This is a genomic window from Novosphingobium sp. BL-A-41-Hi4B-X5A (genome assembly GCF_055521705.1).
Genome location: NZ_CM145500.1, coordinates 1870001 through 1925171 on the forward strand (window position 1 = coordinate 1870001; position 55171 = coordinate 1925171).

The following is a 55171-nucleotide window of genomic DNA, read 5'->3' on the forward strand; positions in this document are numbered from 1 at the left end:
GAGATTGCTCATCAGTCAGTGGCGCTCCGGCGGCATGCTGCCATGGCCGCCGAAGATCGCGCGCGCGGCAGACGTCATGGCACTGGGCGGCACCAACACCGTACAAGTGGTGTGCAGTTCGCTTTCCGCCCGCGCGCCGGAGCTGGTCATCGGGCGCATGATCGACAGCGCCGCCGTGGGCCTCTTCGCGCGCGCGTCGGGCCTGGCGCTGCAGTTGCGCCTGCTGATCGCGGGCGCCGTTACCGGCGTATTCTACCCCGCCTTTCGCCGCATCCGCGACAGCGGCGATCCCTTGGGGCCACCCTATCTGCGCGTGCTGGCGGCCTATACCGGGGTGACCTGGCCAGCCATGGCCGGCATCGCGGTCCTGGGCGAGCCACTGATCAGGCTGCTCTACGGCGAGCGATGGATGGCGGCGGCCCCCCTGCTCACTTGGGTTGCTCTCTCGCAGATCGGTTACGTCGCCCTGCCGCTCTACGCAGATCTCCCGGTCCTGATGGGGCGGCTCAAGCCGCTCATGCGCTGCATGATCATCGAAACGGTGCTGTCCGTCGTGCTGATCGCACTCACTGCACCGCTGGGGCTGGAATGGGTCGCCGCATCGCGCGTCGTTCATGCCGCGCTCTGGGTCCTGATCTATCTGCCCTTGCTGGCTGCGACACTCGAGCTGCGTTACCGCGAGATCATGCTGGTCTGGCTGCGAAGTGCAGCCGTCTCGCTGGCCGCAGTCCTGCCCGTGCTGCTGGGGTTCGTCATGGGGCAAGGGCCCGGCGAACTCGGACTGGTACAGGCCGCGTCCACCGTTGCGCTCGGGATCGTCCTGTGGTTCGCCGCCCTGCGCGTGCTCGGCCATCCGCTGTTTGCCGAGATCCACGAGATCGTCCGCGGACTGCTGCTGATCATCCGTCGCTCCTCCCTCGCCACGCGCTGAGGACTCGCCAAACGGCCGACGGAGGCGTAAATCGGGTGGTGGAGAAGTCGCCATGCCACAGGGCCGCCCTTCGTCGGTGCTTTCACGAACGCTCACCTTGCTTGCTCTCGCCAGCATCGTGCCGCCTGCCTTTGCCGGCGAGCCTGCTACTGCCCCCTTCCCCTCCCCTGCCGACGAGCTTGTGCAGCTTCAGCGCGACAGACATGATCGCATGACTGTCCCGGTCCTGATCGGCAGCAACGGCCCCTACGATTTCCTGATCGACACCGGCTCCGAACGCACGGTTCTCTCGCGGCAGGTGGCGAGGGGGTTGGGCCTGCCCGTCACCGGCAATGGCGTGGTCGTTGGCGTGGCAGGCTCGCAGCCAGTGGAACTGGTCGATGTCGATGAGATAAGCCTTGGCAAGCGGACCTATTATACCCTGACCGCGCCGCTGCTGGAGGCGGAGCATATCGGTGCGCAAGGCATCGTCGGGCTCGACAGCCTGCAGGACCAGCGCGTGCTGATCGACTTCGGCGCCAATCGTATCGCCATCGGCGATGCCGCATCGCTGGGCGGCACGAAAGGCTTCGAGATCGTCGTCAAGGCCAAGCGGCGTTCGGGCCAGCTCATCATGACCAACGCCATCATCGATGGCGTCCATACCGACGTCGTGCTCGATACCGGGTCTGACAGCTCGATCGGCAACCTTGCGCTACGCAAGGCCATGGCCCGCCGCAACCGGACCGAGCAGACCACGCTGTTCTCGGTGACGGGCCAGGCGCTCAATGCCGATATCGTCATGGCCTCGACGATCGAGGTCGAGGGATTGCAGATCCACAACACACCCCTCGCCTTTGCCGACTCCCCGGCGTTCCACCGGCTCGATCTGGTAAAGCGCCCGGCGATCCTGCTGGGCATGGCGCAGATGCGCATGTTCCGGCGGGTGGCGATCGACTTCGCGACGAGGCGCGTCCTTTTCGACCTGCCGCCCGGGACCGCAATGCCGGACCAGCACAGGAGTATCCGGTTCTGATCTTCGGCCTGCCTGCAAGACCGCCTTTGCCGCAGTAAACTTTCAAAGCTCTGGCATAGCGGCCATCGTTCCCTATGTGGGGACCCATGCCACCTGACGCACCGACGAGTCCGAAAGACGCCCGCCACGATGGCTGGGCCACGCTCAAGCGCTTCCTTCCTTATCTATGGCCCGCAGACAACGCAGGGCTGCGCCGCAGGGTCATGGGCGCGGTGATCATGGTTCTGCTCGGCAAGGCGACGACGCTGGCCCTGCCGTTCGCCTACAAGAAAGCCGTCGATGCGATGACTTTGCCGGCAGGTTCAGGGGCATCAGGCGCACAGCCTGCCCTGACCGTCGCATTGGCCTTTGTCCTTGCCTACGCTCTTGGCCGCTTTGCCGGGGTGTTGTTCGACAACTTGCGCAACATCGTGTTCGAGCGGGTCGGGCAGGACGCCACGCGGCATCTGGCGGAGAACGTCTTCGCCCGCCTGCACAAGCTTTCCCTGCGCTTCCACCTCGCCCGCCGCACCGGCGAGGTAACCAAGGTGATCGAGCGCGGGACCAAGAGCATCGACACGATGCTCTATTTCCTGCTGTTCAACATCGCGCCGACCGTGATCGAACTGACCGCGGTCATCGTGATCTTCTGGCTGAACTTCGGCCTTGGCCTGGTCACTGCGACGATCTTCGCGGTCATCGCCTATGTCTATGCCACGCGCACAATCACCGAGTGGCGCACCGCCCTGCGCGAGAAGATGAATCGGCTCGACGGGCAGGCCCTCGCCCGCGCGGTCGATTCGCTGCTGAACTACGAGACGGTGAAGTACTTCGGCGCCGAAGCGCGCGAGGAAGCGCGCTACGCCTCGGCCGCGCGCGCCTATGCCGATGCTGCGGTGAAGAGCGAAAACAGCCTCGGCCTGCTCAACATTGCGCAGGCGCTGATCGTCAACCTGCTGATGGCCGGCGCGATGGCATGGACGGTCTATGGCTGGTCGCAGGGCAAGCTGACGGTCGGCGACCTCGTCTTCGTCAACACCTACCTGACGCAGCTTTTCCGTCCACTCGACATGCTCGGCATGGTCTATCGCACGATCCGGCAGGGCCTGATCGACATGGCCGAAATGTTCCGCCTGATCGACACGCATATAGAAGTGGCAGACGCACCCAACGCGCCTGCGCTGGTGGTGAACCGTCCCTCGGTGAGGTTCGACAATGTCGTGTTCGGCTATGACCGCGATCGCGAGATCCTGCACGGCCTGTCGTTCGAAGTCCCCGCCGGCAGCCGCGTGGCCATCGTTGGCCCTTCGGGCGCGGGCAAGTCGACCATCGCGCGCCTGCTGTTCCGCTTCTATGACCCGTGGTCCGGCCGCATCCTGATCGACGGACAGGACATTGCAGGCGTGACGCAAGCTTCCTTGCGCGCCGCACTCGGCATCGTCCCGCAGGATTCCGTGCTGTTCAACGACACTATCGGCTACAACATTGCCTACGGTCGTGACGGCGCGGGATTGGCCGAAGTCGATGCCGCCGCCAAGGGCGCGGCCATTGCCGACTTCATCGCCCGCCTGCCGCAGGGCTACGACACTGAGGTCGGCGAACGCGGCCTCAAGCTGTCGGGCGGCGAAAAGCAGCGTGTCGCCATCGCCCGCACGCTGGTGAAGAACCCGCCGATCCTGCTGTTCGATGAGGCGACCAGCGCGCTCGACACCCGCACCGAGCAGGATATCCTCTCGACCATGCGCGCCGTCGCCAGCCACCGCACCACGATCTCGATCGCGCACCGGTTGTCGACCATCGCCGATTCCGACACGATTCTCGTGCTGGATCAGGGGCGTCTGTCAGAACAAGGCAGCCACGCCGACCTGTTGCGCCGCGATGGCCTCTATGCCGAGATGTGGGCGCGCCAGGCGGCGGAAAGCGCGGAAGTGAGCGAAGCGGCCGAGTAATACCAACCTGCAGTGGTCCCGCGCTTGCGAGTCCAAAATCAGCTTTCGGCGGCTTCGCTGTTGAGCTGGATGTAGTTGGCCAGTCCCATGCGCTCGATCATGTCGAATTGCTTTTCGATCACGTCGACATGTTCTTCCTCGCTCTCGAGGATCTTGGCGAAGAGATCGCGACTGACGAAATCGCGCACGGATTCACAGTGGGCGATCGCATCGCGTAACAGCGGCAGCGCGTCCATTTCCAACGCCAGATCGGCCTTGAGGATTTCCTCCACCGATTCGCCCACGCGCAGACGGCCGAGCGCCTGGAAGTTGGGCAGGCCATCGAGGAACAGGATGCGGTCCGCCAGCATGTCGGCGTGCTTCATTTCGTCGATCGATTCGTGGCGCTCGTACTCGGCCAGCTTCTTGACGCCCCAGTTGGCGAGCAGGCGGTAGTGCAGCCAGTACTGGTTGATCGCGGTCAGCTCGTTAAGCAGGGCCTTGTTGAGATATTCGATGACCTTGGCATCGCCCTTCATCGCGCTGGCTCCTTTGCAAGTGATGGAGCGACGTTACGCCGCAGGGCAGGCCCGACAAAGCGCGAACGACTCGCACCCGCCGCGCGCAACACTTTGCAACGTGGGGCTTAGGCCAGCGCGCAGGCCCGCTCGTCGGCGATCACGTCTTCGGCATCTTCAAGGCACTGGCGGCACTGCGGCTTGAAGCCCATGCGGCCGTAGATCTCCTCGGCATTGCCGGCGTGGCAGCGGGCAGTGGCGCGGATGTCCTTCTCGCGGATGGCATTGCAGATGCAGATGAACATTGCGCTCCGTCTCCTTGGCAAAACTAACTGCCAATGACTCGCATTAATAATGAGAGTGGATCGCAATAGCAAGTGGCTTCCTGCACCTTCGCCCCGTTGCAAAGCTATCACGGGCGATCTATCTGTCGTCCTACATCGAGAGTTGGAGTGACGCTCCAACGCCAACCTGCCGATCCGGGCAAGGTGGTACCCGATCTGCCGCAAGCAGAAAGGGGATGTGGCCGATCCGGCAACCAAACGGACACGGACACCGTGAAGAGCGTCTTCTCCCTCAGGTTTGAGGAAAGACACGACCCGTGCCGATCAGGATTGCCGACAATCTCCCCGCCCGCCGCACGCTAGAGGCCGAGGGCGTGATCGTGATGAGCGAGACCGAGGCTGCGCGCCAGGACATCCGCCCGATGCGGATCGCCCTGCTCAACCTGATGCCCGACAAGATCACCACCGAAACCCAGATCGCCCGCCTGCTCGGTGCAACGCCGCTGCAGGTAGAGCTCGAACTGGTGCGCATTTCCGACCACGTCAGCAAGAACACCTCGGCCGGCCACATCTCGGCCTTCTACCGTCCGTGGGAAGACGTGCGTGCCGAGAAGTACGACGGTTTGATCGTTACCGGCGCGCCGGTCGAGACGATTCCCTACGCCGAGGTCAGCTACTGGGACGAGCTCGCCCACATCTTCGACTGGTCGCAGACCAACGTGCACCGTACGCTGTCGGTGTGCTGGGGGGCGATGGCCGCGCTCCATCACTTTCACGGCATCGAAAAGCATCCGCTGCCGACCAAGGCCTCGGGCGTGTTCCGCCACATCAACCACGCCCCCGCCAGTCCCTACATGCGCGGGTTGCCCGACGTATTCGACGTGCCGGTCTCGCGCTGGAGCGAGGTACGCCGCGAGGATCTGCCCGAAGGCCGCGGCCTTGCCGTGTTGGCCGACAGCGCCGAAACCGGCCTGTGCCTGATCGACGATCCCGCGCACAACACGCTGCACATGTTCAACCATCTTGAATACGATACGCTGACGCTGGCCGGCGAATACGCGCGCGACGAGGGGCGCTATCTGCCCCGCCACTATTTCCCCGGGGACGACCCGCAAGCCATGCCCGCCAACACCTGGCGCGGCCACGGCCACCTGCTGTTCGGCAACTGGGTAAACGAGACCTACCAGACCACGCCTTACGATCTGGCCGATATCGGGAAATAAAAAGCGGCGCCGGTTCGTTTCCCCGGCCCGACCATCTTACCGGATAGGCTCTGGGTGGTCGAGCCGGGGAGCGGTCCAAGAACCCACTAACCCGCCGCAAGCCCTTGGCGGATGCCAAGGGCGCACCCAACAAAGACTCTCAACCCTTGCCTTTCCGCGCCGCATCCCCTAACGGCGCCACCTTCAACCGACACGGATTCGATGATCGGCCTGGCCACAAGGGCTGCCAAGGCAGATCGGACGCGTCGAACTCAGGAGACGAAAATGCCCAAGATGAAGACGAAGAGCGGCGTGAAGAAGCGCTTCAAGCTCACCGCCACCGGCAAGGTGAAGCACGGCGTCGCCGGCAAGCGCCACCGCCTGATCAGCCACAACGCCAAGTACATCCGCCAGAACCGCGGCACTGACGTGATCTCCGATGCAGATGCAAAGGTGATCAAGAAGTGGGCGCCCTACGGGCTGAACTGAGGAGCGCTGAACAATGAGCCGTATCAAGCGTGGTGTAACCACCAAAGCCAAGCACAAGCGGATTCTGGATCAGGCGAAGGGCTATCGCGGCCGTCGCAAGAACACCATCCGCGTCGCCCGTCAGGCCGTCGAAAAGGCCGGCCAGTACGCCTATCGCGACCGCAAGGTCAAGAAGCGGTCCTTCCGCGCCCTGTGGATCCAGCGCATCAACGCTGCTGTCCGCGCTGAAGGCCTGACCTACTCGCAGTTCATCCACGGCACCAAGCTTGCCGGGATCGAACTCGATCGCAAGACCATGGCCGATCTGGCGATGAACGAAGGTGCGATCTTCACCGCCGTCATCGCTCAGGCGAAGGCTGCTCTGCCCGCCGCCTGATCGGCAGCGCGACGCAGAATGAACAAAAGGGCGGTTCCTTCGGGAGCCGCCCTTTTTCGTTGCGATTCGCGCAAGCGCAGTGCAGGGTGCGGATGAACAACGCATAACTAAAGTAAACAGGGGCGCACAAAGCTTGACCGGGGACTGCACAGTCCGGGTTCGATTCCATCGGCCGCCAGAGCCGCTGCAGCGCTATTTCACGACCTTTTATCTGACCGAGATCGACGTGCCCCATGGCCGCGTGACTGATCATCTCCACCCCGAATGGGCGAACATCCGGATCTACCAGGGTGACTTTCCGGATTCGCAAGTGGCAGGCCAGCCACCGTTCAAGGGCGTTCAGGCCAATGCCACCGGACCGACCAGCACGACCATCGAATTCACCACCGGCACCACCCGCATCTGGGGCATCGGGTTGCTACCGCTGGGCTGGGCGCGCTTCGTCCGCCAGCCCGCCAATGCTCATGCCGACCGCATCTACGATGTCAGCAGCGAACAGTTTCTGTCACCGTTCCGGCCGCTGGCTGCTTCGGTATTCCACGGCGAGCCTGACGAACACGCTGAACTTGCCCGGATCTCGAAGTTCTTCGAACAATCCGTGGCCGCCGACATCGAAGACGATCCCCGCATCGCCGCCTGCCACGCCGCGCTCGTCAATCCGGACATCGCCAGCGTCAGCGAAATGGCCGAGGCGACGCACCTGCCCACCCACACGGTCGAGCGCCTGTGCCGCAAGCACTTCGGCTTCCCGCCGCGCCTGCTGTTGCGCCGCCAGCGCTTCATGCGCAGCCTCGTCCAGTACATGCTCGACCCGTCGCTGAAGTGGATCGGCGCGATCGACGGCCATTACCACGATCAGGCCCAGTTCGTGCGGGACTTCCACCGTTTCATGCGGATGAGCCCGTCCGAATATGCGCATTGCCCCAAGCCCGTGCTGCAGGAAGTCATGCGGGCACGCCAGGAATACATCGGCGCGGCAGTACAGGCTCTGCACGCACCAGCCAGCGCTTAGGGGCCCGCGCTTAACTCCACACTTTGATTCCGGCGCGTTTGCGGCTAGCGGCTTCGCCCATGGAAAACCTCGATCAACAGCAGGCCGAAACGCTCTCGGCCATTGCGGACGCGAACACGCCCGAAGCGGTGGAGGCGATCCGCGTCTCCGCGCTCGGCAAGCAGGGCTGGGTCAGTGCCCTGCTCAAGTCGCTGGGCGGGATGACGCCGGACCAGCGCCAGAGCGAAGGCCCGAAAATCCACGCCGCGCGCGAAGCGGTGACTGCCGCCTTGGCGGACCGGAAGAGCGCGCTCGAAAGCGCCGCGCTGGAAGCACGCCTTGCCGCCGAGACGGTCGACCTCTCCCTGCCCGCACCTCAGACGCCGAAGGGTTCGATCCACCCGGTTTCGCAGGTCATGGACGAACTCGCCGAGATCTTCGCCGACATGGGCTTCGCCGTGGCCAGCGGTCCCGAAATCGAGGACGACTGGCACAACTTCACCGCGCTCAACATGCCGGAAACCCATCCGGCCCGCGCGATGCACGATACCTTCTACTTCCCCGACAAGGATGCCGAAGGCCGCTCGATGCTGCTGCGCACGCATACCTCGCCGGTGCAGATCCGCTCGATGATCGCACAGGGCGCGCCAATCCGCATCATCGCGCCGGGCCGCGTCTATCGCTCTGACTCGGACGCGACGCACACGCCGATGTTCCACCAGATCGAAGGCCTGGTGATCGACAAGGGCATCCACCTCGGCCACCTCAAGTGGACGCTGGAGACCTTCCTCAAGGCCTTCTTCGAGCGTGACGACATCGTCCTGCGCCTGCGCCCGAGCTACTTCCCTTTCACCGAGCCTTCGGTAGAGGTGGACGTCGGCTACACGCTGATCAACGGCAAGCGCGTGGTCGGCGGCAGTGGCGATGCCGAGAACGGCGGCTGGATGGAAGTGCTGGGCTCCGGCATGGTCAACCGCAAGGTCATCGAATTCGGCGGGCTCGATCCCGATGAATGGCAGGGCTTCGCCTTCGGCACCGGCGTCGATCGCCTCGCCATGCTCAAGTACGGCATGGATGACCTGCGCGCTTTCTTCGATGGCGATGTGCGGTGGCTTGGCCACTACGGCTTCGGCGCGCTCGACGTGCCGACCCTCTCAGGTGGTGTTGGAGTACGTTCGTGAAGTTCTCGCTCTCGTGGTTGAAGTCGGTCCTCGATACCAAGGCCGACGCCCGCACCATCGCCGAAAAGCTGACCTCGCTGGGGCTGGAGATCGAAGGCGTCGAGGATGCCTCGGCCGCGCTCAAGAGCTTCCGCGTCGCTCGCGTGCTGACGGCGGAGAAGCACCCCCAGGCCGACAAGCTGCAGGTGCTCTCGGTTGATCTGGGTGATGGCAATCCGCTGCAGGTCGTCTGCGGCGCGCCCAATGCGCGCGCTGGCCTCGTCGGCGTGCTCGGCCTTCCCGGCGCGGTGGTTCCGGCCAATGGCATGGAACTGCGCAAGTCGGCCATCCGTGGCGTCGAATCCAACGGCATGATGTGTTCGACGCGCGAGCTTGGCCTTGGCGAAGAGCACGACGGCATCATCGAACTACCCGAGGATGCGCCGCTGGGCACGACCTTTGCCGATTACCTCGGCTCGGACCCGGTGTTCGACGTGGCGATCACCCCCAACCGCCCGGACTGCATGGGCGTCCACGGCATTGCGCGCGACCTCGCGGCGGCTGGCCTTGGCGTGCTGCAACCGATCGCGGCGGCGCACGTTGCGGGCAGCTTCCCTTGCCCGATCGAAGTGCGCACCGACGATCCCGAAGGCTGCCCCGCCTTCTATGGCCGTGTCGTTCGCGGCGTGAAGAATGGCCCCAGCCCGAAGTGGCTGCAGGACTGCCTGAAGAGCGCGGGCCAGCGTCCGATCTCGGCGCTGGTGGACATCACCAACTACGTCATGCTCGGCTACGGTCGTCCGGCCCATGCCTATGACATGGCCAAGCTTTCGGGCACGGTCGTCGCCCGCAAGGCGCGTGAGGGCGAGACCTGCCTGGCGCTGAACGGCAAGGAATACGCGCTGCAGCCGTGGATGACAGTGATCGCCGACGATGCCGGCGTACACGACATCGCCGGGATCATGGGCGGCGAACATTCGGGCTGCTCGGACGAGACGACGGATGTGCTGCTCGAAGTCGCGTACTTCGATCCCGCTTCCATCGCCCGCACCGGGCAGGCCCTCTCGCTCACCTCCGACGCGCGCGGGCGGTTCGAACGTGGCGTCGATCCGGCGTTCCTCGATACCGGGCTTGACCTGCTGACCAAGCTGATCCTCGACATCTGTGGCGGCGAGGCCAGCGAAGTGGTCCGTGCAGGCCAGCCTCCGCTGGCGCGCAAGGCCGTCGCTTACGATCCGGCTCTCGCTGGCAACCTCGGCGGCATCGACGTTGCCAATGGCGAGCAGAAGCGCATCCTCGCCGCGCTCGGCTTCGAAGTCGCCGACGACTGGACCGTGACCGTCCCGACCTGGCGCCCCGACGTCGACGGCGCGCCCGACATCGTCGAGGAAGTGATCCGCGTTCACGGCCTCGATGCCGTGCCATCGACGCCGCTGCCGCGCGCCGATGGGGTGGCCAAGCCGACCGCAACACCGGTGCAGTCGCTCGAGCGACGCGTGCGCCGGGCTGCGGCTTCGCGCGGGCTGCATGAGGCGGTTACGTGGTCATTCCTGCCCGAGAAGGAAGCCGCGCACTTTGCCGATGGTGAGGAAACCTGGGCGCTGGCCAATCCGATTTCGGAAGACCTCAAGGTCATGCGTCCCTCGCTGCTGCCGGGCCTGCTCTCGGCCGCACAGCGCAACCTGCATCGCGGCGCGACATCGGTGCGGCTGTTCGAGATCGGTCGCCGCTACTTGCGCGGGACCAACGGTGCGAGCGACGAAAAGCTGAGCCTTGCCGTTGTTCTTGCCGGCGAATCCCTCTCGCGCGGGTGGGCGACTGGCAAAGCCAGGCCGTTCGACGCGTTCGACGCCAAGGCCGAAGCGCTGTCACTACTGGCCGAGGCTGGCGCTCCGGTCGACAACCTGCAGGTCATGGGCGAGGCGGGCGCGCAGTTCCACCCCGGCCAGTCGGCCACCCTGCGCCTTGGCCCCAAGCAGGTGCTGGCGCGCTTCGGGATGCTGCATCCTTCGACCGCCAAGGCCTTCGACCTCGATGGTCCGGTGGCGGTGGTCGAGTTGTTCCTTGACCGCATTCCCCCGCGCAAGGGCCCGGGCCAGTTCGCCCGCCCGCACTTCGCCCCGCCCGCGCTTCAGGCGGTGACGCGCGACTTCGCGTTCCTTGTCGCGGCCTCGGTCCCGGCAGGCGATCTGCTGCGCGCGGTCAAGGGTGCAGACAAGCAGGCGATTGTTTCCGCTCGCATTTTTGACGATTTCCGCGGCGCTGGCGTGCCCGAGGGGCAGAAGAGTCTGGCCATCGAGGTCACGCTGCAGCCGGTCGAGAAGTCGTTCGATGAAGCGGCACTCAAGGCGATTTCGGACAAGGTGGTGGCTGCTGCTGCCAAGCTTGGCGGTGTCCTACGCGGATGACGGACGATCTCGTCACCATCGCCGGCGAGGGGATTGCTGCGCGGATCAATCCTTTGGGCGCAGAGCTTTGGTCGCTGACCGACGCTGCGGGCAAGGAGTACATGACCGATGCGGACCCGGCCTTCTGGTCGGGTCACGCGCCTTTCCTGTTTCCGATCGTGGGCGCGCTTTCAGGTGACACGCTGCGCCTTGATGGCCGCGAGTTTTCCATGCCGAAACATGGCTTTGCGCGGCGCAGCATGTTCGCGCCAGTCCATGCCGAAGGGGCCGAAGCGCGCTTCCGCCTGACTGATTCGCCGGAGACGCGCAGCGTCTATCCGTTCGGCTTCGTGCTGGAAGTTGCCTACCGCATCGAGGCGATGACGCTGCACACCGAGGTCAGCGTGTTCAATCCCAACGCGGCAGCGCTGCCGTTCAGCTTTGGCTTCCATCCGGCCTTTGCCTGGCCGCTTCCGGGCGGTTTTCCCAAGCAAGATCATAAGCTTGTCTTCGAGAAGGCCGAAAGTCCAACTCTACGGCAACTCACCCCCAACTCTGGCGAACTCTCCCCAGACTCTCGCCCGAGTCCGGCCAACTCTCGCGAGCTAATGCTCAGCGAAGACCTCTTCCGCAATGACGCGCTGATCTGGGACGTGTTCGAGAGCAAGTCGCTCACCTATGGCGTCGATGGCGGGACCACTCTCGATCTCCATTTCCCCGACACGACGTCGATGGGCGTGTGGCAGGTTCCGGGCGCGCGCTACATCTGCATCGAGCCGTGGCAGGGCCATGCCGACCCTGAAGGCTTCACCGGCGACTTTCGCGAAAAGCCCGGTGTCGTCCTGCTCGATCCCGGCATGACCCGCAGCTTCCGCATGGACGTGACCGTAAACCCGCGCTAACCGCGCTCCCCATGTCCAATCGCCGTACCTTCGCCATCATTTCGCACCCTGACGCGGGCAAGACCACGCTGACCGAGAAGCTGTTGCTTCAGGGCGGCGCGATCCATCTGGCCGGCGAGGTCAAGGCGCGCGGGGCGGCGCGGCGGGCGCGGTCTGACTGGATGAAGATCGAGCAGCAACGCGGGATTTCGGTGACGTCGTCGGTGATGACGTTCCAGAAGGATGGCGTTGTCTTCAACCTGCTCGACACGCCGGGCCACGAGGACTTCTCCGAAGACACCTACCGCACGCTGACCGCGGTCGATTCGGCGATCATGGTTATCGACGCAGCAAAGGGCATCGAGCCGCAGACGCGCAAGCTGTTCGAGGTCTGCCGCATGCGCTCGGTCCCGATCATCACCTTCGTCAACAAGGTGGACCGCGAAGGACGTTCGGTATTCGAGACGCTCGATGAAGTGGCCGATGCGCTGGCATTGGACGTTGTGCCGATGTCCTGGCCGATCGGCATGGGGGGCGTGTTTCAGGGCGTGATGAACTTCGCCGACGAGACGATCGCCCGCCCCGAGGGCGACAGCCGCGAGTTCCTCGGCAAGCGTGAACCGGCAACCGACATTCCCGGAGACATCGCCGAGGAAATCGAGCTGGCCCGCGCCGGCTACCCCGAATTCGATCTGGAAGCCTATCGCCATGGCGACCTGACTCCGGTCTATTTCGGATCGGCGCTCAAGAACTTTGGCGTGGCCGAGCTGATCGACGCGATTGCCCGCTATGCTCCGCCGCCGCGCCCTCAATCTTCGAGCGAGGGCACCGTCGATCCCGAGCGCCCGGACGTGACCGGCTTCATCTTCAAGGTGCAGGCCAACATGGACCCACAGCACCGCGACCGCATCGCGTTTATGCGCATGGTCTCGGGCACGTTCAAGCGGGGCATGAAGCTGACGCCCTCCGGCCTGGGCAAGCCGATTGCGGTGCATTCGCCGATCCTGTTCTTCGCGCAGGACCGCGAGATTGCCGACACCGCCGAGGCGGGCGACATCATCGGCATCCCGAACCACGGTACCCTGCGCGTAGGCGATACGCTTTCGGAAAAGAACGACCTGCGCTTTACCGGGCTGCCCAACTTCGCGCCGGAAATCCTGCGCCGCGTGGTGCTGAAGGACCCGACCAAGACCAAGCAGCTGCGCAAGGCGCTGGACGACCTTTCCGAAGAAGGCGTGATCCAGGTGTTCTATCCGGAAATCGGCAGCCAGTGGATCGTCGGCGTGGTCGGCCAGCTCCAGCTCGACGTGCTGGTTTCGCGACTCGAGGCCGAATACAAGGTCGAAGCCGTGCTCGAGCCATCGCCGTTCGACACCGCACGCTGGCTCAAGGGGAGTGACGCGGCGCTCAAGTCCTTTGCCGATTTCAACGCTTCGAACCTTGCCAAGGATCGCGATGGCGATCCGGTGTTCATGGCGCGATCATCATGGGACGTGGGCTACCAGCAGGAGCGCAATCCGGAGCTGACCTTCTCGGCCACCAAGGAAAGGTAGCGGCCCGAGGGGCATCCGGGGGTTGAAACCGCCGCCTATCCGGCGCAGTTACTCAGCCCATGCAGTTACTCGGTCCCAGCTCGAACACCTTCATCTCGCAGCGCCTGCGCCTCCACTATGTGGACTGGGGCAACACGGACAAGCCGCCGCTGCTGCTGGTCCATGGCGGGCGCGACCATTGCCGTTCGTGGGACTGGACCGCCGAGGCCCTGCGCGAGGACTGGCACATCATCGCCATGGACCACCGCGGCCATGGCGACAGCCAGTGGACCGAGGACGGCAACTACCGCACGATGGACCTCGTCTATGACGTGGCTCAGCTGATCCACCAGCTCGACCTTGCGCCGGTGACGATCGTCTCGCATTCGTGGGGCGCCAACACCAGCCTGCGCTATGCCGGGCTGTTTCCGGAAAACGTCCGCAAGATCGTGGCGATCGAGGGGCTGTTCCCGACGCCCGAGCGCGAAGCGATGATGAAGAACGTGCCGTTTGCGCGGCGCGTGCGCGATTTCATCGGCGAAAAGCGCAAGGCCGCCGGCCGCCTGCCGCGCCGCTATCCCACTCTTGAAGATGCCTATGCGCGCATGAAGGGCGAGAACCCCTACCTGACCGACGAACAGGCACGGCACCTGACCCGCCACGGCATCAACCGCAACGAGGACGGCACCTTCAGCTGGAAGTTCGACCCGCACCTGAACGTCGACGGCGCGCCCTATGATATCACGACGGAGCAGCGCAACGAGCTGTGGAGCGCGATCACCTGCCCGACGCTGCTGCTGAACGGCGCGGATTCGTGGGCTGGCAATCCTATCGAGAACGGCATGATCGCGCCGTTCCGCAATGCCGAGGTGATCGAGTTCGAGAACGCCGGGCACTGGCTGCACCATGACCAGTTTGACAAGTTCATCGCGACGCTGAAGGACTTCCTCTGAGCAGGGGTTGCACGCAGGCGTGAAACTCAAGGTCGCCAGCTACAACATCCACAAGGGCGTGGGGCTTGATGGCCAGCGTGATCCCGACCGGATCATGACGATCCTGCGCGAGATCGATGCCGACGTGATTGCCCTGCAGGAAGCGGACCGCCGCTTTGGCCTGCGCGAGGCGGTGATTCCCCGCGCCACGCTTGACGACCACAGCCCGTGGCGCGCGGTGGAGCCGGGGCACTACGATCGCGCGCGGACGGGAGCGAGCATGGGCTGGCACGGCAATGCCCTGCTGGTACGGCGCGACATCGAGGTGCTGGAGACCTGTGCGGTCCCGCTGCCGACGATCGAGCCGCGCGGCGCCGTCTGCACCACCTTGCGCGTGGGCGGCGCGCTGGTGCGCGTGGTCGGCATGCATCTCGACCTGTCCGGCCTGCGCCGCCGCCAGCAGGTGGAGACGGTGTGCGGCCATGTTTTCGGACATGCCGAATCCGGCCACGTGGTGATGATGGGCGATCTCAACGAATGGTCCCCCTCGGGCGGTGCGCTGGGAGCGTTCGCCGCGCCACTGAAAGTCCTGGCGCCGGGACGGAGCTTTCCTTCGCGCCGGCCCGTGGCCCAGCTTGACCGTATCGTGGTGAGCGATGGGCTTCGGGTAGAGGGCCTGGGCGTGCACCACAGTCCGCTTGCCGCGGTGGGATCGGACCACCTGCCGGTCTGGGCCGATCTCGTCCTGCCTTGAATCTGAGCAGGAAGCATTGCCCAAAAATTAGGCAATGCGCTCTGGCTGCACAAGATTCGGGCGGGCACAACCGCTGCGCGGCCATTTTCGTTCCCGTAAAAGCTTGAATCCGTAAAAATCCGGATTTGGCACGCCCCTTGCTTAACTCCTTTCGCCGGCAGGTCGCCCGGCGAGTGGGCAACAGAAGGGGGCATGAATGAAATTCATCATCGCCATCATCAAGCCGTTCAAGCTCGACGAAGTGCGTGAAGCACTGTCCGGGCTGGGCGTTGCTGGGATGACGGTGTCGGAGGTGAAGGGCTTTGGTCGGCAGAAGGGCCAGACCGAAATCTACCGTGGCGCCGAATACTCGACCAACATGCTGCCGAAGGTGAAGATCGAGGTTGCTGCAAGCGACGATCTTGCGCCGCAGATCGTGGAAACGATCCAGCAGGCTGCCAGCACCGAAGCCATCGGCGACGGCAAGATCTTCGTCCTCGACCTCGCATCGGCGACGCGCATTCGCACCGGTGAAACCGGGGATACCGCGCTTTGAGCGCGCCTTCCATTTCCGACCTTAGGGGAACCAACATGATCCGCAAGATGATCGGTGGCTTGGCGGGAACGGGCGCTTCGCTCTTCGCTGCCACTGCCGCTTTCGCACAGGAGGCGGCCCCTGCCGCCACCGTGGACAAGGGCGATACCGCCTGGATGATGGTCTCGACCATCCTTGTCCTGATGATGATCCTTCCCGGCCTCGCGCTGTTCTACGGCGGCCTGACCCGCACCAAGAACATGATCGCGACGATGACCCAGATCGGCGCCGTCGCGTGTCTCGCGATGCTGATGTGGGTGATGTTCGGCTATGGCCTCGCTTTCGGCCCTGAAGGCAATGCCTTCATCAGCTGGGGCAAGTTCTTCCTCTCGGGCGTCGATGCCTCGAGCCAGGCCGCGACTTTCACGGCCGGCGTGGAAATTCCGGAATACGTGTTCATCTGCTTCCAGATGACCTTTGCCGCGATCACCGTGGCGCTGGTGCTGGGCTCGGTGGTCGAGCGCATGAAGTTCTCGGCCATCATGGTGTTCGCCGCCGTGTGGCTGACGCTGTCCTACTTCCCGATCGCACACATGGTGTGGGCGGCTGGCGGCCTGTTCTTCGACATGGGCGCTCTGGACTTCGCCGGTGGTACGGTCGTGCACATCAACGCCGGTGTCTCGGCTCTGGTAGCCTGCCTTATCCTGGGCAAGCGCATCGGTTTCCAGAAGGAAATCATGGCTCCGCACTCGCTGACGATGACCAGCATCGGCACGGGCCTGCTGTGGGTGGGCTGGTTCGGCTTCAACGCGGGTTCAGCACTCGAAGCCAACGGTTCGGCTGCGCTTGCGATGATCAACACCTTCGTCGCCACCGCCTCTGCCGGCCTGTTCTGGATGCTCGCCGAGCGTGCCGCCGGCCACAAGGGTTCGGCTCTGGGCTTCTGCTCGGGCATCATCGCCGGCCTCGTCGCCGTCACTCCGGCCGCTGGCAACTCGGGTCCGTTCGGCGCGATCGTCCTGGGCGCCGTTGCTTCGATCGTCTGCTTCTACATGGTCACCGTGGTCAAGCCGAAGCTCGGCTATGACGACGCGCTGGACGCCTTCGGCATCCACGGCGTGGGCGGCATCATCGGCGCCATCGGCACCGCGGTTGTCTACGCTCCGTCGCTCGGCGGTCCGGGTGCAGAAGACTACGACATGGGCGCCAAGCTGGTCGTGCAGATCATGGCTGTCGTCACAACGATCGGCTGGGCTTCGGTTGCCACCGTGATCGCGATGTACGTCTCGAAGGCCGTGACCGGTCTGCGGGTCACCGAAGAAGTCGAACGCGAAGGCCTCGACCTCGGTGAGCACGGCGAGCGCGCTTACAACTACTGATTACCTGAATTCCCGAATTGGCGGGGTTGGGGGGAACCAGATCCTCTCCCTCTCATCCCCCCTCCCCCGCCAAACCTTGTTCCTCCTGCGAACAGACTAAGGCCGGAAGCGCTAGCCCGCTTCCGGCCCTTTTTTTGTCCGCAACCGGCGGTTCGCTTGCCCGGAACCCCGGCAGACCCTAAGGCGCGGGGCGTTATGGCAAACGCACCGACTCCGCCCGCTCCTCGGCCCAAAGACTGGATCCTCGGCATCCACGCCTATGTCCCCGGCAAGTCGACCGGCAAGGACGGGCAGAAGCTGACCAAGCTTTCCGCCAACGAGAATCCGCTGGGCACCAGCGCGGCGGCACTGGAAGCGCGCGGCATGGCGGCCCATCCCGCGGCCTACCCAGATCCCGACAGCAAGGACCTGCGCGCCGCCATCGGCGCGGTGCATGGCATCGATCCTGCGCGGATCGTGATGGGCACCGGGTCCGACGAGCTGCTCAACCTCGCCGCGCAGGCCTATGCCGGGCCGGGCGATGAAGTGCTTTACGTGCGCTACGGCTTTTCGGTCTACGACATTGCTGCAAGGCGCTGCGGGGCGGTGCCGGTGGTAGCGCCGGATGCCGATTACGGCACCGACGTCGATGCGCTGCTGGCCTGCGTGACCGAGCGGACGCGGGTGGTGTTCCTTGCCAATCCCAACAATCCCACGGGAAGCTGGCTGCCGCGGGGCGAGATCGAGCGGCTCCATGCAGGGCTGCGCAGCGATGTGCTGCTGGTGCTGGACGGGGCCTATGCCGAGTATCTCGATCCGGCCGACGACGATGGGGCGCTGGAACTTGCCGCGCGCACGCAGAACGTGCTGGTGACGCGGACCTTCTCGAAGATCTACGGCCTTGCCGGCGAGCGTATCGGCTGGGGCACCGGGCACGCCGATATCGTCGACATGCTCAACCGCATTCGCGGGCCGTTCAACCTGTCGAACACCGCGCAGGCAGCGGGCCTCGCGGCGGTGCAGGACCAGGCCTTCGTCGTCGCCTCGCGCGAGCACAACACGGCGGAGCGCGCGCGCTTTGTCGAGAAGCTCGAAGCGCTCGGCAATCATGGCGTGCGGCCGTTGCCGAGCAAGGCGAACTTCGTGCTGATCCTGTTCGAGGGCAAGGTGAGTGCAGAGGATGTCTATCTCGGCCTGATGGACCACGGCTACATCACGCGCTGGTTGCCGGGCCAGGGCCTGCCCCAGGCCCTGCGCATCACCATCGGCACGCGCGCGCAGATGGACGAGATCGCCGAGGCCATCCGCGCGATGTGCGAGGCCGCGAAGTGAGCGACGCGCCGTTCCGGCAGGTCACGATCGTCGGGCTGGGTCTGCTCGGCGGGTCGATCGGCCATGCGGTGCAGGCGTTCTTGCCGGGCACGACGGTGGTCGGCTGGGACGCCGATGCGGGCGTGCGCGCTCAGGCGGCGGAACTCGGGCTGGCGCACCGGATTGCGCAGAGTGCGGAGACGGCGGCGCAAGGGTCCGATCTGGTGATCTTCTGCGTGCCGGTGGGCGCGATGGGCGCGGCGGCGCGGGCGATTGCGCCGGGCCTGTCCCAGGATGCGCTGGTCAGCGATGTCGGTTCATCGAAGGAGACGGTCGCGGCGGCTCTGGCCGAGGCGCTGCCGGGGCATCACGTGATCCCGGCGCACCCGGTGGCGGGGACCGAGCGCAGCGGACCGGACGCCGGCTTCGCCACGCTGTTCCGCAACCGCTGGTGCATCGTCACGCCGCCTGCGGACGCAGACCCGGCGCTCTGGGCGCGGCTGGTGGCGTTCTGGGAGGCGCTGGGCGCGCGGGTCGAGACGATGGACGCCGCGCACCACGACAAGGTGCTGGCCGTGACCAGCCACCTCCCCCACCTGATCGCCTACACCATCGTCGGCACCGCATCGGACCTCGAACAGGTGACGCAGAGCGAGGTGATCAAGTATTCTGCCGGTGGCTTCCGCGACTTCACCCGCATCGCCGCATCGGACCCGACGATGTGGCGCGACGTGTTCCTTTCGAACAAGGACGCGGTGCTGGAAATGCTGCAGCGCTTCACCGAGGACCTGACCGAGTTGCAGAAGGCAATCCGCAAGGGCGATGGCGGCGTGCTGTTCGAGCACTTCACGCGCACCCGCGCAATTCGCCGCGGCATCATCGAAATGGGCCAGGACGATGCGCGGCCCGACTTCGGGCGCAGCGATCACAATGGGCAGAAGGAAAGCTCAGGCTGAACGTCAGCGCTTCTTTCTGTTTGCCGCTTCAAGACGTGCGGAACTCTCGACAGCTTCAGCAAAGATCTCGGGCAGTTGCGGCAGAACCTGCCGTGCCGCTCCTTCGTGTCTCACAGCCAGATCTTCGAACCGGCTTCTGAAACTATAGCCGTCCGGTGTATCGAGAAACGCTGTCAGACTCCGAACCGAGCGTTCATCAATGTATCGGTAAGGCGCGGTGAGTTCCTGAAGCGTCGCATCGTCAGGCGCGCGCACTGCCTTGCGGTATCGGTCCGCCACCTTCAGCAGGAAAACCTCGCGTTGGTTGGGCGTGGCATCACCGTGCTGTTCGCGGAGCCAACTCGCCACGGCGGCGCGCATCTCCGGGTTCGGATCAGCATCCCACGGCGCAAGTTTAGCAATCAGAGTTCCTACTGCTTCGATCTGCTCTGCCGTCGGCGGGATAGGTGGCGGCGTGTTCGCCTTGATTCCATCATGATCAAAGACAGTGAGTGCGGCCACGGCGATAAACAGGCGCGCGAGCTGAGTTTGACGGGCAGAGGCAACGAACCAGTGCATCAGCGGAACCTCAGCCGAACAGGAATAGCAGCGCGACGGCCCACATGGCGGCGGTGGAGAGCCAGCCGCCGACGGCGAGGCGGCGCGAGATGGCGAGGCGGCCCATGATGCGGGGGTTGCGGGCGATCATCATCGTCACGACCATCAGCGGCGGGGCGAGAAGCCCATTGACCACGGCAGCCCAGTAGAGGGCCTTCATCGGATCGATGTCGATCAGGTTGAGCGCGACGCCGCCGAGTGTTGCCAGCGCAATAGCTGCGTAGAAGGCCTTGGCTTCACGCGGGCGGCGGTCAAGCCCTTCGGTCCAGCGGAAGGTTTCGCTGACGGCGTAGGCGGCAGAACCGGCGAGGACCGGCACGGCGAGCAGCCCGGTGCCGATGATGCCCAGTGCGAACAAGGCGAAAGCGAATTCGCCGGCAATGGGGCGCAGCGCAGTAGCGGCCTGTTGCGCCGACTGGATCTCGGTCATGCCGCTGGCGTGCAGCGTGGCGGCGGTGGCCATGACGATCGACAACGCCGTGATGTTCGAGAAGCCCATGCCGGTGAGCGTATCGTTGCGAATGCGGCGCAGTTCAGGCCCAGCCTCGCGCGGGGTGATGCACAGCGGTTTGGCATGGCGGCGGTGGCGCTCTTCCACTTCCTGGCCCGCCTGCCAGAAGAACAGGTAGGGGCTGATCGTGGTCCCGAAGATGGCGACCAGCGCCATGGTGTGGTCCCGGTCGAGCACGAAGCTGGGGACGGTGAGGCCGCGCAGGGCTGCGCCCCAATCGACATCGGCGACCAGCACCACGGCGATGTAGGAGAACAGCGAGAGTGTCGTCCATTTGAGGATGCGGGCGTAGCGTTCGTAGGAGACCAGAACCTCGGCCAGTACGCTCACCACGCCGAACAGCAGCACGTAGATATGCACTGGCCCCGGAACGAGCAACGCAAGTACAGCGCCCATCGCGCCAAGGTCTGCACCAAGGTTGATGACATTGGCGACGAGCAGCAGCGCAACCATCATGCGCAGCAATGCGGGGTGATAGTGGCGGCGCAGGTTATGGGCGATGCCGCGCCCGGTGGTGGCGCCAATGCGCGCGCAGATCGCCTGGATCGAGACGAGCAGAGGCAAGGCGAGGATCATCGACCATGCCAGCGAATAGCCGAACTGCGCGCCGACCTGGCTATAAGTGCCGATGCCGGAGGGATCGTCGTCTGCCGCGCCGGTGATCAGGCCGGGGCCGAGCACTTCGACGAGCGAGCGCTTCCCGTCCTCGCTCGTCACAGGTTCGCTCATGCGTTGAGCGCGTTGATGGCAGCTTCGACGCGGGCTTCGATCTCCTCGCGCTTGAGACCGGGAGGGATCTCCTCGGCGAAGCGATAGCGGATCGTGCCGGGGCGCTTCCAGGTGCGGTGATAGAGCGGGCCGCTATCGACCGCGACCGGGATCACCGGCAGGCCGAGCAGCTTGTAGATCCCGGCAAAGCCTGCCTGCAGATCGCGCCGTGTCCCGTGCGGCACGCGGGTGCCTTCGGGGAAGATGATAAGCGGGCGCCCTTCGGCAATCAGGCGGCGGGCCTCGGTGAGCATGGTGCGCAGGGCGCGTGCGCCCGCCTCACGCTCGACCGAGATCAGGCCGTAACGCGCCCCGGCCTTGCCCCAGCCCGGAATGCTCATCAGTTCGGCCTTGGCGAAGACCACGGGCAGGCGGAACAGCCAGGGCATGTCGATCGCTTCGAAGAAGGCTTCATGGCGGATGGCGTAAAGCACGCCGGGCTTGAACACCGGGTTTTCGAGCTCGACGCGGATGCCGAGCAGGACCCGCGCGCAGAGCCTGTGCCAGCCTGCCCAGCCACGCACGACGGTGCGAAAGCCATCGCGCCAGATCGACATGAGCGCGAGCGAGGCGAGCACGAAGAACACCGAGCCGACATAGAAGGCGATGTAGAACAGCAGGCTGCGGGGAATGGAGAGCAAATCGCGCAAGATCACCAACCGATCGCTTTCGCTCCGAGCCAGACGACCAGGCGCGCAACGTACTTGTTGTATTCGATGAACAGAATGCGGAAGCTGGGCTTGGAGGCCACCGCATCTTCGACGATTATGAGGCTGGTCGGCGCTTCGGCCGCAAGGTCGAAGGCGGCGCGGCGCATGTGCCAGTCGGTCGTGACGAGGCGGACCGAACGCAGCCTGTTTTCCTTGACCCAGCGCGTCGTCTCGACCGCATTGGAGCGGGTATCGACCGCATCGTAGCCGAGCACGATGCAGCACAGCATCAGGCGATCGGGCACCTTGTATTCAGCGGCGAATTCCCGCGGGCGCACTTCACGGTCCACGCCCGACACCAGCAGCTTGATGGCGCGACCGCGCTCCAGCACCTTGAGGGCGTGAGGGATGCGCCCGCCCCCGCCGGTGAGCGCGACGATGCCGTCGGTGCGGACCGGCTCGACTACCGGGCGAGGCAGGAAGACGGCAAACCAGATGAAGCCCAGCGCCCAGGCGATGATGAGCAGAGCCAGCAGCCTGCGGAAGATGCCCCGCTTCGTCACAGCATTCGCCGCAATGCGCTGAGCACGGTCAGGCGCGCGGTGATGACCGCGAGAAGAACGCCGCAGATCGGGATGCAGCAGATTGCGATCCAGTCGCTCCACGCGAGGCCTCCGGCGGCCATCATGCCCGAACCGAGCGCGGCGAACTGGCGACCGAGGAGCCCGGTCACGACCACGCCGAGAAGCAGCCCGCCGATCCCGCCTGCGGCTGCGTCCACCGCCATCGAGCGCTGGAAGATGCGGGCGATCTGCGCGTCGGTGCCGCCGAGCATGTGGACGATCTCGATCGTGCTGCGGTGGTTGCCCAGCGCATTGCGCGAGGCGAGCAGCACGGTCGCGATCGTGGCGAAGGCCAGCAGTGCGATCAAGCCGCCGGCGAGCCACTGCAGCGCATGGACCGCTTCGAACACCGGGGCGAGCCAACTGGCCTGCGCATCGATGCGCGCCGCCGGTGCCTTGCGCCGTACCGCCTGCCCCAAGGCCTTGACCCGTGCGGAATCGGCACTTCCGGCGAGGCGAACATCGATCAGCGCCGGCACGGGCAGGGCGTTCACATCGTCGCCGGCGCTGGTGCCGAGCCATGGCTCGACCAGAGCGTCCAGTTCCTGCTGGGGCACGAGACGCGCCTCGGCAATGCCCGGCGTCGCCTTCAGCACAGCCAGCGCAGCCTGGGCCTGTCGGTCCCTCTCACGCGGGGCGCCGTGGACGATCTGGACAGTGACGCCACCGGCAACATCGGCCCGCGCCGCCCGGGCGGTGTTGCGCAAGGCAAGGCCGCTGGCGGTGGCAACGACAGTCAGCCCGATCATGATCGCGATGACCCATGGCATCGGGCCGGAAAGCTTGCCTTGGGGCAGCAGGCGGCTTTCCGCGCTGGTGCGCTCGCGCCAGTCGCCACCCAAGGCGCTGATGATGGCGGGAAGCACGCTCATGCCCCCAGCACGTCCGGGCGCGGCGGGACGGCAGCGCGGCGCGGCGGATAGCGCAGAGCTCCGGTCGGGTCGGACAGGCGGCCCTTGTCGAGCCGCATGATCAGCGATTCCGGCACTTGCCGGATCAGGTGCACGTCGTGGGTGGCGACGACGACGGTCGTGCCGAGGCGGTTCAAGGCCTCGAACAGACGCAGCAGCTTGACCGCCATTTCGGGATCGACGTTACCGGTCGGCTCGTCGGCCACGAGCATGTCGGGGCGTCCGATCACCGCGCGGGCGATGGCGACGCGCTGCTGCTCACCGCCCGAAAGCGTGGCGGGACGGGCATTGCTGCGATCACCCAGGCCGACCCATTCGAGCATGTCGGAAACGGGCTTGATGATGTCCCGCTCAGGCACGCCGGCCACGCGCAGGGGCAGGGCGACGTTGTCGAAGGCCGAGAGGTGCGGAACGAGGCGGAAGTCCTGGAACACGACGCCGAGGCGGCGGCGGAAGCCAGGCAGGCGTTCGCGCGGCAAAGTGATCGCATCGGTGCCGAACATGCGGATCAGCCCGCGCGAAGGCCGCTGGGCAAGGTAGAGCAGCTTGAGCATGCTGGTCTTGCCCGCGCCCGAAGCCCCGGTGAGGAAGTAGAAGCGCCCGGAATAGAGGGTGAAGCTGACATCGGTCAGCACTTCCTTGCCCGTGCCATAGCGCAGGCCGACGTTGTCGAAATGGACAATCTCCGCGTCGTCTGGCTGGCTCATGAGGTGGAGACTGTACCCGTTTGTTCTGCGCCGATCGTTACGCCCCAAGGGCTATACGCGGCAATCCATGTGGAAAAAAGGCCGGGGATGCGTTTCTTGGGTGGTGTGGCTATTGTTTCCCACGGCACGGCCATGCTTAACCCGGTGAATGATCATTGCGTGCCCAGCCTGCTCGACGCGCTATGTCGTTCCCGACACCGCGATCGGCGTGGACGGCAGGACCGTGCGTTGCGCGCGGTGCCGCCATTCGTGGTTCCAGAACGGGCCTGAGCTGCCCGCGCGTGAGGACGCGTCGCCAGAGCCCGCGCCTGTGGCGGCTGCGCCCGTTGCAGCCGCGCCCGAAACGACTTCCCCCGCGGCGACCACGCCACCCCCGCGCGAAGCACCCCCGGTGCAGGCGGCTCCTGCCGAGCCTGAACCGGATCTGCCGTTCGCACGCGCGCCGCAGTCCGGCGCCGCCATGGGCGAGGCCGAGCTGCCGACGCCCCCGCCTTTGCCCCATGCCGCGCGGCGCAAGTTCGTTCCGGTTGAGGAAGCGGCCGAGCAATCGCCGTTCGAGCACCAGCCGCCGTTCCGTCCGCGGCGCAATCCCACCAAGCTGTGGACCATGGCCGCCGTGGCCTTCGCTGTCACGATCGCGGCCCTCGGCGGGGCGGCGTGGTACTTTGGGGTGCCGCAGTGGATCCCGGGCGTGAACCAGACATTCGGCGCAGGCCCTGCCGATCTGGTCCGCTCCTTCCCGCCGGAAAAGCAGGATCGCCGCCAGTTGCCCAACGGGACCGAATACTTCGGGCTCAGCGGCACGGTGACCAATACCGGCAAGGAAGTGCGCGCCCTGCCCGAGATCCTGATCGTGCTGCGCGATTCGAACGACAAGGTGGTGAAGACCTGGCCGGTGCCGCCGCCTCAGGCCGAACTTGCGCCAGGCGAAAGCGTGACGATCAACGCTGCGGTCACCGACGTGCCCAAATCGGCAAAGGTCGCGGAAATCGGCTGGAAGCCTGATTGATCCGCAGCTGTTTCAGGGCGAGCGCGAAAAATTGCGCGAAGCTTGTTGCGCAGGCCAAACTCCTTTGCTAGGGGCGCGCTCCTACCCCACCACGGGGCGCCGATCACAGGTCGGGCACCCCGTTTGATTTTGCGGTCGTGGCGGAATTGGTAGACGCGCAACGTTGAGGTCGTTGTGGGCGAAAGCCCGTGGAAGTTCGAGTCTTCTCGACCGCACCATCACTCCCGAACAGTGTGATCCTTGCCTTCGGGCACCCTATTTTCGCTTCGGGCGGAAACCTCTTCCTGCGCACTGCGTTGGCCAGGCAGGATGAGACGCATGACCCTTGGCGGGGCGTTGGCCGAAAGGCTGGCGCCCCGCTTTTCTGTTGATGCCGGGGCGTTGACTGGAAGGCTGGTGCCCCGCTTTTCTTTGACCGCTTTTCTGTCGTCAGGTGAGGTCCGATAGAGCGATCTGTTGCCCTTTGGCTGCCGCCTTGTTGGCGGCGCGGCGCAGGCGTTCGATGTGGAGGCGGCCTTCGGGGATGTCTTCCTTGGGCAGAGCGTCGAGCGAGGTGCGGTAGATTTCCTCGAAGTCCTCCGCGAACTCGCCGTGGGTGAGGATCAGGCCGCGGTTCTCGATCATGCCCTGCAGCGTTTTCTGGCCGACCTCGAGCGGGTCCATGCCGAGGTCGAAGGCGGTGCCGAACTGTTCGAGTTCCGCCGCGTCGGCAGGCGCGAAGCCGCTGTCGGCAAAGCCTTCGGGCCGCTTGAGCGCGCTGGTCCAGGCATTGGTGCGGGTCAGGCCGGGGCACATCAGCGACACGCCGATCCCATGCGGCGCAAGGTTGTAGCGCAGGCTCTCGGTCAGCCCGCGCACGGCGAACTTGCTGGCGGTGTAGATGCCGGCCTGCGGGCCCGACAGGTAGGCCGCCATCGACGCGACGTTGACGACATGGCCGCCTTCGCCGTGGGCCTTCATGCCCGGCAGGAACGAGACGAGGCCGTTGACCACGCCGCCGAAATTGACGCCCATGATCCAGTCGTAATCGGCATAGGTCGCCTCGTCGGTCGGCCCGAACACGCTGACGCCGGCATTGTTGACGAGGACATGGATCTTGCCGACCTCGGCTGCGACTTCGGCAAAGCGAGCGCGGTCGGTAACGTCGAGCTGGACGTAGCGCGCCGGTGGCAGGGCGTTGTCAGCCAGACAGCGGGCGGCGTCCTCGCGATCCTGCTCCTTGCGGTAGGTGAGGATGAGGTCCATCCCGGCCAGCGCGAAGGCGCGGGCGATGCCGAAGCCGATGCCGTTCACGCCGCCGGTGATGAAGGCGGTCTTTCCCTGAAATTCGCGCGTCGTGCCAGCCATGTGTCGCTCCTCTTCCGTTTGGCAGGCTAACAATCGCAAGGATCGTCGGCAAGCGTGCGGAGTGAAACGAGCCGCGGCTCAGGCGGGCTTGCCGAGGCCGTGGAGGAAGATGCTGACGCAGGCATGGGCATGGTCGGCGAGCGATGCGTCATCGAAGCGTGCATCGACCCTGTAGAGCTTGCGGCTGACCATGCCGGCGAGCGTCAGATCGAAAAAGGCGAGCGCCGCGCGCTCCGGATCGTCGCACTGAAGCAGCCCGCGTGCGGTCCAGGCGGCGAGTTGCGCGGCGAGCAGGTCGTTGAGCGGCGTCACCGCATGCTGCCGGTAGGTTTCGCCCACTTCGGGAAAGAGATGTCCCTCGGCGATGGCCATGCGGCCGACGAAGATGCTTTCGTCGGTGAGGATCCAGCGCAGGGCGCGAACGCCGAAGCGTTCCAGCCACGCGCGTGGTTCGGCATCTCTGACGTCTGCCATGTCCACCGCGTCGCGCCAGCGTTCGGCGATCCGCGCGACCACCGCCTCGAACAGCGCGCGCTTGGTCTCGAAGTGGCGAAACATGGTCGGCTTGGAACCACCGAAGCGTTCGAGGATGCGGTTGGTGCTGGCGCCGGCAAAGCCCTCGGCCATGAACTCGGCCTGCGCGGCATCGAGAATGCGCGCGCGCACCACTTCCGGATTGCGACTGACCGGGCTTCTCATCGCGACAGCCCGTGATATAAAGAAACCAACTGGTGTATTTGATTCGACATCTGGGGAGAATGACCGTGAGCGCCTTCATTCGCAATGGCTGGTATATGGCCTGCTGGTCGCACGAGGTACCGGACGGTGGCTTTCTGGCCCGCCGCCTGCTCGACAAGCCGTGGGTCATCTGGCGCAAGGCCGATGGCGAGTTGGTGATGATGGCCGACCGCTGCCCGCACCGCTTCGTGCCGCTGAGCCGAGGTGCGCGCGATGGCGATATGATGCGCTGCGGCTATCACGGGCTGGCATTCGATGGCGCTGGCAACTGCGCGCACAATCCGTTCAGCGGCCAGCCGCTCGACATCGCCAAGGTAGATGTGCTGCCGGTGGTGGAGAAGTATACCGGCGTGTGGTTCTGGCCGGGTGATGCCGAAAAGGCTGATCCCGCGCTAATTCCGGATTACAGCTTCATCGACCATGACGGGCCGCTGCATCGTGGCGTGATCAAGATGGACGCCAGCTACGAGCTGGTCACCGATAACCTGATGGACCTGAGCCATGCCGAATTCATCCACCGCGAAAGCTTCGGCACGAACGGCGCGCTGCTGACCTGCGGCGAGCACGAGGTGATCCAGGAAGACAATGGCGCGATCTGGAACAACTGGACGATGCCGAATTCCACTCCGCCGGCCTGGGCCATGCCAATGCTGCCGGAAGGGGCGAAGACCGACCAGTGGCTGCACATGCGCTGGAATGCCCCGTCGAACCTGGCACTGTACATCGGCCTTGCCCGATCAGGCACGGACCGCAAGGATCTCGTCGTGCCACTCATGGGCGACCCGCATATCCTGACGCCCGAAACGGCAACGTCGACGCACTATTTCTACACGCACGAACCGACCCCCGAGGCCCATGCGCTGCTTGAGAAAGCCTTCCTCGAGGAAGACCACCCGATGCTGCACGCCCAGCAGGAAGCGATGGGCGATAGCGATTTCTGGGATCTGCGCCCGGTGATCCTGCCGTCGGACGCCGGCGCGATCCGGGTCCGCCGGCGGATGATGCAATTGCGCCGTGCGGAAGCCGGGGAGCCGGAGGCCGCCGAATAGGGCGGCCACGGCCAGCGCGCGCTCAGAACATCGCCCTCAGAACATCGGGTGCGCGTTTGCCGATTTTTCCGGGATCGGCTGGATCACGTCCCAGTGCTCGACGATCTTGCCGTCCTTCAGGCGGTAAAAGTCGGCCACGGCAGCACCGCGCGCGGCTGGGTCAGGCCTGGCGAAGATGTGGATCGCGGCAAGATCGCCATCGACGATGATCTTGCGCACCTCGAAGCTGTGCTTCGGGTCGGAGAACATCGGTTGCAGCAACGCGATCGCCGCCTCGCGTCCATCCGGCACGCCCGGATTGTGCTGGACGTAGTCAGGCGCGACGTAAGTCTCGAACGCCTGGCGCACGTCGCGCTCGACGTAGAACAGCCGGGCGAAGTCCTCGATGATGCGGCGGTTGTCCGCGGCTGCCGGGCCATTGCCGAGCAGGGCAAGGGACACGGCAGCCGTGAGCAGGCGGCGCATCAGGCCAGCGCCGTTTCGGCCTGGCGCGGGGTGACGATGAACCACGTCACCACCGCGATCACGATGCCCAGCAGCCCGGCGATTACGAACGCGCCCTGCATCGAACCGCTCGACGTGCGGGCGACGCTGACCAGCAGGGGCGAGACGAACTGGCCGAGGAAGAACGCAGAGGTCCATACGCCCATGCCGCGCCCGCGGTGTTCGAAGGGCAGGTAGCCTTGCGCCCAGGCGATCAGCGTCGGCACGGCCATGCCGGCGCCGGTCTGCTGCAGGGCCATCCCGGCAACCATGCCCTTCCAGTCGCTCGCAGAACCGATCACGGCAAGTCCTGAGCCGAGCAGCAGGAGGAAAATGGTCAACTGGGTGCGCGCGCCGAGGCGCCCGGTGGTCCAGAAGATCAGCGCGCCGACGATCACGAACATGCTCGGGATCGTGGTCAGGCGGCCGATTTCCTTGGGATCGGATACGCCAAGCTCCTGCCAGACGATGCCGCCATTGATGATGAAGACGTAATAGAGCGCGCCGCCGAACAGGGTGACGAGACCGAACAGGAGCACACCCTTCCACGGGAACGGAGTGCTTGCTTCGGCACCGATGCCCAGCATCTTGCGGGCGGTGTCGTCGTTTTCCGGCTCATAGATGAATGCGAGCATCGCGAAGAAGCAAAGGAAGCCAACTCCATAGATCGCAAAGACCGCGTTCCAGCTCATCGAAGCGAGATAGCCCGACGTGAAGATGACGGCGCTGCCGAAGAACGGGCCGACGATGCCCTGCATCGAAAGCCAGCGATAGCGCCCCTTTTCGTCCCAGTAATCTCCGATCAGAGTGTTGACCGTGGTGAGGATCGCCGCTTCTGCGACACCCAGCAGCAAGCGCGATGCGTAGATGTGGTCGAGATTGTCGAGCAGCATCGGTGCCATGCCGACGAAACCATAGAGTCCCGTGGACCAAAGCAGCAGGCGGCGACGACCGAACTTGTCGACGAGCAGGCCCGCGAACAGGGCAAGGATCGCCACCGTCAGACCGGGTGCCGAGACCATGGCTGGCACCTTGGTCGGCGCGGATGGATCGCTCGCGAAATGCGCGATCATGGCGGGCACTGCCGGGAACATCGACACGATCGCGACGATCGGCAGGAAGCCGGTCAGAACTATGGTGAGGCCTTGCGGAATGCCCGGTTGGCGCCTGGCTGAGGTGGTCATCTATTCTCCCTGCGGCACATGTCAGCCGCATTCTAGAACCTTTATTCTCAATCGGTATCCCTTCGCGCAACCTGCGAGTCAAGCTAATGGACTGGATGGCAAATCATCAATTTCAGGCATGGCAGGGCATAAAAATTACTTGCTTGGTGTATTGGTCGCGGCATTCTAGACCCGTTTCCGATCCTGATTCAGCTTAACGAGAGGGGGCCGGCCGTTTGCTGCGGACGGCCAGTATAATAGCATGGAAAATCTCGATATTCTTGTCATCGGCGCAGGCATCGGCGGTCTTTCCGCTGCGATTGCCCTGGCACGCAAGGGGCACACCGTCACCGCGATCGAGCGCGATCCGAACTGGTCGGTCTATGGCGTGGGCATCATCCAGCAGTCGAACGTGCTGCGCGCGATGGACCAGCTCGGCGTGCTCGACAGGTTCATGGATGCGGCCTGCGGCTTCGACGCGGTGGAGATCTTCCTGCCCGATGGCACCAAGGTCGCCCGCGTGCCGAGCCCGCGCCTCGTCGAAGGTCGCCCCGCCAACGTCGGCATCGGTCGTCGCGCCTTGCAGAAGGTGCTGGGCGACAGCGCCAAGGAACTGGGCGCCGAGATTCGCCTCGGCATCACCGCCGATGAGATTGTCGATGATGGCGAGAAGGTGGCCGTGACCTTCTCGGACGGTTCGTCGGGCATCTACGACGCCGTGATCGGCGCCGATGGCGTCTATTCGCAGACGCGCGACGCCATCCTGCCCCAAGCCGAGAAGCCGGTGTTCACCGGGCAGGCCGTGTGGCGCTACAACTTCCCGCGCCCCGAGGGTCTCGATGCGCTGCAGGTCTACAACGGCCCGACCGGCGTTGGCCTTGTGCCGATGAGCGCGGACGTGATGTACATGTACGTCACCACGCCCGAGCCCGGCAAGCCGTGGTATCCCAAGGAAGGCATTGCCGCCGCGATGCGCGCCAAGCTGGCGAACTGCTCGCCGGCGATCCGCGAACTGGGCGAGCAGATCACCGATGACGAGGGCGTGGTCTACCGCCCGCTCGAAGGCATGCTGGTGCGTGGAGACTGGAGCAAGGGCCGCGTCGGCCTGCTGGGCGATGCCGTCCACGCAACGACGCCGCACCTGGGCCAGGGCGCTGGCATGGCGATCGAGGACGCCATCGTCATCGCTGAAGAGCTTGAGCGCCACGACAACGTCGAAGCCGCGCTCAAGGCCTATCGCGACCGCCGCTTCGAACGCTGCCGCTACATCGTCGAGAGCAGCCTTGCCATCTGCCACGGCCAGCTGGGCGTGGGGCCCGCGGTCGACAACCACAAGGCGACCGCTGAAATGTTCGGCGTCGTCTCGCAGCCGATCTGATTTACCCGCATTTCAAGGAAGATCCCATGAGCCGCGTTACCGAAATCCGCTATGTCGGATATGGCGTGAAGGAATTCGACGCCGAGAAGACCTACTACACCGACGTCTGGGGCCTCGAGCCGGTCGGCGAGGACCAGAACCATGCCTGGTTCAAGGCGCAGGGGCATGACGAGCACCACGTGGTGCAGCTGCGCCGCGCTGACGAGAACCGCGTCGACGTGATCGCCCTTGCGGCTGACAGCCGCGCCGATGTCGACGCACTGCGCGCCAAGGTTGCCGATGCCGGATGCAAGATCGTCAGCGAGCCTGCCGATCTGACCTCGCCCGGCGGTGGCTACGGCTTCCGCTTCTTCTCGCCCGATGGCCTGATGTTCGAAGTCTCGAGCGACGTGGCCCGTGGCGCCAAGCGGGAACTGGCGCGCTGGGAAGGCGTGCCGGTGAAGATCAGCCACATCGTGCTGCATTCGCCGAACCATCAGGAAGCGGTGAAGTTCTTCTGCGACGTGCTCGGCTTCAAGGTTTCCGACTGGCTGGGCGATTTCATGTGCTTCCTGCGCTGCAATTCGGCGCACCACCGCATCGCGATCCTGCCGGGACCTGCGTGCCTCAACCACGTCGCCTACGACATGCTCTCGGTCGATGACATGATGCGCGGTGCGCATCGCCTGAAGATCAAGGGCATCGACATCAGCTGGGGTCCGGGCCGCCACACCGCTGGCAACAATACCTTCAGCTATTTCGTGACGCCGGGTGGCTTCGTCACGGAGTACACCTCGGATCTCGAAGAGGTGGACTTCGAAGCGCACCAGCACAAGGTCCACACGCCTGCGCCGATGGTCATGGACCAGTGGGGCATCGGCGTGGGCGGTCCGCAGACGATGCCGCATCCGCACGTCAATCCGGGCCTGTTCCAGACGCCTGAACTCGTCGGCGGAGCCTGATCGATGGCGCTTTACGAACCGTTCCCGAACTACATCTGGAACCTCTCCGTCTCGATCGCGATGGAGAGCGGTGGGCAGATCGGCGAAATCGTCGACATGTGCCAGCCGATCATCGATGCCGCTGCCAATGGCGGCGATGCTGGCACGCCGCAGTTCATGAAGCAATGGGCCGCCTATGGCGACAAGCTGATCGAACTTGCCGCAGAGGACGAGGCCAAGGGCCGCGCGTTCTCGGCGTCCAACAAGCTGGAGCGCGCGTCGCTCTACCTGCTGGTGGCCGAACGCATGCAGGGTCACGGCGCGCCGGGCCGCAAGGAGACTTACGCCAAGGCGCTCGACGCCTTTGCGAAGTCGACCGCACTGGGCAAGATCAACCGCGAGCGCGTGGAAATCCCGCTGGCGACCGGCACGATGTCGGCGCTCTACACCCGCGCCGAAGGGCCGGGGCCGCATCCGGTGGTGGTCTATTGCAACGGCCTCGATAGCTGCAAGGAACTGCTCTACTGGAGCCGCCTGCCCGAAGCCCTGGCCCGTCGTGGCGTTTCGACGCTGTGCGTCGACCAGCCGGGGACGGGCGAGGCACTGCGCCTGCAGGGCCTCCCGGTTGATCCGCATTCGGAGAACTGGGCGAGCAAGGCGGTGGACTGGCTGGAGAGCCAGGCAGACGTCGATCCCAAGCGCATCGGCATGACGGGCATCTCGCTGGGTGGCCACTTCGCCCCGCGCGCCGTAGCCTATGAACCGCGCTTTGCGAGCGGCGCGGTATGGGGTGCCAACCACAACTGGCGCGAGGTGCAGGACAAGCGCATGAAGCGCGAGGGCGAAAACCCCGTTCCCCACTACTGGGCGCACGTGATGTGGGCCTTCGGTGCCGAGACGATGGAAGAATTCCTCGAGAAGTCGACCGACATGAACCTCAATGGGCACATGGGGTCGATCAAGGTGCCCTTCCTCGTCACCCACGGCGCGCAGGATCGCCAGATCAGCGTGTCCTATGCCGACGACCTCTACGACCAGTTGATCAATTCGCCCCGCCGCGAGAAGGTGATCTTCACCGCCCGCGAAGGCGGTGTCGAACACGTCGGCGCGGACAACATGTCGTACGGCCGCGACCTGATCGCCGACTGGTTCGCCGAGACGCTTGGGGGACACACCGCATGACACGCCGTTTCGTCGATCTTTCGATCTATCTCGAGAACGATGTCATCACCGATCCGCCGTTCCTGCGCCCCAAGATCGAATACCAGAAGCATGGCGAGACGATGCCCGAACTGGGCTTCTTCTTTCCCGGCGTGACACCCGAGCAGACGCCGGACGGCGCGGGCTTCGCGGCGGTCGAGAACGTGACGCTGACCACGCACAACGGCACGCACCTCGACGCGCCGTGGCATTTCCACCCGACGATGGACGGCAAGGACGGCGAACCGGTGCCATCGATGACGATCGATGAAGTGCCGCTGGAATGGTGCTTCCAGCCGGGGGTGAAGCTCGACTTCCGCCACTTCCCCGATGGCTATGTCGTGACCGCGCAGGATGTGGAAGACGAACTCAAGCGCATCGGGCACGAGCTCAAGCCGCTGGAAATCGTCATGGTCAACACTGCTGCCGGCAAGGCGGTGGGAAATCCCGACTATGTCAGCATCGGCTGCGGCATGGGCTATGAAGCGACGATGTACCTGACCTCGCGCGGCATCCGCGTGACCGGCACCGACGCCTGGAGCTGGGACGCGCCGTTCGTTCACACCGCCGAGAAGGTCAAGGAAACCGGCGACACCTCGCTGATCTGGGAAGGCCACAAGGCCGGGCGCGACATCGGCTATTGCCACCTTGAAAAGCTGCACAATCTTGAGGTGCTGCCGCCGGACGGCTTCATGGTCAGCTGCTTCCCCCACAAGATCAGGGGCGCTTCGGCCGGTTGGGTCCGCGCCGTGGCGATCTTCGAGGAGTGACCAGTTTCGCCCTCATCACTGCTGCCTGGACGGGGGAGTGGTGAGGGCGGAAACTAGCGGAAATCCTGGACGCAGAAGCCTTGCGCAAACGCGCTGGCAAGACTTGCCGCATCGAGGTGGTCCAGCATCGGCAATCGACCGAGCCTCTTCACCTCGCCCATCGCGCAGATCGTGGCCTCGCTGTCCTCGTTCGCCTCGCCCACGAACGCCACGCCGTGAATCGGCACGCCGCGCGAGCGCAGCGCCTCGAACGTCAGCAGCGAATGGTTGATCGTGCCGAGCGCGGTGCGCGCCACTACGATGACCGGCAGGTTCCACCACGCAAAGACATCAGCGTATGTCGTATTGCGGGTCACGGGAACGAGCGCCCCGCCCGCCCCCTCGACCACGAGCGGGCGCACGTGCGGCAGGGACAATTGCGCCAGGTCGATCACCACGCCGTCAATCTCTGCCGCGCGATGCGGCGAGCACGGTGTGTTCAGGCGATAGGCCTCGGGCAGGACGTTGGCAGCAGGAACACCGGCCAGCCGCGCGACGTGGTCGCGGTCCGCGCCATCGTCCAGCCCCGCCTGCACCGGCTTCCAATAGTGCGCGTGCAACGCTCCGGTGAGCGCTGCAGAGAAGATTGTCTTGCCGATGCCGGTATCCGTTCCGGTAACGACGAAGGCGCTCATCGCAGTGCCTCCGAAAGAGCCGCCCCCAGCGCGTCGACGTCTGCGGCGGTGGCGTTGAGAGTCAGCGAGATGCGCAAGCGGCTGGTGCCTTGCGGGACAGTCGGTGGCCGGATGCCGCGCACGTCAAATCCCTTGGCCTGAAGCGTCGAGGCGACGGCCATGGTCCGCGCGTCCTCGTGCAGGATCAGCGGCAGGATCTGCGATCCCGAAGGCAGCGCACCGTGCGGGGCAAGCACGCGCTCGGCATGGGCGACGAGAGCGCGCAGGGCTTCGCGGCGTTGCGGTTCGTCCGCCAAGATCCGCAGCGCTTCGCGCACGGCAGCGCAGACAAGCGGCGAAGGCGCGGTGGAGAAGATAAAGGGACGACCACGATTGACGAGGAAATCGCGCACGACCTTGGGACCGAGGACCAGCGCACCTTCGCAGCCCATCGCCTTGCCGCAAGTGCGCAGCACCACAGTGTCGGGCCGGCCATCGAGCGTGGCGGCGATACCGCGGCCATCCGGCCCGAACACGCCAGTCGCGTGGGCCTCGTCGATCAGCATGATCGCCTCGTGACGCTCGGCCACCTTGGCCATGGCGGCCACGTCGGCCATGTCGCCATCCATCGAGTAAAGCGTCTCGAACGCAAGCCAGATGCGGCCGGTGTGGCCCTTGGCGCGCCAATCGCGGGCGGCGTCATCGAAGCTTTGCGGATCGTTGTGCGCGGCACTGACCGAGGTCGCGCGGGTCAGGCGCAGGCCTTCGTGCATCGAGGCGTGGACGAGTTCGTCATAGACGATCAAGTCACCGCGCTGTGGCAGGGTGGAGAGCAGCGCGACATTGGCGGCATAACCCGCCGAGAAGAACAGCGCGGATTCGCTGCCGAAGAAACGTGCCGCTTCCTGTTCCAGCAGCTCGTGCTCCGGATCGTTGCCGCGCAAAAGCCTCGACCCGCCCGAGCCCAGCGGCACCCCGCGCGCGATGGCTTGCTGCACTGCCGCCGCGAGCCGGGGCGAGGAGGACAGCGCAAGGTAATCGTTCGACGCAAAGTCGATCCCGCGCCGGGGTGCAAGGCTACGCAGGCGGGCCTTTTCGCCAAGGCCGGCAAGATCAGCGGTATGCGCCGACCAGAGCGAGCCGGTGCGCGTGGTGCTTTCAGCCATCAGGCCGCGCAGCCTCCCGAACAGCCTCCGACTGCCTTCATCGCTCTCATGGGTTCCTCGCCTTCCATCGGCTTCAGACCGAGGCGGGCGAACATGGCGGCATCCGCATCGTCGCCGGCATTGGCAGCGGTGAGCAGCTTGTCGCCGGTGAAGATCGAATTGGCGCCGGCCATGAAGCACAGCGCTTGCGTCGCTTCCGACATCGATTCGCGGCCTGCCGACAGGCGCACCATCGAAAGGGGCATGGTGATGCGCGCAACGGCGACGGTGCGGACGAACTCGATGTCGTCGATCTTGGCGAGCGGTGTATCGGCCAGCATGTCGCCGAGCACGGTGCCCTTGATCGGCACCAGCGCATTCACCGGCACGCTTTCCGGGTGCTGTTCGAGCGTGGCCAGCGCATGGACGAAGCCGACGCGATCGGCGCGAGTCTCACCCATGCCGACGATGCCGCCCGAGCAGACGTTGATGCCCGCGCTGCGCACGTTGTCGAGCGTCTGCAGGCGGTCGGCAAAGGTGCGGGTGGTGATGACTTCCTCGTAGCGTTCGGGCGAGGTGTCGATGTTGTGGTTGTAGTAGTCGAGCCCCGCTTCGGCGAGCTGCGCGGCCTGGCCCGGCGTCAGCATGCCCAGCGTCATGCAGGTCTCCATGCCCATCTCGCGCACGCCCTTGATCATCGCGATGATCGCCGGCATGTCGCGCTCCTTGGGATTGCGCCATGCCGCGCCCATGCAGAAGCGCTTTGAGCCGTTGTCCTTGGCCTGCGCGGCGGACTGCAGCACCTTCTGCACTTCCATCAGCTTGGTCGCCTCGACGCCGCTATCGGCCTTCACCGACTGCGAGCAATAGCCGCAGTCCTCGGGGCATCCGCCGGTCTTGATCGAGAGCAGCGTGCACAGCTGCACTTCGCCCGCGCGATGGTGCTGGCGATGGACCTCTGCGGCGCGGAACACCAGTTCGGTGAACGGCAGATCGAACAGCGCGGCGATCTCCTCGCGCGTCCAGTCGGTACGGACGGAACCGGCAGGTGCAGTCGTTTCGCGCTGGCGGATGAGGGTATCTTGCACGGCGGGAGTCCTTCGCAGTCTTCGAATTCTGCGGCCCATAGCGCAAATCCATGCCGCATGCTCAAGTGAATTAGCAAAGCTGCAAACCGGCAATTTGCATTTCACGGTGCGGAACGGGCCTTGCCGGCTCCCGTCAGGCCACGGCGCGGTTCGCCACGTCGAAGCCGGTGACCTTTTCCCGCATGGTGCGATTGCGACCCAGCCGCTTCGCTTCGTACAGGAGCTGGTCGCAGCGCGCATAGAGCGCGACGAAGTCTATCTGGAGATTGCCAGTGGTGTCGTGCTCCACCAGGCCCATGCTCGCCGTGACGATCCGGTCAAGGCCGGGCACTTCGGTGGAAACGCGCGTGGCGATGGCACGGCGGCAACGCTCGGCACGGGCTGCGGCATCTTGGCCACGCAGGAGCAGCAGGAATTCCTCACCCCCCATCCGGATCGCCTTGGTGTCCCGATCGTCAAGCAAGGCACCGGCAGCCGACCGCAATACGATATCGCCCATCGCATGGCCGTGCGTATCGTTCACGTCCTTGAAGTGATCGAGATCGATGACTGCCATGGTCCTGAAGCCACGGTCGAAAAGCTGTTCGAAGCGCTTCTCGATCGTGCGGCGATTCCTGAGGCCGGTCAGCGGATCGCGGTCGGCCACGCCTTCGAGTTCGATGGCGCGTGCGGTGGCACGGTCACGCTCCTGCCTGACATCGACGAAGCGGTTCACGATGCCCAGGGCCGTAACCAGCACCTCGAAGGCCAGAGCGAGCTGGTAAAGTTCGATGGCCTCGGTGGGATGAAGGCCGGGAAGAAGAAAAGCCGATATGCGCCAGGACCCGATCAGCAGAATCGGCGTCCAGGCTATGATCTGCAGGCGGACCGCTGTGCTGCCACGCCGATGTGCATCCCACAGCATGGCTGCCAGCACCATGATCGCCACACCCATCAACAGGTGCATTGCAGGCGATGAAAGGCTCCTCATCGCGTCGACGGGCAGGCAGGCGATGAGACCGCCGATGGCAATCGCGGGCGCCGTGCGCTGTCCCAGCCATCGCAGGCGCGGCGCCAGCTTGTCAGCCTCGATAAAGCTTGCGGCAAACAGCAGCGCGGCGCTCGCCATGGTAGAAAAGGCGATGTTCGAAACCTGCCATTCCCACACCGCGCCAACATCGACGAAGATATGCAGAAACCCGGTGGCGAATGCAGCCTGTACCAGCATGGCCGCCACCATCACCAGATGCCAGATCACGTAGCGCTCGGGCAGGACGGAGTAGAATGCGGTGTTGATCAGCAGGGGCACGAGCAGCATCCCGCAGATCGCCGCCATCACGATGATCCGGGGCAAGGGCCAGCCGCTCCCTTCGGGATAGGCATCGAGCCGCATCTCGCTCATGATGGTCTTGCCCCAGGGCTTCACCACCCTGACGGCAACGGCCCTCGTTTCCGAGGTCACCCCGGCCACCGGGATCACCATGTACGGCCCGGCGGCCAGATGGTGGACGTCTGCCGGCCAGAAGGAGGACCAGCGGATCGCGCCGTCCTGCCCGAGCAGGCCCACGTCCACCCGTTCGAAGTTGCCGGTATGCGTGACAAGGCTTTGCGGGAGAACGCGGCCATCCTCGTTGCCGAGATCGAAGCGGATTAGAACCTCTTCCGCCAAGGACCATCCGCTGTCATCGCAGCGCCAGCGCGACGGCATTGATGCAACCGTCTGCCAGGTTTCGCCGGTCGAGGCATCGGCATGGCAGGCAGACAGGGGGCGCACGGGTTCTGCCTGTCCTTCGACGGACCAGAGACCGACGAAGACCACCAGCATCATGCACAGCCAGCGTCTGAACCCACCCAACATGGATGAAGCGCTACCTGAGCAAACTTAGAAGCTCGTTAATCCCTGACAAGAATTGCCCCGAAATCGGGGTTAAGTTCCGATGTCGGAATATTCATGAACTTGTGCATGGGATGCGGTCAGAGGACGTTGCCATCCTTGTCGCGGTAAATCTCGCGCCGGCCGACGTGGTTGGCGGGGCCGACGAGGCCATCGGCCTCCATGCGCTCGATCCACTTCGACGCGGTGTTGTACCCCACGCCCATCTGGCGCTGGATCCAGCTGGCCGAGGCTTTCTGGCTTTCGAACACGAGCTGGCAGACCTGGCGGTACTTGCGGTCTTCGGGGTTGTCCGAGGCGCTGTCGATGTCGTCGAAGCCGAAGCCGCCGTCTTCCGGCTCTTCCGTAACCGAATCAACGTATTCGGGACTGCCCTGACCACGCCAGTGGTCGGCGACCTTCTCCACTTCCTCGTCCGAAACGAACGGGCCGTGGACGCGCTTTATCGGGTCGGTGTTGGGCTTGTAGAGCATGTCGCCCTTGCCCAGCAACTGCTCGGCGCCCTGCTCGCCAAGGATGGTGCGGCTGTCGATGCGGCTGGTCACGGCAAAGCTGATGCGCGTCGGCAGGTTGGCCTTGATCACGCCGGTGATAACGTCGACCGAGGGGCGCTGCGTGGCCATGATCAGGTGGATGCCGGCGGCGCGGCTCTTTTGCGACAGGCGCTGGATCAGGACTTCGATTTCCTTGCCGACCGTGACCATGAGGTCGGCCAGCTCGTCGACGATGACCACGATCTGCGGCAGCACTTCGTAATCGAGCTGCTGTTCCTCGAACAGTTCCTCGCCCGTGTCGGGATCGAAGCCGACCTGGATGCGGCGGCCCAGCGGCTTGCCCTTGGCCAGCGAGGCGCGGACCTTGTCGTTGAATCCCGAGATGTTGCGCACGCCGATCGAGGACATCTGGCGATAGCGCCGCTCCATTTCCTCGACCGCCCACTTGAGCGCGCGGACAGCCTTGGCCGGCTCGGTCACCACGGGTGAGAGCAGGTGCGGGATGTCGTCGTAGGACTTGAGTTCGAGCACCTTGGGATCGACGAGGATCAGGCGGCACTGCGCGGGCGTCAGGCGATAGAGCAGCGAGAGCAGGATGCAGTTGAGGCCGACCGACTTGCCCGAACCGGTGGTACCGGCAACGAGCAGGTGGGGCATCGTCGCAAGGTCGGCCACGATCGGTTCACCGGCAATGTCCTTGCCCAGGATGATCGGCAGCAAGGCCTTGGAACTGGCGAACTTTTCGCAGGCGATCAGTTCGCGGAAAGACACCATGTCGCGGATCGCGTTGGGCAATTCGATGCCCATGACGGTGCGCCCCGGAATGGCCGAGACGCGCGCCGAAATCGCGCTCATGTTGCGGGCGATGTCGTCAGCGAGGCCAATGACGCGGCTGGCCTTGATGCCAGGCGCCGGTTCCAGTTCGTACATCGTGACGACGGGGCCCGTGCGCACGGCGGTGATCTCGCCCTTGACGTTGAAATCGTCGAGCACGTTTTCGAGCAGGCGGGCATTGCGTTCGAGCGCCAGCTTGTCGATCTTCTGCGCCGAGCCTGCGGGGGCTTCGACCAGCAGGTCGATCGAAGGCAGCTCGTACTTGTCGAACAGGTCGCCCTGCCGTGCCTTGGGCGGAGCAGCCGCTGGCGCAGGCGTGCGAGTGGGGTCGCTGATCTCGGTCGGTTTGCGCTGCGACAGCGCTTCCTCGACGTCGATGGCCTCTGCGGCCGCACGCGCTTCCTTCTCACGGCGCTCCTTCTTTGGCGGACGGACAGTGGCTTCGTCCTCTACGTCTCCGAGGTCAACCTGACGCGGCGAACGACGCAGGAACGCCGGCAGGCTGAGCATCCCGGCCCAGTCGAACGCAAAGATCCGGCTGGCGATGGCGAGGCCTCCTGCAAGCGAGGCAAGGCCCAGCGGAACCGAGAACCACAGCGCGGAAACCTGCGGCACCAATCCGGCGAGCCCGTTCACCGCCGCTGCGCCAAGCAGGCCCGAAAGCCCGCCCGGCCCGGCAGGCAGGCGGCTCGACGTGCTGCCACCCCAAAGCGCAAGCGCCGTGCCGATCAGCGCCATGGCAACCAGCAACAGCAACGTAGGGCGCCACCAGCTGGGCGGCGGCGCTGCGTCCCCGTCCTCGTCCTCGTCAAGATCGATGAGATCGCTTTCCGAATCCCACAGGCGCCGCGAAAACACCCACAGGAGTGGAAGCAGCAGGGCGCCCGGCAGACCGAAGAACAGCAGCACGCGCTCCGATGCCCATGCGCCGGCAAGGCCCATCCAGTTCTCGACCGGGCTGCCCGAAGCCGTGCTTCCGGACGGATCGGTCTGCGTATAGCTCAACAGCGCCAGCGCCAGAAACACCATCGCCGCGGCCAGGATGCCGCCACCCAGCAGTTCCAGACTGCGGCGCAGCGAGCGGCGCAGAACGGCGCGCCAATCTGCACCCCGCAGGCCGGCACCGCGCCAATCGGCACCACGTTGGCCTCCTCGCGCGTTCGATCCGCGTGCCTGCGCGGTGGTTGCTGCCCGGCTTGCCATGAACTTGTGCCTATCCCTGCCCTTGCCCGCCCATCATGCGCCCGAAGGGGACTCACCGTCAAGAATCCCGACAGGAATTGCGACGAGTGAAGGGTTTAGGCCAGCCCGTCGATCGCCGCCCAACCATGGACCGGCAGCCGTGCGGCGCGCTGCCGGGTCATCCCGCCCAGCGCGATCACCGGCACTGGCGAATACCTCGCCAGCATCAGGAAGCGAACCGGCCCAAGCACCTTGCCACCCGGATGCGATCGCGTGCGGTAAACCGGCGAAAGCAGAATCGCATCGGCCCTGGCGCGTGCTGCTGCGGCGATTTCCCGGAGCGAATGGGCCGTGACCAGACGCAGGCCGGGGCTCCCCGCAACCTTTCCGGCTGCGCCATAGACGCCATCGACACGCCACATCCTCGGGACGCGGGCGCCGATGACCATGACGCCGCGGCGCGATGCCAGTCGGGCCAGCGTCGTGAAGCGGGCGCGCCGCGCGGCACGGACAAGGTGATAGTGCCTGAACACCAGCGCATCTCCCCGTCCCAGCCGCGCCAGCGCGCGCTCCAGCCCGGCATCGTTGCGAGCATCGCTCAACAGCACGCGTCGCGGCACCTGTTTCGCGATGGTCTGGCGCTTTTGCATCGTGGCGCTATAGCACCGCGCCATGGAACAGGCAGTCCCTTCATCGCCGCTCGAACAGGTCCGTTCGCGCATCGCCACCGCCGCGCGCATCGCCGGGCGCAAGGCCGATGAGGTGACGCTGATCGCAATCTCCAAGACCAAGCCCGCCGAGGCGATCCTCGATCTGATCGCGCAAGGCCAGCGCGTTTTCGGCGAGAACCGCGTCCAGGAATCGCAGGACAAGTGGCCCGCCATCCGCGCGGCCCATCCCGATGTCGAGCTTCACCTTGTCGGCCAGTTGCAGTCCAACAAGGCCGAAGACGCGATTGCCCTGTTCGATTGCATCCATTCGGTCGACCGCCCCAGCCTCGTCACCGCCTTGGGCAAGGCGCAAGACAAGCTTGGCCGCAAGGTGCCCTGCTTCGTCCAGGTCAACATCGGCAACGAGGAGCAGAAGGGCGGCTGCGCAGTGGCCGAATTGCCCGCTCTGCTGACGCAGACCCGCGAAGCCGGTCTGGACGTGATCGGCCTGATGTGCGTGCCGCCTGCCGGGATCGAGGCCGCGCCTTTCTTCGCCCTGCTCGACAAGCTGGCCGACGACAATGGCCTGAACCGCCTGTCGATGGGCATGAGCGATGATTTTGAAACGGCAGTGCAGCTGGGCGCGACCCACATCCGCATCGGCTCGGCGCTGTTCGGAGCGCGCTGAACCGGGCGACACGATGGTAAACCGCAAGTAGCGGTTGCAGCCGTTGACTTACGGCCCGCGGGTTAAACGCGTTCTTACCCCACTGCCCGGCATATCCCGATAATGGGAGGTTGCCTGACCTGTGGCAGATCGCGAAACATCGGATAAACGCCAGCTGACCGACGACGGGAAAGCGCTGGAGAAAGTGCATGTTGCGACTCTCGTCGCTCATGCGCTGGTGCTGTGCACGGTCGTCTTGCCGATGGTCGTTGCCGACAAATACCACGACCTTCTCGCCATAGCGGCAGCCTGCTGCATGGTCGCACTCTTTGCGTTGCAGATCGTCCTGAAGCGTGCCGCCGAATCGGTGCGCAATCGAAACCTCGCAAACTTCCTCGTCACCCGCGATTCGCGTGAACAGATCCAGGAACTGTTCGCAATGACCGACATGCTGCAGGCGGCAGAAACCTATGAGGACGCGGGCGCAGTCCTGATGGCAACGGCACGCCGGTTGCTGCCCGGTTATGGCGCGGCCTTGTTCGTGTTCAACAACTCGCGCGATCGCCTGGATCTGGCGCGGGCCTGGGACATGCCCGAGGGCTACCGGGTGCCCGAAATGCTCTCCCCTTCCAACTGCTGGGCATTGAAACGCGGCAAGCCGCATATCAATTCGCCAGCGGTGGGAACCCTGTGCTGTGCGCACCACCCTTCCGAGATCGCCACAGTGGAAATGCCGATGATGGCATGCGGACAATTGCACGGCCTGCTGATCATCGCCCATCCGGATACGCAGGACGCTTACGAGGACATTCTCGAAATCCGGCGCCTTGGCCGTGCCTTGGCCGATTCCATGTCGCTGGCCCTGTCCAACATTGCCCTGCGCGAGAAACTGCGCACCCAGTCGCTGCGCGATCCGCTCACCGGGCTTTATAATCGTCGTTACATGGAAGACGCGCTGGAGCGCTTCGTGTCGCTCGGTTCGCGCACCGGGGCAAGCACCACCGTAGTCATGCTGGATCTCGACAACTTCAAGAAGCTCAACGACGAACACGGTCACGCCAAGGGCGATGCCGTCTTGCGCGATGTCGCGGCGCAAATCGTGGGTTGCCTCAGGCCGACCGATGTCGTTTGCCGTTATGGCGGTGAGGAACTCGTCGCGATCCTGCCCGACTGCTCGCTGGAAGACGCGATGGACAAGGCCGAAATCCTGCGCCAGCGCATCGAATCGCTGAGCGCCAGCCACGAATGCGCGATCTCGGCCTCGCTCGGCATCGCGACCATTCCGGAAACGGCAACGTCGGCAACCGACATCGTGCCGATTGCCGACGCTGCGCTCTATGCTGCCAAGAAGGCCGGCAAGAACTGCGTGATCTCTGCCGAAAAGCGCGCCGGCCGCGAAGCGCCAAGGCTGGCCACGATCAAGTCACGCCAGAACTGAACGCTGCGCGAGCCGCAGCCCGCGCAGCGCCGTTACCCTCAGAAGTCGGCGTTCAGTTCCACGCCCAGCACGCGGCCGCGCACCAGCGGCGAGAACGTCCCGGCCTTGGGATTGTCGGCAAACGGCCGGTCGACGCCGGTCGAAAGCGGGCCACCGAACACCGGGATCTGCGCGGCGGTGCCCAGCTGGGTATCACCACCATGCTGGACCTGATCGAGCAGGTTGCGGCCATAGACCGTGAAGGTCAGCCCACCGGTCTTGTAGCTGATCGAGGCGTCGAGGTTGTCGGACGACGTGATCCAGCCAAAGTTGTTGTCGGTATAGGCAAACCGGTCGCGATGCTGGAAGTTGGCGCGGGCGACGATGGCATTGCCCTCGCCCACCGGGAAATCACCCAGCACGCCAAAGCCATAGGTCCACTTCGGCGTGCGCGGCAGGTCGAGCGCCTTGTCGGCGTCGTTGACCACGCCGTCGCTCGAAATGTCGAACAGCACCTTGGTGTACTTGGCGTCGATGTAGCCGAAGTTCGCGGTGAGCAGGAAGTTCTTGCCCAAGGCGAAGCGACCTTCGCCTTCGATGCCGGTGATGCGGGCGTCGGCGGTGTTGAAGATCGACTGGGCAACACCGGCCGCAGACCCTTCGTTGACCTCGCGCTGCATGTTGCCAACTTCGGTGCGGAATGCCGCCAGGTTGAGCGTCAGCTTGCGGTCAGGCGTCTGGAACTTGGTGCCCAGTTCGAAGCTGTCGACCTGCTCTTCGTCAAACGACAGGCCGCGCGTTGCAGCGACGGCTTCGAACGCGCGGGCATTGGTGATGCGGAAGTTGTAGCCGCCCGAACGGAAACCGCGGGTCCAGTTGCCATAGAGCTGCGCATCGTTGTTGAAGCGGTACTGGAAGCCGAGCTTCGGGCTCCAGTTTTCCCAGGTGCGCTTGTCTGTGAAACCGTTGTTCTCATTCGGGATCAATGAATTACGGCCCGATGTCGGGCACGTACCAGCCACGACCGAACAGTTGGTGCGGGGCCGGATATAAGTGACGGCCACGTCCTTGGTTTCCTTGGACCAGCGGATACCGGCGGTCAGCGTCAGCTGATCGGTCACGTCGAAGTCACCCGAGGCGAACAGGCCGAGCACGTCATGGTCCTGGCGACCGCCGCCGATCTGGGTCAGCGGGCTGATGAACGAGGGGAAGAAGCGCAGTTCGTCGTAGCGCAGGTCCTGCGTGAACCAGAAGCCGCCGGCCGTGAAGTCGAGCGCACCGAAGCGGTTGTTGTAGCGGATTTCGTCCGAGTACTGGCGCTGCTTGAACAGGGTGTTCGAGTGGAAGACGAACACCGGCTTGGCGTCGATGTCGCCGCCAGTCGAGGCGTCATAGTCGCGGAAGCCGAAGATGTTGGTGATCTTGCCGTCGCCGACGTCGATCTCGGTCTTGTGCGTCGCGAACCAGGTGCGGTTCTTGTAGAAGCCGGGATTGTCGATCGCAAAGTCGAACGTGTCGCGCTTGTACAGGCCATGGTTCTGGCCGGCCGGACCATCGCCCTCGCTGTTGAAGTATTCGACCTTGGCCACCATGCGGATGGCCTCCGACGGCAGGAATTCCAGCGCACCGCGCACGATCTGAGTCTGCGCCTTGCCGAAGTCGCTACCGTCGAACAGGTTCTTGAAATAGCCTTCGTCGTTGTTGACGTAACCGCCGATCTTGAAGTTCAGCACGTCCTTGATCAGCGGGCCGGAGACCACGGCCTGCGCTGCAAAGTTGCCCGAGCCACGCCCGGAATCGACCGGTCCTTCGTAGAACACGCGGAAGTTGGCGCGCAGATCCGGGGTCGGATCGCCGGTGTTGATCAGCACCGCGCCGCCGGTCGTGTTGCGACCATAGAGGATGCCCTGCGGTCCGCGCGCCACTTCGACCGAGCCGAGATCGAAAACGTCGAACACCAGGCCGTTGTTCACGCCGATGTAGACGCCATCGACGAAGACGCCGACGGTCGGGTCGATCGAGGGGATCGAGCTGTTCACGCCAAGCCCGCGGATCGAGAAGTTGGCGGTTCCGCGCGAGGTGCCGACCTGGTCGAGCGAGACGTTGGGCGCGCTGTAGGTCAGCGTCTGGATATCGCGCACCTGCAGCGCCTGCAGGCTTTGCGCGTTGAAAGCGGTGATCGCAACCGGCACGTCCTGGACGTTTTCGACGTCCTTCTTCTTCGTGGCCGTCACGATGATGTCGGCGTTGAGCACGTCGATCGCCGACTGCTCCTGATCCTGCGCAGTCTCTTGCGCCTGGGCGACACCCGCGCCCGTGGCGACGAGAGCAATCGCGCTCAAGCCGCCGGAAAATGCACGTACGACCCTGTTCCTTGTCTTCAGCATTCGCAGCTCCCGTTATATTTTGTGGAGCCGAAAATGCCCGCTGCGCGCCAGCGTTCAACCTGTTTTCAAGTGAGCAATTAAATCTTACACGCAGCGTTGCAGATTTACATCATTGTCAGCTGTGCTGATCCAGTTCGTTGCCGGTCAGCGTGACGACGTGCAGCAGGTTCGTGGCGCCCGGAGTGCCGAAGGGAACACCCGCCAGGGCTACCAGCCGCGATCCGGCCGTGCCGAAGCCATGACGCAGCGCCATGCGCTTGCCCTTGGCGATCATTTCTTCGAAGCTGCCGATGTCCTTTGTGCTGACGGCATGTGCGCCCCACAGCAGGCCGACCTTGCGCGCGGTCTTCTGCGACGGCGTGAGCACCAGCATGGGCACGCCGGGCCGTTCGCGCGCCACGCGGCGGGCGGTCGACCCCGACCCGGTGAAAACGATCACCCCGGCGATCGGCAGGGTGTTGGCGATGCTCGCCGCAGCCTGCGCCAGCGCGTCCGCGGTGGTCGGATCGGGCAGGGTCTCGATGAAGTGGACGCGCGCGCCATAGCCTGGATCGGCTTCGACCTGCGCGGCGATGCGGTGCATGATCGTCACCGCCTCTTCCGGCCAGGCCCCTGCGGCGGTTTCGGCCGAGAGCATGACCGCGTCGGCGCCGTCGTAGACCGCGTTGGCGACGTCGGACACTTCGGCGCGGGTCGGCGTCGGCGCCTCGATCATCGATTCCAGCATCTGCGTGGCGACGACCACCGGCTTGCCCTGGCGGCGTGCGCTTTCGACGATGCGCTTCTGCAGCGGCGGCACTTCCTCGGGGTTCAGTTCGACGCCGAGGTCACCGCGCGCGACCATGATGCCATCGGAAAGCTCGATGATCTCCTCCAGCCGCGATATGGCGGCGGGCTTCTCGATCTTGGCCATCAGCGAACCGTAGCCCCCCATCAGGCGGCGCGCTTCGGCGACGTCCTCGGGCCGCTGCACGAACGACAGGGCGATCCAGTCCGCGCCATGCTCCACCGCGAATGAAAGGTCACGGCGATCCTTGTCGGTCAGTGCCGGGACCGGCACCACCGCATCCGGCACGTTGACGCCCTTGCGATCGGAGATGACCCCACCAACCTCGGCAGAGCAGAGAATCTCGTTCTGATCGGCCCGGATCACGCGCAGGCGCAGCTTGCCGTCATCGATCAGCAGGCGCTGGCCCTTCTGCAGGATGCCGAAGAGTTCAGGGTGCGGCAGCTGCACGCGGGTTTCGTCGCCCGGCTCGGGATTGCGGTCGAGCGTGAAGTGTCCGGAGTGGCGGATCACCGCGCGGCCTTCCTTGAACTTGCCCACGCGCAGCTTCGGCCCCTGCAGGTCGCAAAGGATCGTGATCGGGCGGTTCACCTTCTTCTCGAGCGCGCGGATATTGGCGATCGTCTCGGCATGGGTGGCGTGTTCGCCATGGCTCATGTTCACACGAAACGCATCGGCCCCAGCGCGGAAGAGCTTCTCCAGCATCTCCGGCTCGCGGCTGGCGGGACCTACCGTGGCGAGGATCTTCACTTTCCGTCCGCGAGGATCGAGCTTGGCCACGGCTTTGGTACTCCTTATGAATCTTCCGCGATGCGCTATGGCCCATGCCATTTCAAAACCCAAGGATGTTTACAGTGGATACGAATGCAATCGATGCCCTGCCCGATTCCGTAGCGGCCGCCGCCTTCCGCCGCCTGGTCAAGCACCTCCAGCATCGCCACGACGCCCAGAACATCGACCTGATGGGTCTTTCGGGCTTCTGCCGCAATTGCCTTGCCGACTGGATCATCGAAGGCGGTTTCGAAGGCGACAAGGCCGCCGCGCGCGAAGTGATTCACGGCCTGCCCGCTACAGAGTGGAAAGCCCGCTATCAGACCGAAGCGACGCCGGAGCAGCTCGCCCGGATGGAAGAAAGCCTGAAGAAGAACGCCGGATCTCACTAATCCCCGGACTATCCACAGGCCCGGTTTTGCCCGAATCCGGTGGCGCGTCTATCAGCCCCGCCACCTGATTCACCCGCATACCCGGAGACTTTCCCGATGGTCGAATTCGACGACGCCAAGACCGCAGACGATCGTCTGCGCCTCCTGATCGAGCGCATCGAGCGCCTGGAAGAGGAAAAGAAGGGCATCGGCGACGACATCAAGGATGTCTACAACGAAGCCAAGGCGACCGGCTACGACGCCAAGATCATGCGCCAGATCGTCCGCCTGCGGAAAATGAAGCCCGACGACCGCCGCGAGATGGAAGCCGTGCTCGAAACCTACAAGAACGCCCTCGGCATCGACTGATCGCGTTTCCCGGGCAGGGGCGGAACCACCACCCTGCCCGGCCATTGGCATCCTGTAGTTTCAGCAGGATAGCCCAATGACCCAGACCGCCACCGTCCGCCCGCCGATCCACGAGGACGGTCTTCCCGGCAGCGAGGCGAACCTCGATCCCAAGCCCGAATGGCAGCCGCGCTATCCCGGCTCAGGGCGGCTCAAGGGCAAGGTGGCAATCGTCACCGGGGCCGACAGCGGCATCGGCCGCGCCGTCGCAGTCTTGTTCGCGCGCGAAGGCGCAAAAGTCGCCATCGCCTATCTCAACGAAAGCGAGGACGCTGCCCGCACCCGCCAACTGTGCGAGGCCGAAGGCAGCGAAGCGCTGACCTTTGCCGGCGACCTCGGCGATCCGGAAGTGGCCCACGCCCTCGTCGATCTCGTCATCGGCGATTGGGGCCGCCTTGACGTCCTTATCAACAATGCGGGCGAACAGCACCCTGACAAGGACATCCGCGACATCACCGCCGATCAGCTGCAGCGCACCTTCCAGACCAACATCTTCTCGATGTTCTACCTCGTTCAGGCTGCGCGCGAGCACCTCAAGCCCGGCGCCGCAATCGTCAACTGCACTTCGATCACCAGCTACAAGGGCGAACCCGAACTGCTCGACTATTCGAGCACCAAGGGCGCCATCACCGCCTTCACCCGCGCCCTGTCCGAACAGCTCGTCGGCCACGGTATCCGCGTCAACGCCGTAGCGCCCGGTCCGATCTGGACGCCGCTCAATCCATGCGGCGGGGCCACCGAGGAAAAGCTCGAGCACTTCGGCGAAAACACACCGATGGGGCGCCCCGGCCAGCCCAACGAAGTCGCCCCGAGCTTCCTGTTCCTCGCCTGCGAGGATTCATCCTACATGTCGGGCCAGGTCCTGCACCCCAATGGCGGGACAGTCGTTAACGGCTAACCCCAGTTCAGCGCCACGGCCAGCACGATCGCGTTCGAGGCGATGTGGTTGAGGATCGAAGCCAGCAGACCCAGCCTCACCCGCATGTGCGCGAACATCAGGCCTGACCAGAACTGCGGCAGCACCATCGGTACGGCAGCCAGCGTAACGCTCGCGTAGTTCGCCAGATGCATCGCGGCGAACAGCGCGGTGGTGCCGTAGACCAGCAGGGCGAAGTGCCGGGAGAACCACGCGGGAACCGATCTGTCGCGTCGCTTGCGCCACCAGACAACACCGGCTGCAACAATCGTGACCAGCAGGATCCCGCCACCTGCCAGCGGCTTGCCCCGGCCGAATGCGATGAACAGCGTCAGCCCGACCAGCACCACGCCCATCAGCGCCAGCGCCCGCCGCGTTCCGCTCATCCAGCCGCGAAAGAACAGCTCTTCCAGCACCGGCGCCAGCAGTACCGCTCCGCCCCACAGCGCCAGCGGCCCCAGTCCCTCGAAGGCATTGGGCGGGGATAGAGCAAAGGCCTTCTGCCACAGCGCAATCAGCGGCATCACCACCAGCCCCAGCACGCCGATCTGGAACGCCGCCAGCACCACCCAGCGCGACAGCGCGCCATCGTCATTCAGGCCGGACGCCTCCATCGGCACAGGGCGGCGCAGGAAGGCGATGAGTTCGGCAAGCGTGGTGCGGATCATCGCTGCCTCATGCCTGCAATTGCGCCAATGCGCCACACCGATTGCCGGAAGGCGCTGCGTGGGCTAGGGGCGGTGCAGATTCCAAAACCTCGCAAGAAGCACGGACCATGGCAGGCCATTCCAAATTCAAGAACATCATGCACCGCAAGGGCGCGCAGGACAAAAAGCGCTCGGCGATGTTTTCCAAGCTCAGCCGCGAAATCACCGTGGCCGCCAAGATGGGCATGCCCGATCCGGACATGAACCCGCGCCTGCGCGCTGCGGTAAACGCGGCCAAGGCCCAGTCGATGCCCAAGGACAACATCGCCCGCGCCATCGACAAGGCATCGAAGGGCGAAGGCGATAACTACGAGGAAGTGCGCTACGAAGGCTACGGCCCCGGCGGCGTCGCCATCATCGTCGAAGCGCTGACCGACAATCGCAACCGCACCGCCACCAATATCCGCACTGCCTTCTCCAAGAACGGCGGAAACCTTGGCGCATCGGGCGCGGTCAGCCACGGCTTCGAACGCCTCGGCCTGATCGAATACCCTGGCAAGGTGGGTGACGAGGAAAAGGTCCTCGAAGCCGCGATCGAAGCCGGTGCCGAGGATGTCGAGAGCGATCTCGGCGATGGTGACGAGAACCCCGGCAGCCACCAGATCTGGGTCGCGGTCGAATCGCTGCACGAAGTTGCCCGCGAACTCGAAAAGACCCTGGGCGAGGCCGAAGGCGTCAAGCTGGCATGGAAGCCGAGCATGAAGACCTCGGTCGATGCCGACAACGCCGCCACCCTGCTCAAGCTGATCGACGTGCTCGAGGACGATGACGACGTCCAGACCGTCTGGGGCAATTACGACATCCCCGACGACGTCATGGAAACGCTGGGCTGATCGGCATGTGGCAACTGGCCGCGAAGGCGCTGCTCTCGGGCGTGCTGATCGCGGCCATTGCGGAAATCGGCAAGCGCCTGCCCACCTTGGGCGCGTTGGTCGCCTCGCTGCCGCTGGTCTCGGTGCTTGGCATGGTGTTCCTGTGGAACGCCCGGCCAGATGCGGAGAACATGGCGATCCACGCCGAGGCCACCTTCTGGTACGTCCTGCCGTCGCTGCCCATGTTCCTCGTCATCCCGGCGCTGCTGCGCCATGGGGTGTCGTTCTGGATCGCACTGGCCGCCGGCTGCCTGCTCACGGTCCTGCTCTATCTCGCCATGATGCAACTGGCCCCGCGCTTCGGACTGAAACTGTAACATGATCATATTGGGCATCGACCCCGGCCTCACCGTCACCGGCTGGGGCGTCGTCGCCAAGTCGGGCAGCCGGTTGAGCCACGTCGCCAACGGCCAGATTCGCACCGACAACAAGGCAACCATGGCCGAGCGGCTGGTCGAGCTCGATTCCGCGCTCGCCGCCGTGATCGACATCTACAAGCCCGACAGCGGCGCGGTCGAAGAGGTCTTCGTCAACGTCAACCCGCAGTCCACGCTCAAGCTGGGTCAGGCGCGCGGCGTTGCCATGGTCGCCGTTGCGCGCGCGGGGATCCCGGTGGCCGAATATCCCACCAAGGTCATCAAGAAGGCGCTGGTCGGCACCGGCGGCGCGGAAAAGCAGCAGATCCAGCACATGCTCAAGATCCTCCTGCCCGGCGTGCAGCTTGCCGGCGAGGACGCTTCCGACGCGCTGGCGGTGGCGATCACGCATGCCAACATGCTGGGCAGCCACCGCTAGGGCGGAACGACTGCGCACATCCGGCGTATGGATCGGATGGACGCACTGAATGACAGGCCGAGCGACGAAGACTGGATGGCCCGCGCAAGGGACCTTGCCATCTCCCGCAAGGGCACCGATCCCGCCAACACCCCCATCGCCGCTATCATCGTGCGCGACGGGCAGCTCCTTTCCCACGGCGTGAACCGCACCGCCGAACACTGCGACGCCACCGCCCACGCCGAAGTCATGGCCATCCGCGCGGCGGGCAAGTCCTCCGGCGAAATGCGCTTTCCCGGCGCCACGCTCTATTCCACGCTCCAGCCCTGCGGCATGTGCACCATGGCCTCGATCTGGGCGGGCATCTCGCGCATCGTCTATGGTGCGGGCCGCGACGACGTCCACGAGATGTACTTTGAAGACCGCCACCTCTCGACGCTCGATTTCGTGGCGGACGCCTACAAGGACGACCTGACGCTGACCGGCGGCGTGATGGCGCACGAATGCGCCGAACTCTACTACCGCCCGTGGGACAATGTACCCGAGGACCAGCAAGCCAACGATTGACGTCTCCCCTCCCGCAGGCGGGAGGGGCCGGGGGTGGGCAAGCAGCGCAAGTTCTCGCAACCAGCCGCCCCCACTCCACACATTCGGCGCGCTTAGCCTCTGGCCACGGCAAAAAGTTCCTGCCATAGGAACAAACCATGATCGCCAAGCTCACCGGTATTCTTGACGACACCGGGCCCGACTGGGCCGTGATCGACGTGAACGGCGTCGGCTATCTCGTCCATTGTTCCGCCAAGACGCTCACCCATCTCGGCATCCGGGGCGACATGGTCGTCATCCACACCGAGATGCAGGTGAGCGAGACAGACCAGCGCCTGATCGGCTTCACCAGCGCCGGAGAACGCGCCTGGTTCCGCCTGCTCACGGCGGTTCAGGGCGTCGGCAGCAAAGTCGCCCTTGCGATTTTATCGGCCCTCGCAGTCGAGGAACTCCAACGCGCCTGCGCCCAGGGCGACGCCGCCATGGTCGCCCGCGCCAACGGCGTCGGCCCCAAACTCGCCAGCCGCATCGTCAACGAGCTGAAGGACAAGGCCGGCGGCCTCGCAGGCTTCACCTCGCCCGTCGGCATGGGCAGCGGCGAAGCGTTTACCCCACCCCCCGGCAACGCTAGCGCCGACGCCGTCTCGGCCCTCCAGAACCTCGGCTTCAAGCCCGCCGTGGCAAGCAGCGCGGTGACTGCGGCGGTCAAGGAACTGGGCGAGGATGCCGGGCTCAACGATCTGGTCCGCGTGGCGCTGAAAAGGGCGGCGGGGTGAAGCGCGTGTTGCTACTTGGCTTGCTTTTGGGTGGCCTGTCACTCGTTTGGCACTTTGGGTCCGCTGAAGTTGCTATCGACAGCTGCCTCGATGCCGGCGGGTCTTGGGATTACGCTGCACAGAATTGCCAGGACAAATGACCGATAACCCCCTCCTCTCCGCCGCCTCGCAGATCGAGGATCAGGACGCTGCCCTGCGGCCCAAGACGCTGGCCGAATTTGTCGGGCAGGCCGCTGCCAAGGATAACCTGCAGGTCTTCATCGAAAGCGCCAAGATGCGGCGCGAGGCGATGGATCATGTGCTGTTCTTCGGCCCGCCGGGCCTCGGCAAGACCACGCTCGCCCAGATCATCGCGCGCGAACTCGGCGTCAATTTCCGCGCTACATCTGGCCCGGTGATCGCCAAGGCCGGCGATCTGGCCGCGCTGCTGACCAATCTCGAACACGGCGACGTCCTGTTCATCGACGAGATTCACCGCCTCAATCCCGTGGTCGAGGAAGTGCTCTATCCGGCGATGGAGGACCGCGCGCTCGATCTGATGATCGGCGAAGGCCCCTCGGCCCGCTCGGTGCGGATCGACCTGCCCCCCTTCACCCTGATCGGCGCGACCACGCGCCAGGGCCTGCTCCAGACCCCGCTGCGCGATCGCTTCGGCATCCCGGTGCGCCTGCAGTTCTACTCGGTCGAGGAACTGGAGCGCGTCGTCGCTCGCGGCGCTTCGCTGATGGGCATCGGCATCGACAAGGGCGGCGCCACCGAAATCGCCCGCCGCTCGCGCGGCACCCCCCGCGTCGCCGGCCGCCTCCTGCGCCGCGTCCGCGACTTCGCGCAAGTGGCAGGGGCGGAAAAGATCACCCAATCCATCGCCGACAATGCGCTGACCCGGCTCGAGGTCGACAAGATCGGCCTCGACCTGCAGGACCGCCGCTACCTGACGATGATTGCCGACATCTACAAGGGCGGCCCGGTCGGCGTCGAAACGCTCGCCGCCGGGCTTTCCGAACCGCGGGACACGATCGAGGAAGTGATCGAACCCTACCTGATCCAGCTTGGGCTGATCGCGCGCACGGCACGAGGACGGTGCCTCAACGATCGAGGATGGCAGCACCTCGGACTCACTCCGCCGACCGGCTCGACACCGTCTCTCTTCGATCAGGCAGACTAGGCCGTAGACTCATAGGCGCGCAGCCAAAGGCGCATTGATGCCAATTGGACCATGGCCAAGAAGTTCTCCGCCAGCTTGTCGTAGCGCGTTGCGACGCGGCGGAAGTGCTTGAGCTTGGAGAAGAAGCGCTCGATCAGGTTCCGCTCGCGGTAGAGCCATGTGCTGAAGTAGGGTTTCGACCTCCGGTTGGCCTTGGGAGGGATGTTGGCGAACGCGCCCTTCTCGCGGAGAGCCGCCCGGATACGGTCGGCATCGTATGCCTTGTCCGCGAGCACGATTGTTCCGCTACCAACATGGTCAAGCAGATCGTCAGCGGCTTGGCCGTCGTGGCTTTGCCCGGCGGTCAGGCTCAGCCGGATCGGGAGG

The 55171-nt window shown here is 64.9% G+C and carries 56 protein-coding genes, 1 tRNA gene and 1 riboswitch (2 of these 58 cut by a window edge); of the genes, 35 read left to right on the forward strand and 22 right to left on the reverse strand.

Annotated elements, in window-relative coordinates; genetic code table 11:
* The 3 genes from ACZ1JY_RS09005 to atm1 all read left to right on the forward strand — a co-directional run.
* Nucleotides 1–931, forward strand: partial view of an oligosaccharide flippase family protein gene (locus ACZ1JY_RS09005; protein WP_465129058.1) — the 3' portion only. It extends 539 nt beyond the left edge of the window; only the last 931 of its 1470 coding nucleotides appear in the window; its start codon lies beyond the left edge, outside the window; its stop codon occupies nucleotides 929–931.
* Between the two features lie 52 nt (nucleotides 932–983).
* On the forward strand, nucleotides 984–1946 hold the full coding sequence (locus ACZ1JY_RS09010) for an aspartyl protease family protein (protein ID WP_465129059.1): 963 nt from the start codon (nucleotides 984–986) through the stop codon (nucleotides 1944–1946).
* A gap of 86 nt (nucleotides 1947–2032) precedes the next feature.
* Entirely contained in the window at nucleotides 2033–3874 is a 1842-nt protein-coding gene (gene atm1 / locus ACZ1JY_RS09015) for a heavy metal ABC transporter ATP-binding protein/permease Atm1 (protein WP_465129060.1), read from the forward strand.
* Between the two features lie 38 nt (nucleotides 3875–3912).
* On the opposite strand, the gene bfr is transcribed toward atm1, so the two are convergent.
* On the reverse strand, nucleotides 3913–4392 hold the full coding sequence (bfr, locus tag ACZ1JY_RS09020) for a bacterioferritin (RefSeq protein ID WP_118073027.1): 480 nt from the start codon (nucleotides 4390–4392) through the stop codon (nucleotides 3913–3915).
* Nucleotides 4393–4499: 107 nt separating this feature from the next.
* Complete coding sequence (locus ACZ1JY_RS09025; protein ID WP_118073026.1) at nucleotides 4500–4676, reverse strand: (2Fe-2S)-binding protein; 177 nt, start codon at nucleotides 4674–4676, stop codon at nucleotides 4500–4502.
* Between the two features lie 127 nt (nucleotides 4677–4803).
* Nucleotides 4804–4923, forward strand: a riboswitch (SAM-I-IV-variant riboswitch).
* 49 nt (nucleotides 4924–4972) lie between these two features.
* Here ACZ1JY_RS09025 and ACZ1JY_RS09030 point away from each other — a divergent pair.
* From ACZ1JY_RS09030 to ACZ1JY_RS09095, 14 genes are all read left to right on the forward strand, one after another.
* A complete protein-coding gene (locus ACZ1JY_RS09030) occupies nucleotides 4973–5878 on the forward strand; it encodes a homoserine O-succinyltransferase (protein ID WP_465129061.1) in 906 nt (301 codons plus the stop codon).
* Between the two features lie 264 nt (nucleotides 5879–6142).
* A complete protein-coding gene (gene rpmI, locus ACZ1JY_RS09035) occupies nucleotides 6143–6346 on the forward strand; it encodes a 50S ribosomal protein L35 (RefSeq protein WP_039333769.1) in 204 nt (67 codons plus the stop codon).
* 13 nt (nucleotides 6347–6359) lie between these two features.
* Nucleotides 6360–6722 (forward strand): 50S ribosomal protein L20, encoded by a 363-nt coding sequence (rplT, locus tag ACZ1JY_RS09040; RefSeq protein WP_039333676.1) that lies wholly within the window; start codon nucleotides 6360–6362, stop codon nucleotides 6720–6722.
* Between the two features lie 241 nt (nucleotides 6723–6963).
* A complete protein-coding gene (locus tag ACZ1JY_RS09045) occupies nucleotides 6964–7734 on the forward strand; it encodes a helix-turn-helix domain-containing protein (RefSeq protein ID WP_465129062.1) in 771 nt (256 codons plus the stop codon).
* A 59-nt stretch (nucleotides 7735–7793) separates the two neighbouring features.
* Complete coding sequence (gene pheS, locus ACZ1JY_RS09050) at nucleotides 7794–8894, forward strand: phenylalanine--tRNA ligase subunit alpha (protein WP_465129063.1); 1101 nt, start codon at nucleotides 7794–7796, stop codon at nucleotides 8892–8894.
* A complete protein-coding gene (pheT, locus tag ACZ1JY_RS09055) occupies nucleotides 8891–11281 on the forward strand; it encodes a phenylalanine--tRNA ligase subunit beta (RefSeq protein ID WP_465129064.1) in 2391 nt (796 codons plus the stop codon). The genes pheS and pheT overlap by 4 nt, the downstream gene beginning before the upstream one ends.
* Nucleotides 11278–12162 (forward strand): aldose 1-epimerase family protein, encoded by an 885-nt coding sequence (locus tag ACZ1JY_RS09060; RefSeq protein ID WP_465129065.1) that lies wholly within the window; start codon nucleotides 11278–11280, stop codon nucleotides 12160–12162. Before pheT ends, ACZ1JY_RS09060 begins: the two co-directional genes overlap by 4 nt.
* Before the next feature lie 11 nt (nucleotides 12163–12173).
* Nucleotides 12174–13694, forward strand: a complete 1521-nt coding sequence (locus ACZ1JY_RS09065) for a peptide chain release factor 3 (protein WP_168905335.1) — start codon at nucleotides 12174–12176, stop codon at nucleotides 13692–13694.
* A gap of 59 nt (nucleotides 13695–13753) precedes the next feature.
* On the forward strand, nucleotides 13754–14626 hold the full coding sequence (locus tag ACZ1JY_RS09070) for an alpha/beta fold hydrolase (RefSeq protein ID WP_465129066.1): 873 nt from the start codon (nucleotides 13754–13756) through the stop codon (nucleotides 14624–14626).
* Nucleotides 14627–14645: 19 nt separating this feature from the next.
* Nucleotides 14646–15359, forward strand: a complete 714-nt coding sequence (locus ACZ1JY_RS09075; RefSeq protein WP_465129067.1) for an endonuclease/exonuclease/phosphatase family protein — start codon at nucleotides 14646–14648, stop codon at nucleotides 15357–15359.
* Between the two features lie 196 nt (nucleotides 15360–15555).
* Nucleotides 15556–15894: a P-II family nitrogen regulator gene (locus ACZ1JY_RS09080; protein ID WP_039333663.1), complete on the forward strand. Its 339-nt coding sequence runs from the start codon at nucleotides 15556–15558 to the stop codon at nucleotides 15892–15894.
* A gap of 35 nt (nucleotides 15895–15929) precedes the next feature.
* Nucleotides 15930–17252, forward strand: a complete 1323-nt coding sequence (locus ACZ1JY_RS09085; protein WP_168905334.1) for an ammonium transporter — start codon at nucleotides 15930–15932, stop codon at nucleotides 17250–17252.
* A 195-nt stretch (nucleotides 17253–17447) separates the two neighbouring features.
* Nucleotides 17448–18563: a histidinol-phosphate transaminase gene (gene hisC / locus ACZ1JY_RS09090; RefSeq protein WP_465129068.1), complete on the forward strand. Its 1116-nt coding sequence runs from the start codon at nucleotides 17448–17450 to the stop codon at nucleotides 18561–18563.
* A complete protein-coding gene (locus ACZ1JY_RS09095) occupies nucleotides 18560–19498 on the forward strand; it encodes a prephenate/arogenate dehydrogenase family protein (protein ID WP_465129069.1) in 939 nt (312 codons plus the stop codon). Before hisC ends, ACZ1JY_RS09095 begins: the two co-directional genes overlap by 4 nt.
* A 3-nt stretch (nucleotides 19499–19501) precedes the next feature.
* On the opposite strand, the gene ACZ1JY_RS09100 is transcribed toward ACZ1JY_RS09095, so the two are convergent.
* Genes ACZ1JY_RS09100 through ftsE form a run of 6 tightly spaced genes read right to left on the reverse strand, consistent with a single transcriptional unit; the run spans nucleotide 19502 to nucleotide 24265 of the window.
* The gene (locus ACZ1JY_RS09100) at nucleotides 19502–20056 is read right to left on the reverse strand and encodes a hypothetical protein (protein ID WP_465129070.1); all 555 of its coding nucleotides are present in this window, start codon (nucleotides 20054–20056) and stop codon (nucleotides 19502–19504) included.
* A 10-nt stretch (nucleotides 20057–20066) separates the two neighbouring features.
* Nucleotides 20067–21335 (reverse strand): NRAMP family divalent metal transporter, encoded by a 1269-nt coding sequence (locus tag ACZ1JY_RS09105; protein WP_465129071.1) that lies wholly within the window; start codon nucleotides 21333–21335, stop codon nucleotides 20067–20069.
* Complete coding sequence (locus tag ACZ1JY_RS09110) at nucleotides 21332–22030, reverse strand: lysophospholipid acyltransferase family protein (protein ID WP_370073209.1); 699 nt, start codon at nucleotides 22028–22030, stop codon at nucleotides 21332–21334. The genes ACZ1JY_RS09105 and ACZ1JY_RS09110 overlap by 4 nt, the downstream gene beginning before the upstream one ends.
* A complete protein-coding gene (locus tag ACZ1JY_RS09115) occupies nucleotides 22027–22587 on the reverse strand; it encodes a YdcF family protein (RefSeq protein WP_465129072.1) in 561 nt (186 codons plus the stop codon). The genes ACZ1JY_RS09110 and ACZ1JY_RS09115 overlap by 4 nt, the downstream gene beginning before the upstream one ends.
* On the reverse strand, nucleotides 22584–23519 hold the full coding sequence (locus tag ACZ1JY_RS09120) for a cell division protein FtsX (RefSeq protein ID WP_465129073.1): 936 nt from the start codon (nucleotides 23517–23519) through the stop codon (nucleotides 22584–22586). Before ACZ1JY_RS09120 ends, ACZ1JY_RS09115 begins: the two co-directional genes overlap by 4 nt.
* Entirely contained in the window at nucleotides 23516–24265 is a 750-nt protein-coding gene (gene ftsE, locus ACZ1JY_RS09125) for a cell division ATP-binding protein FtsE (protein ID WP_118073013.1), read from the reverse strand. The genes ACZ1JY_RS09120 and ftsE overlap by 4 nt, the downstream gene beginning before the upstream one ends.
* Nucleotides 24266–24413: 148 nt before the next feature.
* Here ftsE and ACZ1JY_RS09130 point away from each other — a divergent pair, with 148 nt between their 5' ends.
* Nucleotides 24414–25274: an MJ0042-type zinc finger domain-containing protein gene (locus tag ACZ1JY_RS09130; RefSeq protein ID WP_465129074.1), complete on the forward strand. Its 861-nt coding sequence runs from the start codon at nucleotides 24414–24416 to the stop codon at nucleotides 25272–25274.
* A 131-nt stretch (nucleotides 25275–25405) separates the two neighbouring features.
* Nucleotides 25406–25492, forward strand: a tRNA-Leu gene (locus ACZ1JY_RS09135).
* Nucleotides 25493–25703: 211 nt separating this feature from the next.
* Here ACZ1JY_RS09135 and ACZ1JY_RS09140 read toward each other — a convergent pair.
* Entirely contained in the window at nucleotides 25704–26621 is a 918-nt protein-coding gene (locus ACZ1JY_RS09140) for an SDR family NAD(P)-dependent oxidoreductase (protein ID WP_465129075.1), read from the reverse strand.
* 78 nt (nucleotides 26622–26699) lie between these two features.
* Complete coding sequence (locus ACZ1JY_RS09145) at nucleotides 26700–27320, reverse strand: TetR/AcrR family transcriptional regulator (protein ID WP_465129076.1); 621 nt, start codon at nucleotides 27318–27320, stop codon at nucleotides 26700–26702.
* A 65-nt stretch (nucleotides 27321–27385) separates the two neighbouring features.
* Between ACZ1JY_RS09145 and ACZ1JY_RS09150 the strand changes: the two genes are divergently transcribed.
* Entirely contained in the window at nucleotides 27386–28408 is a 1023-nt protein-coding gene (locus tag ACZ1JY_RS09150; protein ID WP_465129077.1) for a Rieske 2Fe-2S domain-containing protein, read from the forward strand.
* Nucleotides 28409–28444: 36 nt separating this feature from the next.
* Here ACZ1JY_RS09150 and ACZ1JY_RS09155 read toward each other — a convergent pair whose 3' ends face one another.
* Nucleotides 28445–28873, reverse strand: coding sequence for a nuclear transport factor 2 family protein (locus ACZ1JY_RS09155; RefSeq protein WP_465129078.1), 429 nt, complete (start codon nucleotides 28871–28873; stop codon nucleotides 28445–28447).
* Nucleotides 28873–30075 carry an MFS transporter gene (locus tag ACZ1JY_RS09160; RefSeq protein WP_465129079.1) on the reverse strand — a complete coding sequence of 401 codons (1203 nt, stop codon included), beginning with the start codon at nucleotides 30073–30075 and terminating at the stop codon, nucleotides 28873–28875. The genes ACZ1JY_RS09155 and ACZ1JY_RS09160 overlap by 1 nt, the downstream gene beginning before the upstream one ends.
* Nucleotides 30076–30316: 241 nt before the next feature.
* On the opposite strand from ACZ1JY_RS09160, the gene ACZ1JY_RS09165 reads away from it, so the two are divergent.
* The 4 genes from ACZ1JY_RS09165 to ACZ1JY_RS09180 are packed head-to-tail and all read left to right on the forward strand — an operon-like array spanning nucleotide 30317 to nucleotide 34322.
* The gene (locus tag ACZ1JY_RS09165; RefSeq protein WP_465129080.1) at nucleotides 30317–31432 is read left to right on the forward strand and encodes an FAD-dependent oxidoreductase; all 1116 of its coding nucleotides are present in this window, start codon (nucleotides 30317–30319) and stop codon (nucleotides 31430–31432) included.
* 26 nt (nucleotides 31433–31458) lie between these two features.
* A complete protein-coding gene (locus tag ACZ1JY_RS09170; RefSeq protein ID WP_465129081.1) occupies nucleotides 31459–32373 on the forward strand; it encodes a VOC family protein in 915 nt (304 codons plus the stop codon).
* A 3-nt stretch (nucleotides 32374–32376) separates the two neighbouring features.
* Nucleotides 32377–33534 (forward strand): alpha/beta hydrolase family protein, encoded by a 1158-nt coding sequence (locus tag ACZ1JY_RS09175; RefSeq protein WP_118073006.1) that lies wholly within the window; start codon nucleotides 32377–32379, stop codon nucleotides 33532–33534.
* Nucleotides 33531–34322, forward strand: a complete 792-nt coding sequence (locus ACZ1JY_RS09180; protein WP_118073005.1) for a cyclase family protein — start codon at nucleotides 33531–33533, stop codon at nucleotides 34320–34322. The genes ACZ1JY_RS09175 and ACZ1JY_RS09180 overlap by 4 nt, the downstream gene beginning before the upstream one ends.
* A 53-nt stretch (nucleotides 34323–34375) precedes the next feature.
* On the opposite strand, the gene bioD is transcribed toward ACZ1JY_RS09180, so the two are convergent.
* The 6 genes from bioD to ACZ1JY_RS09210 all read right to left on the reverse strand — a co-directional run bounded on the left by bioD (nucleotide 34376) and on the right by ACZ1JY_RS09210 (nucleotide 42241).
* On the reverse strand, nucleotides 34376–34996 hold the full coding sequence (gene bioD / locus ACZ1JY_RS09185; RefSeq protein WP_118073004.1) for a dethiobiotin synthase: 621 nt from the start codon (nucleotides 34994–34996) through the stop codon (nucleotides 34376–34378).
* On the reverse strand, nucleotides 34993–36141 hold the full coding sequence (locus ACZ1JY_RS09190) for an 8-amino-7-oxononanoate synthase (RefSeq protein ID WP_465129082.1): 1149 nt from the start codon (nucleotides 36139–36141) through the stop codon (nucleotides 34993–34995). The genes bioD and ACZ1JY_RS09190 overlap by 4 nt, the downstream gene beginning before the upstream one ends.
* Entirely contained in the window at nucleotides 36141–37208 is a 1068-nt protein-coding gene (gene bioB / locus ACZ1JY_RS09195; RefSeq protein ID WP_205525271.1) for a biotin synthase BioB, read from the reverse strand. Before bioB ends, ACZ1JY_RS09190 begins: the two co-directional genes overlap by 1 nt.
* 133 nt (nucleotides 37209–37341) lie before the next feature.
* Nucleotides 37342–39015, reverse strand: a complete 1674-nt coding sequence (locus ACZ1JY_RS09200; protein WP_465129083.1) for a sensor domain-containing diguanylate cyclase — start codon at nucleotides 39013–39015, stop codon at nucleotides 37342–37344.
* Between the two features lie 146 nt (nucleotides 39016–39161).
* Complete coding sequence (locus ACZ1JY_RS09205; protein WP_465129084.1) at nucleotides 39162–41612, reverse strand: DNA translocase FtsK; 2451 nt, start codon at nucleotides 41610–41612, stop codon at nucleotides 39162–39164.
* A gap of 95 nt (nucleotides 41613–41707) precedes the next feature.
* Nucleotides 41708–42241 (reverse strand): thiamine phosphate synthase, encoded by a 534-nt coding sequence (locus tag ACZ1JY_RS09210; protein ID WP_240344870.1) that lies wholly within the window; start codon nucleotides 42239–42241, stop codon nucleotides 41708–41710.
* A gap of 22 nt (nucleotides 42242–42263) precedes the next feature.
* Here ACZ1JY_RS09210 and ACZ1JY_RS09215 point away from each other — a divergent pair, with 22 nt between their 5' ends.
* Nucleotides 42264–42929 carry a YggS family pyridoxal phosphate-dependent enzyme gene (locus ACZ1JY_RS09215; protein ID WP_118072999.1) on the forward strand — a complete coding sequence of 222 codons (666 nt, stop codon included), beginning with the start codon at nucleotides 42264–42266 and terminating at the stop codon, nucleotides 42927–42929.
* Between the two features lie 121 nt (nucleotides 42930–43050).
* The gene (locus ACZ1JY_RS09220) at nucleotides 43051–44346 is read left to right on the forward strand and encodes a GGDEF domain-containing protein (RefSeq protein ID WP_465129085.1); all 1296 of its coding nucleotides are present in this window, start codon (nucleotides 43051–43053) and stop codon (nucleotides 44344–44346) included.
* Between the two features lie 38 nt (nucleotides 44347–44384).
* Here ACZ1JY_RS09220 and ACZ1JY_RS09225 read toward each other — a convergent pair whose 3' ends face one another.
* Nucleotides 44385–46712, reverse strand: coding sequence for a TonB-dependent receptor (locus tag ACZ1JY_RS09225; protein WP_465129086.1), 2328 nt, complete (start codon nucleotides 46710–46712; stop codon nucleotides 44385–44387).
* A gap of 115 nt (nucleotides 46713–46827) precedes the next feature.
* Complete coding sequence (gene pyk / locus ACZ1JY_RS09230) at nucleotides 46828–48279, reverse strand: pyruvate kinase (RefSeq protein ID WP_205525268.1); 1452 nt, start codon at nucleotides 48277–48279, stop codon at nucleotides 46828–46830.
* A gap of 65 nt (nucleotides 48280–48344) precedes the next feature.
* Here pyk and ACZ1JY_RS09235 point away from each other — a divergent pair, with 65 nt between their 5' ends.
* The 3 genes from ACZ1JY_RS09235 to ACZ1JY_RS09245 all read left to right on the forward strand — a co-directional run bounded on the left by ACZ1JY_RS09235 (nucleotide 48345) and on the right by ACZ1JY_RS09245 (nucleotide 49947).
* Nucleotides 48345–48662: a DUF1244 domain-containing protein gene (locus ACZ1JY_RS09235; protein WP_118072995.1), complete on the forward strand. Its 318-nt coding sequence runs from the start codon at nucleotides 48345–48347 to the stop codon at nucleotides 48660–48662.
* Between the two features lie 96 nt (nucleotides 48663–48758).
* A complete protein-coding gene (locus ACZ1JY_RS09240; RefSeq protein WP_039333612.1) occupies nucleotides 48759–49010 on the forward strand; it encodes a DUF2312 domain-containing protein in 252 nt (83 codons plus the stop codon).
* A 76-nt stretch (nucleotides 49011–49086) separates the two neighbouring features.
* Complete coding sequence (locus ACZ1JY_RS09245) at nucleotides 49087–49947, forward strand: SDR family oxidoreductase (protein ID WP_465129087.1); 861 nt, start codon at nucleotides 49087–49089, stop codon at nucleotides 49945–49947.
* On the opposite strand, the gene ACZ1JY_RS09250 is transcribed toward ACZ1JY_RS09245, so the two are convergent.
* Nucleotides 49944–50633: a CPBP family glutamic-type intramembrane protease gene (locus ACZ1JY_RS09250; protein ID WP_465129088.1), complete on the reverse strand. Its 690-nt coding sequence runs from the start codon at nucleotides 50631–50633 to the stop codon at nucleotides 49944–49946. The two genes, ACZ1JY_RS09245 and ACZ1JY_RS09250, sit on opposite strands and share 4 nt — an antisense overlap.
* Nucleotides 50634–50740: 107 nt before the next feature.
* Between ACZ1JY_RS09250 and ACZ1JY_RS09255 the strand changes: the two genes are divergently transcribed.
* The 6 genes from ACZ1JY_RS09255 (at nucleotide 50741) to ruvB (ending at nucleotide 54805) form a co-directional block, all read left to right on the forward strand.
* The gene (locus ACZ1JY_RS09255; RefSeq protein ID WP_465129089.1) at nucleotides 50741–51505 is read left to right on the forward strand and encodes a YebC/PmpR family DNA-binding transcriptional regulator; all 765 of its coding nucleotides are present in this window, start codon (nucleotides 50741–50743) and stop codon (nucleotides 51503–51505) included.
* A gap of 5 nt (nucleotides 51506–51510) precedes the next feature.
* Entirely contained in the window at nucleotides 51511–51861 is a 351-nt protein-coding gene (locus ACZ1JY_RS09260) for a DUF3147 family protein (RefSeq protein WP_118072992.1), read from the forward strand.
* A 1-nt stretch (nucleotide 51862) separates the two neighbouring features.
* Nucleotides 51863–52339, forward strand: coding sequence for a crossover junction endodeoxyribonuclease RuvC (ruvC, locus tag ACZ1JY_RS09265; protein ID WP_118072991.1), 477 nt, complete (start codon nucleotides 51863–51865; stop codon nucleotides 52337–52339).
* Between the two features lie 36 nt (nucleotides 52340–52375).
* Nucleotides 52376–52885, forward strand: coding sequence for a nucleoside deaminase (locus ACZ1JY_RS09270; RefSeq protein ID WP_465129090.1), 510 nt, complete (start codon nucleotides 52376–52378; stop codon nucleotides 52883–52885).
* Between the two features lie 137 nt (nucleotides 52886–53022).
* On the forward strand, nucleotides 53023–53640 hold the full coding sequence (gene ruvA / locus ACZ1JY_RS09275; protein WP_465129091.1) for a Holliday junction branch migration protein RuvA: 618 nt from the start codon (nucleotides 53023–53025) through the stop codon (nucleotides 53638–53640).
* Between the two features lie 136 nt (nucleotides 53641–53776).
* Nucleotides 53777–54805 (forward strand): Holliday junction branch migration DNA helicase RuvB, encoded by a 1029-nt coding sequence (gene ruvB / locus ACZ1JY_RS09280; protein ID WP_168905308.1) that lies wholly within the window; start codon nucleotides 53777–53779, stop codon nucleotides 54803–54805.
* On the opposite strand, the gene ACZ1JY_RS09285 is transcribed toward ruvB, so the two are convergent.
* Nucleotides 54802–55171 (reverse strand): IS5 family transposase gene (locus ACZ1JY_RS09285; RefSeq protein ID WP_465129092.1); it runs 397 nt beyond the window's last position. Within the gene, nucleotides 54802–55171 belong to an annotated coding region that runs on past the window's edge; the region does not span the whole gene. The two genes, ruvB and ACZ1JY_RS09285, sit on opposite strands and share 4 nt — an antisense overlap.

Excerpts from the sequence above, each read along its gene's own strand:
- ACZ1JY_RS09160 (WP_465129079.1), bottom strand. The coding sequence starts at position 30,075 with ATGACCACCTCAGCCAGGCGCCAACCGGGCATTCCGCAAGGCCTCACC.
- ACZ1JY_RS09145 (WP_465129076.1), bottom strand. The coding sequence starts at position 27,320 with ATGAGAAGCCCGGTCAGTCGCAATCCGGAAGTGGTGCGCGCGCGCATT.
- ruvB (WP_168905308.1), top strand. The coding sequence starts at position 53,777 with ATGACCGATAACCCCCTCCTCTCCGCCGCCTCGCAGATCGAGGATCAG.
- ACZ1JY_RS09080 (WP_039333663.1), top strand. The coding sequence starts at position 15,556 with ATGAAATTCATCATCGCCATCATCAAGCCGTTCAAGCTCGACGAAGTG.
- ACZ1JY_RS09105 (WP_465129071.1), bottom strand. The coding sequence starts at position 21,335 with ATGAGCGAACCTGTGACGAGCGAGGACGGGAAGCGCTCGCTCGTCGAA.
- ACZ1JY_RS09235 (WP_118072995.1), top strand. The coding sequence starts at position 48,345 with ATGTTTACAGTGGATACGAATGCAATCGATGCCCTGCCCGATTCCGTA.
- ACZ1JY_RS09140 (WP_465129075.1), bottom strand. The coding sequence starts at position 26,621 with ATGGCTGGCACGACGCGCGAATTTCAGGGAAAGACCGCCTTCATCACC.
- ACZ1JY_RS09010 (WP_465129059.1), top strand. The coding sequence starts at position 984 with ATGCCACAGGGCCGCCCTTCGTCGGTGCTTTCACGAACGCTCACCTTG.
- ACZ1JY_RS09065 (WP_168905335.1), top strand. The coding sequence starts at position 12,174 with ATGTCCAATCGCCGTACCTTCGCCATCATTTCGCACCCTGACGCGGGC.
- ruvA (WP_465129091.1), top strand. The coding sequence starts at position 53,023 with ATGATCGCCAAGCTCACCGGTATTCTTGACGACACCGGGCCCGACTGG.
- ACZ1JY_RS09245 (WP_465129087.1), top strand. The coding sequence starts at position 49,087 with ATGACCCAGACCGCCACCGTCCGCCCGCCGATCCACGAGGACGGTCTT.
- ACZ1JY_RS09170 (WP_465129081.1), top strand. The coding sequence starts at position 31,459 with ATGAGCCGCGTTACCGAAATCCGCTATGTCGGATATGGCGTGAAGGAA.
- ACZ1JY_RS09025 (WP_118073026.1), bottom strand. The coding sequence starts at position 4,676 with ATGTTCATCTGCATCTGCAATGCCATCCGCGAGAAGGACATCCGCGCC.
- ACZ1JY_RS09060 (WP_465129065.1), top strand. The coding sequence starts at position 11,278 with ATGACGGACGATCTCGTCACCATCGCCGGCGAGGGGATTGCTGCGCGG.
- ACZ1JY_RS09155 (WP_465129078.1), bottom strand. The coding sequence starts at position 28,873 with ATGCGCCGCCTGCTCACGGCTGCCGTGTCCCTTGCCCTGCTCGGCAAT.
- ACZ1JY_RS09205 (WP_465129084.1), bottom strand. The coding sequence starts at position 41,612 with ATGGCAAGCCGGGCAGCAACCACCGCGCAGGCACGCGGATCGAACGCG.
- ACZ1JY_RS09070 (WP_465129066.1), top strand. The coding sequence starts at position 13,754 with ATGCAGTTACTCGGTCCCAGCTCGAACACCTTCATCTCGCAGCGCCTG.
- ACZ1JY_RS09215 (WP_118072999.1), top strand. The coding sequence starts at position 42,264 with ATGGAACAGGCAGTCCCTTCATCGCCGCTCGAACAGGTCCGTTCGCGC.
- bioD (WP_118073004.1), bottom strand. The coding sequence starts at position 34,996 with ATGAGCGCCTTCGTCGTTACCGGAACGGATACCGGCATCGGCAAGACA.
- ACZ1JY_RS09085 (WP_168905334.1), top strand. The coding sequence starts at position 15,930 with ATGATCCGCAAGATGATCGGTGGCTTGGCGGGAACGGGCGCTTCGCTC.
- hisC (WP_465129068.1), top strand. The coding sequence starts at position 17,448 with ATGGCAAACGCACCGACTCCGCCCGCTCCTCGGCCCAAAGACTGGATC.
- ACZ1JY_RS09165 (WP_465129080.1), top strand. The coding sequence starts at position 30,317 with ATGGAAAATCTCGATATTCTTGTCATCGGCGCAGGCATCGGCGGTCTT.
- ACZ1JY_RS09240 (WP_039333612.1), top strand. The coding sequence starts at position 48,759 with ATGGTCGAATTCGACGACGCCAAGACCGCAGACGATCGTCTGCGCCTC.
- atm1 (WP_465129060.1), top strand. The coding sequence starts at position 2,033 with ATGCCACCTGACGCACCGACGAGTCCGAAAGACGCCCGCCACGATGGC.
- bfr (WP_118073027.1), bottom strand. The coding sequence starts at position 4,392 with ATGAAGGGCGATGCCAAGGTCATCGAATATCTCAACAAGGCCCTGCTT.
- ACZ1JY_RS09270 (WP_465129090.1), top strand. The coding sequence starts at position 52,376 with ATGGACGCACTGAATGACAGGCCGAGCGACGAAGACTGGATGGCCCGC.
- ftsE (WP_118073013.1), bottom strand. The coding sequence starts at position 24,265 with ATGAGCCAGCCAGACGACGCGGAGATTGTCCATTTCGACAACGTCGGC.
- ACZ1JY_RS09210 (WP_240344870.1), bottom strand. The coding sequence starts at position 42,241 with ATGCAAAAGCGCCAGACCATCGCGAAACAGGTGCCGCGACGCGTGCTG.
- ACZ1JY_RS09200 (WP_465129083.1), bottom strand. The coding sequence starts at position 39,015 with ATGATGCTGGTGGTCTTCGTCGGTCTCTGGTCCGTCGAAGGACAGGCA.
- rpmI (WP_039333769.1), top strand. The coding sequence starts at position 6,143 with ATGCCCAAGATGAAGACGAAGAGCGGCGTGAAGAAGCGCTTCAAGCTC.
- ACZ1JY_RS09175 (WP_118073006.1), top strand. The coding sequence starts at position 32,377 with ATGGCGCTTTACGAACCGTTCCCGAACTACATCTGGAACCTCTCCGTC.
- ACZ1JY_RS09260 (WP_118072992.1), top strand. The coding sequence starts at position 51,511 with ATGTGGCAACTGGCCGCGAAGGCGCTGCTCTCGGGCGTGCTGATCGCG.
- ACZ1JY_RS09190 (WP_465129082.1), bottom strand. The coding sequence starts at position 36,141 with ATGGCTGAAAGCACCACGCGCACCGGCTCGCTCTGGTCGGCGCATACC.
- ACZ1JY_RS09255 (WP_465129089.1), top strand. The coding sequence starts at position 50,741 with ATGGCAGGCCATTCCAAATTCAAGAACATCATGCACCGCAAGGGCGCG.
- ruvC (WP_118072991.1), top strand. The coding sequence starts at position 51,863 with ATGATCATATTGGGCATCGACCCCGGCCTCACCGTCACCGGCTGGGGC.
- ACZ1JY_RS09130 (WP_465129074.1), top strand. The coding sequence starts at position 24,414 with ATGATCATTGCGTGCCCAGCCTGCTCGACGCGCTATGTCGTTCCCGAC.
- pheS (WP_465129063.1), top strand. The coding sequence starts at position 7,794 with ATGGAAAACCTCGATCAACAGCAGGCCGAAACGCTCTCGGCCATTGCG.
- ACZ1JY_RS09120 (WP_465129073.1), bottom strand. The coding sequence starts at position 23,519 with ATGAGCGTGCTTCCCGCCATCATCAGCGCCTTGGGTGGCGACTGGCGC.
- ACZ1JY_RS09250 (WP_465129088.1), bottom strand. The coding sequence starts at position 50,633 with ATGATCCGCACCACGCTTGCCGAACTCATCGCCTTCCTGCGCCGCCCT.
- ACZ1JY_RS09225 (WP_465129086.1), bottom strand. The coding sequence starts at position 46,712 with ATGCTGAAGACAAGGAACAGGGTCGTACGTGCATTTTCCGGCGGCTTG.
- ACZ1JY_RS09100 (WP_465129070.1), bottom strand. The coding sequence starts at position 20,056 with ATGCACTGGTTCGTTGCCTCTGCCCGTCAAACTCAGCTCGCGCGCCTG.
- ACZ1JY_RS09180 (WP_118073005.1), top strand. The coding sequence starts at position 33,531 with ATGACACGCCGTTTCGTCGATCTTTCGATCTATCTCGAGAACGATGTC.
- rplT (WP_039333676.1), top strand. The coding sequence starts at position 6,360 with ATGAGCCGTATCAAGCGTGGTGTAACCACCAAAGCCAAGCACAAGCGG.